Below are 56,134 nucleotides of genomic sequence, written 5' to 3'. Positions count from 1 at the left end.
GAGATATCGATCTTGGTGGTCTGGGTTTCGACACGGCTGGTGGAGGCGATGTAGAAGACGATGTCCTCGGCATCGGTGAAGCCGTGCACGTCGATCCCGTCCAGGCGATATTCGGTCTCCCTGTCGTCGGGTAGGAAATCGATGGCGGTCTTGCCGGGAAGGCTTTCCGACATCATCGCGAACATCTCTCCCGGTGCGGTCGGGTCGTCGTGTTCGGTCTCGCCCGAAAGGGCATTGCGGGTGTTCTGAATGAGAGGCCAGACATGGGCGGCATCAACGCCGGTGTCGAGGAAGACCTCGAGCATGTTGAGCATCTCGTGCGCCTGGTAGAGCCCGTAGTCCTCGGTGCGATCGAGCGCCTCGGTCGTGGATTTCTGGTTCCACTCGGTGACGTGGATTTCGAGGTCGGGGTCGACCTCGTGCCAGGTGTTCTCGATCTGGGTGATGTCGTTGTAGCGCGAGTTCTCGATCTCCGGGGCCTTGGAGAAGACGTGGGCCGTGACCCCATCGACCTCTTCCAGCGCGCCGGCATCCTCGAACCCCTGGATGACGATCTCGTTGTTGACGAGCTGCCAGTTGATCCGGCCGCTGCTCGAGACGGCCTCCTCGGCCGTCAGCTCGAGCCCGTAGGTCTCGTTGAGGTCGGCGAGGATCTCCTCGTTGGAAAGCCCGGCATAGTCGTCCTCGAGATCGGCGTGATCGTAGTTCTGCCCCATCTGCACGATGATGTCGGTGTCGACCGGCGTTCCGGTCTCCTCCGCGATGCGCGCGAGCTCGTCGTCGATGATCTCGGTCATCTCGGCGGCCAGGCGGCCGTATTCGGCCGAGTTCATCCGCCCGGCCCCCCAGTATTCGTTGCCGATCTCGAAGGCGGCGATGGTGGCATCCCCGTATTCCCCGGTCACGGTATCGCGCACGAAATCGCGCAGTTCCGCCTCGTCGATCTCCGGCAGGCGATTGCCGAGCTCGTCGAGTTCGGTCTCGGACAGCGCGGTGCGGGTCGGGATGACCAGGGTGACCGGCTGTCCGGTCGCCGCGGCGTAGCCCATCAGGTCAGAGATCGGCATGAAGTCGATCTCCTCGCCGGTCTCGTTGTCGGTGACGAGGGTCGCGTCGGGGTCGCCGATGTCGAAATAGGCCTCGGTCAGGGAGCCGCCCGGATAGCGCAGAGCGCTGACGCCGAGCTCTTCGATGGCCTCCGCATAAGAGCCCGGGCCCGTCATCGCGGCGCGGGGAGCAAGAATATTGGCGCCGAAATGCGCGCCGGTTGCGGCATGGCCGTCCAAGGAAGCCGGCAAGGGAAGCGCGGTCATATTAGACATCCGATGCTGGTGGGGCAGAATCTTGACCGGTCCCCAATACCGTCGCGAGGGATGACCCGGTTTGGGCGAAACTCGGGCAAAAGGATGGCGGCGTCGGTCTCGATCACCGCGCATTTGGAGAGAGCCGGCCTTGCGGCGCGGTTTCAGCGGGGGATTTCACGCCGTGCCAGCTGACCTGAGCCCCGTTTATTCCTCCAGTTCGAGGCACCGTCGCGAACCGCCAGCCTACCGGAGGGCCTCACCTGATCCGGTTCAGGTTCCGGGGTGAGACCGCTTGTCCGGATTGTTGAATGAATCCCGGACCAGGGACGAGGGCAAGACCAGGCGGGTGTCATAATCCATAAGACCGGGTGGCGCTGCCTCTCCGGCAGAACCTCCTCCGATCATTCAAATAATGCGCCGCACTCGGAAGGAGAGCCTGGGTGCGTGCGCGTCCCGAAACACGCCTCCGGCAAGCCGCGGCGACAGCGAAGGCGGGACCGCAGCACTTGCTTCGCGGTCGCTTCCTTGCGATATCCGAGTAAATCAATAGGGAATCCCCGGGGTCGAGTTTGCACCTGCAAGCCTCGGGCCAGGACCCTTGATCGGAGACCGCATGTCGCAGGACCAGGGCCCACCTCCGGAGCCGGATAAAGCCGTCGCGCTGTCGCAGGGCCCGGCGCGCCTGAGCGCCCAGGGGATCCGGGGCGGCTACGGGCGGGGCGATGTCGTGAAAGGGGTCGATTTCCGGGCGCGGGAGGGGGCCGTCACCATCCTCGTCGGTCCGAACGGCTGCGGAAAGTCCACCCTGCTGAAGCTGCTGTCGCGGCTTCTCCAGCCGCGGGAAGGCAGCGTTTTGCTCGACGGCACACCCCTTCGGGACATCCCGACGCGCCGGGTCGCGCAGCGGCTGGCGCTGTTGCCGCAGGGGCCGGTCGCACCGGAAGGGCTGACCGTGCGCGAATTGGTGGCGCAGGGGCGATTTCCGCATCATTCCCTCGTGCGGCAGTGGTCGCGCGACGATGCCCGGGCGGTCGAGGCGGCCATGGCCTCGGCGGGCGTCACCGAATTCGCCGCGCAGCGCGTGGACGAGCTCTCCGGGGGGCAGCGCCAGCGGTGCTGGATCGCCATGGTGCTGGCCCAGGAGACCGAGATCCTGCTGCTCGACGAGCCGACCACCTTTCTCGATCTCAAGGTCCAGTTCGACCTCATGCAGCTCCTGCGCGACATCGCACATCGAAGCGGCCGCACGCTGGTCGTGGTCATGCACGAGCTGAACGTGGCGGCGACCTTCGCCGATCACCTCGTGATGATGCGGGATGGCGTGGTCGTCGCCGACGGTCCGGTGCGCGAGGTCTTCACCTCCGGCAATCTCGCCCGGGTCTTCGACCTCGACGCCAATATCCTGACCGACCCGGAGACCGGCCGGCCCATCTGCGTGCCGCGCCTCGCGACCGACCGGGCTCTGGCCGCGGAATGACGGCGACCGGGACATATGGCGCGCCCTCCCGGGCGCTGGGCGTCGCGCTGGCCCTCGCCGCGCTGACGCTGGCCTTCGGCTGGCACATCGCCCTGGGCGCCAAGACGATCCCGCTGGAGACCGTCCTGCAGGCCCTGCTCGCGCCGGACCCCACCGACTTCGACCACATGGTCGTTCGCGACTTGAGGTTGCCGCGCGCGGTCTTCGCGGTGCTGGTCGGGGCCGCGCTGGCGGTGGCGGGCGCCCTGATGCAGGGCGTGACGCAGAACCCGCTGGCCGAGCCGGGGCTGCTGGGACTGCTGGCCGGGGCGAGCTTCGCCGTGGTCATGGCGATTGGCGTCTTCGGCCTTGCCGGGACGATCTGGCTACCGCCGATCGCCGCGGGCGGGGCGCTGGCGGCGACCTTGGCGGTCTGGGCGATTGCCTCCTCGGCCCCCGGCGGCGCGAGCCCGCTGACGCTGGTCCTGTCGGGGGCCGCGGTCTCGGCCTTTCTCGCCGCCCTGGTCGCCATGGCCAATCTGATCGACGAGGACAGTTTCGAGAACCTGCGGGTCTGGTTGACCGGAACCCTCGCGGGCCGCTCGAAGGATGTCATGTTCTGGACCCTGCCATGGCTCCTGGCCGGGCTGGGCGTCAGCCTTGCCGTGGCCCGCCAGATCACCGCGCTGGCGATGGGAGACGCGACCGCGACAGGGCTTGGGGTGAGTGTCGTGCGCCTCAAGGCCCTGGTGCTTTTTGCGGTCGTGGCCCTGACGGCCTCGGCGGTGGCGATTGCCGGGCCGATGGGCTTTGTCGGCCTCATCGTGCCGCATGTCGTGCGGGTCACCCTGGGGCATGACTACCGGGTGATCGTGCCGTTTTCGGCGCTGTTCGGCGCGACCTTTCTCCTGGTCGCGGATATCGCGGCGCGGATGGCGCTGGCGCCGGTCGAGGTCTCGACCGGCATCGTGACGGCCCTGCTCGGTGCGCCGGTCTTCATCTGGCTGGTGAGGATGCGCCTGTGACCGAGGTGGTCTGGCAAAGGCTCGACGGGCCGGTCACCTTCCGGCTGCCGCTGCGCGGGCTCATGATCCTCGCGGCGCTTCTGATCGGCTGTCTGACCGTGCTGGCGGTGAGCCTCATGAGCGGCAGCTACCCGATCGGCCTGCCCGGCGTGCTGTCGACGCTCGCCGGGCAGCCGCCGTCCGAGACGGCCCGCACGGTGGTCTGGGAGTTCCGCTTTCCCCGGACCCTCGCGGCGCTCGCGACCGGGGCTCTCTTCGCCCTCTCGGGGGCCATTCTGCAGACCGTCACGCGCAACCCGCTGGCGGATCCCTCGCTGGTCGGGGTGAGCCAGGGCGCCAGCCTGGCGGTCGTGGCCACGATGGTGCTCTTTCCCGCGGTGGGCCTCGCCTGGCGCCCGCTCTTGGCCTTCGGAGGGGCGCTCTCGGTCGCCGCGCTGATCCAGTGGATCGCGATGCGCCGCAGCGGCGGCGCGACGATGCGCTTCATCCTGACCGGGATCGGGGTGGCGGCCTTTCTGTCCGCGGCGACCAACGCCTTGCTGACCTACGGCGATATCGAGCGCGCACTGGCGGCGCTGGGCTGGCTCGCGGGCTCCGTGCATGCCGCCGGCTGGGGGGAGGTCCGGTTCCTCGGCTGGTGCCTTGTCGGGCTCTTGCCGGTCCTGGTCTGGGCGGCACGCCCCATGGCGGCGCTGCGGTTCGGGCCAGAGCTCGCGACCGGTCTTGGCGTCGCCGTGCGGCGGGACCGCATGGTGCTGATCGCCCTCTCCGTCGCGCTCGCGGCGGTTGCCGTGGCGGCGGTCGGCCCGCTGGGCTTCGTGGGTCTTGTCGCGCCGCATATGCCGCGGCGCCTCGCGCGAACGGGCTGCGGCCTGCATCTTGCGCTTTCGGCCGCGATCGGGGCGCTGATGGTCGGCCTGGCCGATTTCGCCGGGCGGTCGCTCTTTGCGCCGGTGCAGATTCCGGCCGGCCTGCTGACCGCCGTGATCGGCGTGCCGATCTTCGTCTGGTTGATCTTGAGACGCCAGGCACAAAGCCAGCTCTGACGTCGTGCCGCGGCACGCCGTCAAGCCAGCCAACCACCCATCATTTCAGGGGGAACGCCGATGTTCCGCCAGCGCAACCGCTGTCCGCGGGCGCGCTGTGAACAGCGGGTCCCGAGAACGCAAGAGGAGACATGCCATGAAGATTTTCCCCAGCCTCGCCTTTGTCGCCGCGGTCGCCCTTGGCGGCGCCACGCTTGCCCAGGAGGTGCGGACCGTCACCGACGACACCGGCACCGAGGTCACGATCCCGACCGAGCCCAAGCGGATCGTCAGCCTGCACGACTCGGTGCTGACCGTGCCGCTGATCGAGCTTGGCGCGATGCCCGTCGGCAGCCACGGGCGCGGCACCTCGGAAGAGAATGCCTTCATCCGTGCCAGCGCCACGGTCAACGGCGTCGATTTCGACACCTCCGACATTCAATGGGTCGGCAATCTGCCGGCCGATATCGAACGCATCGCGGCGCTCGAGCCCGATCTCATCCTGACCACGCAGTGGCAACGCGCGGACGTGGCGCGGCTGCGCCAGATCGCGCCGACGGTGCTGCTGGATTATACGAAGCGGTCGGATTTCGACCTCTACGCCATGCTGGCGGATCTGACCGGGACGGAGGACCGGATGGCGCGTCTCGAGCGGCGATACGACGACCAGATCGCGCGCATTCGCTATGTGATCGACACCGAAACCATCACCGTTTCGACCCTTCATGTGCGCGACGGAGGGTTCTTCGCCTTCAACCCCTACGGCAACATCGGCAAGGTGCTGGTCGACGCCGGCTTCCAGCGTCCGGCGGCGATCGAGGCGATCCCCGAGGGCGAGCGCATCGACATCAGCGCCGAGCGCATCCAGGATTTCGACGGCGATTTCATCCTGACCACCTATCGCTCGACCGCCGGAGACACGCCGGCGGATCTCACGACCTATGCCGAGGCCGTGCTGCCGAGCTGGTGCGACGCGCTGCACGCCTGCCGGACCGGCCAGATGTTCCACCTCTCCCGGGCGGAAGCCAGCGCAACCTCCTATACCGCGCTCGGTCAGACGGCCTATGCGATCCTGTCGATCCTCGGCGGCCGCGAGTTTGAGCCCTTCGAGGAGCGGTGAGCAAGGATGTCAGTGCCGAACGCCACGACGATCCCGGTCGTCGCAGCCCTCTGTGACGCTCTCCTCTTTGGTGTCCTGCCGGGCGGCCTCGCGACGGTCCGCGCCGGTCTGACCGCCGCCGGGGCGCCTGTCCCCGCACATGGAAGGGTGGGTCGATGAGCTTTGACGACCGGCGCCTGATGCACCCCGAGGAGGCGCGCTTCTGCACCGAGCACAGCTTTGCCTCGGGGGAACCCCTTGCCGGCTGGGGCGCCCACCAGGCGCGGAACATCCTGATCCGCTGGCCGAAGGCGCGCTGGCGCCATTCTCTGCGCATCGCCGACGGGATGCAGGGCGAGATCGCCGCCGCCATCGAGCGCGTCTTCGAGGCGGGCTGGCGCGTCAACCTGATCGACCGGAAGTCCGAGACCGGCGCGCAGATCCGCGTCTACCTGATGCCCGAGGCCCTGGCCTTCGACCTGGCCCCGGAGGCGCTCGTGCCGTTCCTCGCGGCGGTTCCGCGGGGGCGCGAGGCGCTGGCGGCCTTCGCGCCGTCGCAGGCCGAGGCGCCGCTTGTCCTCTGCTGCACGCATGGCAAGCACGACCGCTGCTGCGCGAAATGGGGCTTTGCGGTCTACAAGGCCCTGGCCGCCGAGGCCCGGCGGCGCGGCGGGTTCGATGTCTGGGAATGCACGCACCTCGGGGGATGCCGCTTGTCGGCGGGCGTCCTGACCATGCCGGGGATGCGCAAATACGGCCGCCTCGCGCCGCGCGATGGTCCGGCGCTCCTCGCCGCGGAAGCGGAGGGGCGGCCTTACCTGCCGTGCTACCGCGGGGCGGCCCATCTGACGCCGCCCGAACAGGTCGCCGAAGTCACGGCGCTTAAGCGGCTGGCGCCCATGGCCCGCGGTCCGATCGAGGTGGACTGGATCGGCGAAGAGGGCGCGGCGCGGATCTACAGAGTGCGGGCCGCGAACCACGTGGTCCAGGTCCGATGCACGCCCGGCGAGGTGCGGGCCTACGGGGCCTGCGATGATCTGAAGGCCGCCGAACCGCTTGACCCCAAAACCATCTGGCACGGGGAAATCCTGACCGCCGGCACCTCAGAACACTCATGAGACAGATCCTGCGCGCAGCACGTTTTGCAGCTCACGGCGGTGGACCCGAATAGACGACGGGACACCCCAAAGCCTTGAAACGACAAGGGGCGGCCCCGGGGCCGCCCCTTCCGTCCCTGTCCCCGGTAGCGGCGTTCACTCGACGCCGTAGATCTCCGCGATGTCGTCCAGCATCTCCTGGGCGGCCAGCACGCCGCCGGCGGTGTTCCAGGTGCCGTCGTTCACCTCGTGCACGCGGCCCGCCTGCACGGCGGAGAGGGATTGCCAGAGGGGGTCCTCCAGAACCTCCGCGCGCATCGCCGCGCCTTCGCCGTTGCCGGACTCATAGGTGAAGTAGAAGATGCGGTCGCCGTCCATGTCGGGGATGCTCTCCTTGCCGGTTCGGATCGCAAAGTCCTCGACGTTCTGGTTTTCCGGCCGGTCGAAGCCCAGGTCCTGCAGCACCACGCCCGAGAAGCTGTCGAGCTGGTAAATGCGGATCTGGCCGGCGAGGAAGCGGATGACCGAGACCTCCTCGTCGAGCGCCGCGCCGAGGGACCCGCTCAGACCGTCGACCCTGGCATCGTAGTCGGCGATCACCTCTTCCGCGTCGCCGGTCAGACCCAGCGCCTCGGCGTAGAGGCGGAAGTTGACCTTCCAGTCGCCGCGCAGGCGTTCGGACAGGACCGTGGGCGCGACGGCGGTGAGCTGCGGATAGATTTCCTCGTGCCGCTGCTTGTTGCCGAGGATCAGGTCGGGCTGCAGCGCGGCGACAAGCTCGAGGTTCACGGCGCTTTCCATGCCGACCGGCTCGGCCGCGCCCATCTGCTCCTCGATGTGGTCCCACCAGGGGTCGCCGTTCCAGCTGTTGGCGGCGCCGACGGGCGTGACGCCCAGGGCAAGCAGGGCTTCGGTGCCCTCGTTGGTCAGCACGACGACGCGTTGCGGGTCGTCGGGGACCTCGATCGTGCCCATGGAGTCGGTGACCTCCCGGGCAAAGCCCGGCGTGGCGGCGAGGAGGCCGGCCAATGCGGCGGCCAGCAGAGGGCGTTCAGGTTTCATGCGGATGTCCTTCCTGTGGTGTCGTGTCAGTCTACGGGCGTGTCCGGAACCTCGGTCTGACCCATGGCGTGACCGGCCTCGACGGCCGCCAGGGCGAGAGGGCAGAGGAGCGGTAGACATGCGAGAAATGGTCGTCGGATCACGCCAGCGCCTTTCTTTTCGTTCTGTTGCGGCTTGCCGTGGGCTGGCTGGCTGATATTAGCTTACTAAAACACTCTGATTAACGGATGCAATCGCGGAATGATCTCCAGCCGAGCTGATGCAAGCGCGTCGCGCCTGGCGCCGGTGCTGGCCGTGGCGCTGGTGGCGGCCATGGTGGCGAGCCTGCACCTGGGCCTCAGGCTCTACGGGCCCGGCACGGTCTGGAGCGGCTTGCGCGGCGCGGGCGACACCGATGCGCTGATCGTCTCGACCCTGCGGGTGCCGCGCACGCTGATCGGCGCCTGTTGCGGCGGGCTGCTGGGGCTCTCGGGGCTGCTGATGCAGGCGGCCACGCGCAACCCGCTGGCCGAGCCGGGGCTGCTCGGCATCAACGCCGGGGCGGCGCTCGCGGTGGTCTCGGCGTTGGTGCTCTTCGGCGTCGCCGCGCCGGGCGGCATGGCCCTGGCGGCCTTTGCCGGCGCGATGCTCGCCATGGTGCTGGTCTTCGGCCTGTCGAGCCTGGGCGGCACGGGCATGAATCCCGTCTCGGTGCTGCTGGCAGGCGTCACGCTGGCGGCCATGACCTCTGCGGTGACGCAGGTGCTGCTGCTGACGGACGAAGCGGCGATGGAAAGCCTGCTGTTCTGGCTCTCGGGCGGCTTCGCGGACCGCGACATCGGGTTGCTCTGGCTGGGCGCGCCGATGCTTGTGGCGGGGCTTGGTGGCGCGCTGTGGCTCGCCTCGGCGCTCGATGCCCTGCGCGCCGATGACGACAGCGCGGCGGCGCTGGGCGTCGAGGTGCTGCGGACCCGGGTGCTGGCGCTGGGACTGGCCGGGCTGCTGGCCGGGACGGTGGTGGCGCTGGCCGGTCCGGTGATCTTCCTCGGGTTGGTGGCGCCCCATATCGCGCGGCGGCTCGCGGGGCGCAGCACCCATGCCGCGCTGGCCGTGCTGACCATGTTGATCGGGGCGACGCTGGCGGTGCTGGCCGATATCCTGGCCCGGCTGATCGTCGCGCCGGGCGAGGCGCCCATCGGCACGGTCTTGGCGCTGGCAGGCGTGCCGGTGCTGATCGCGGTGCTGCGCCGGGGCACGGGGGCAGCGCCGTGACGATGGTCTCCGATCTCCCCCGCCGCCGCGTCCTGCGCCTTCCGGTGCTGGTCGCGCTGGTGCTCGGGCTCTTGTCGCTCGTGGTGCTGGGCGCCGGCCTGGGGTCGAGCTTCATGCCGCCCGGGCGTGTCCTCGCCGCGGCCCTGGGCCAGGGCAGCGGCGCCGACGGGGTGATCCTCTGGACCCTGCGGCTGCCGCGCGTCGCGCTGGCCGTTCTGGGCGGCACCGCCTTGGCGCTGGCCGGTGCCATTCTGCAGCGGGTCGTGCGCAATCCCCTGGCAGCGCCCTCGGTGCTGGGGATCACCGATGGCGCCGCGATCGGGGTGGTGAGCTTTCTCTGGCTGTTCTCGGACAGCAACAACAACCTGACCGTCTCGATCCACTGGCAGCCGCTCGCCGCGGTGATCGGCGCCGCGGGCTTTGCCGCGGTCACCGCCGCGCTGGCGCTGGCCGATCCGCGCCGCGGGCCGCTCACGCTGATCCTCTACGGCGTGGCCATGGCCGCCTTGGCCAAGGCGGCTGTGACCCTGTTGATGATCATCGGGCCGATCTATCGCGCGGGGCAGGCGATGACCTGGCTCGCCGGGTCGGTCGGTTCCGCGCATTGGAGCGATGTTGCCGTGCTTTCCACCGTCCTGCTTTGCGCGCTGCCCTTGCTGGTGCTGGCCGTCCGTCCTCTGGCGCAGCTTCGGCTCGATCCCGACAGCGCGCGGGCCACCGGGCTGTCGCTGGGGGTGAGCCAGGTTCTCCTTCTTCTCCTTTCGGTGCTGCTGACCGCCGCGGCGGTGGCCTTTGTCGGGGCGGTGGGCTTCGTCGGGCTGATCGCGCCCCATGCCGCGCGCCGCTTGGTGGCGGAGGGCTCCGCCGCGTTCCTGCCGACGGTGGCGCTGATCGGCGGCGCGCTGGTGCTTGGGGCAGACATCCTCGCACGGGTCATCGCCCCACCTTTGGAGCTGCCGGCGGGCGCCATCACGGCGCTGCTCGGCGCGCCGCTTTTCCTGTTCCTGCTTGTCAGACGGAGTGCCGTTGTTGCCTGATCCCGCGCCGCTTTTCGAACTCTCGCGTGCCTCCGCCGGCTACGGGCGCTCGCTGGTCTTCGAGGACCTCGACCTGACCCTGCCGGCGGGCTGCGTCATCGCCCTCTGCGGGCCCAATGGCAGCGGCAAGTCGACCGCGCTGCGCTCCATGCGGCGGCTGCTGCCGATGACCGGGGGGCGCATCCTGCTTTCGGGCCATGACCTCAAGGACTGGACGGCCAAGACCCTGGCCCGCACCGTCGCCATGCTGGCCCAATCCCCCGATGCGCCCGAAGAGATGTCGGTGCGCGACCTGGTGATGCTGGGCCGCTATGCCCACCGTCGGCCGCTGTCCGGGGCCACGGCGGCGGACGACCGCGCCTGCGCCGAGGCGCTGGAGGCGACCGGCATGACCAGCCATGCCGCCAGCGCCATCGGTGCGCTCTCGGGTGGGCAGGCGCAGCGGGCCTGGATCGCCATGGTGCTGGCGCAGGAGGCGCCGACGATCCTGCTGGACGAACCCACCAACCACCTGGACATCGCCCATGCGCTGGACGTGCTCGAGCTGATCCGGCGGATGAACCGCGAGCAGGGGCGCAACGTCGTGGTGGTGCTGCACGACCTGAACTTCGCCGCGCGCTATGCCGATCACGTGGTGCTCTTCGAAGAGGGCGCCGTCGCGGCCCAGGGGTCGGTGCCCGAGGTGCTGACCGAGGCGACGATCTCGCGGGTGTTCGGGGTCGATTGCCGCGTGCTGCACCCCGAGGGGCACGCGCGGCCGATCATCGTTGCGCTGCCGCGGGGGTGAGGGTGTGCCTACGGGCGCTGTCGCGGGATGCGTAGGGCATCTGCAAGGTGCCTCGACGCACGTTCGGCAGGTTGCCCATCGCGGTGATGGCCGCGGCGTCCGCGGGCTCCGCCGCGCGGATATGTAGAGGGAGAGTCTCTGTCATCCTGCATGCTTAGCGGGTGTGGCGGACCTGGGAAACGGGAGCTGGCGGACGTTCGGGAGCGACCGGAAAGGGGGGCGAAGCAGTTCTGCGACGGAGCGGAAGAAGGTGCGGCGTCCATGGCAGGACAGGACGACGCGCTCGGCCTTCATTGGACCTTCGCAAGGATGACCAATTCCGCCGCGCGGCTTCTCCCGACCGGCCATCCGCAGCTTGGTGCAGCCCGCGCCGAGAGCCAAAGGTCCGCGATGCCAGACTCAGCGGACACGGCCCGGCCGACGTGGTAGGGTCGCGAAAAACCCAGGGAGAAGAAAAATGAGCTATGCCGATGGGATGCTCTGCGCCGTGCCGGACGGCAAGAAAGAGGAGTTCCTCGCCGTCTCCCGCGCGATGGCCGCAGTCTTCAAGGAGTTCGGCGCGACCTCGGTTGTCGATTGCTGGGGTGATGACATCCCTGATGGCAAGCTGACCTCCATGCCGATGGCCGTGAAGGCCGAACCGGGCGAGACGGTTGTCCTCTCCTGGATCACCTGGCCGGACAAGGCCGCACGCGATGCGGGCTGGGAGGCCGCAATGCAGGACCCGCGCATGGCTCCCGATGCGACCCCGATGCCCTTCGACGGCAAGCGCCTGATCATGGGCGGGTTCGAGGTCGTGCACGAGGCGTGAGGGACGGGGCCAAAATCTAACCGAGATGAGGTTCGCGTGGGGGTGGAGAAGTGATGCCTCTGTTGGCGGCACGGTCTCCCAGATCCGCGTCGGGTGCAAAGTAGGACATCCGAACAGAGCGGTTGCGACGATCATTGTTCCGCCGTCGCTGGCGCCCCTTCTCGAGCGCCGCAACGGCAAGGGGGCCAGGCCAGCGGCATCGGAGGCGTGCCCCCCTAGAAGACGGGGCCGGCCTTGCCGCGCAAGCGGTCCGAACCACAAGGACAACGCGCATTTCGGCAGCAATGCGCCCCGACCGGCGCCTCAGACCAAAGTCCCTCGTCGGGATAGCAGGGTTTGAATGTATGGTCGGCATCGGGAGAAGGATCCGATGGTCGAACAAGGTCACGTGGAGGAAATCGCCCAGGTGCTGGACGGCCGGGCCACCGGGCGCGACAGTTATGTCGATGCGTCCTGGCGGCGCTGCGTCGAGCTCTACGGCATGGACCCCGCGCGCAGCGAGCCTGCGCATATCGTCACCGAGGCCGAGTTCCGCAGCCATCGCGAGCAGGCCGACTGGATGATCGGCGCCGCCCGTGCCAGCCTGCAAAACCTGTTCAGGCAGGTCGCGGGGCAGAACTACGTGCTGCTTCTGACCGACGCAAAAGGCGTCTGCGTCGACTTCTTCGGCGACGACCTCTTCACCGACGAGTTGCGCGGGGCGGGGCTCTATCTCGGGTCGAACTGGTCGGAGGACCTGGCCGGGACGTGCGGCGTGGGGGCCTGCATCGTGACGGGCGAGCCGGTCACGGTCCACCAGGATGACCATTTTGGCAACGCCCACACCGCGCTCTCCTGCACCTCCGCGCCGATCTACGACAGCCTCGGCCAGCTCGCCGCGGTGCTCGACATCTCTCTGCTGCGCTCGCCCTCGCCGAAGAGCAGCCAGAACCTCGCCATGTCGCTGGTGACAGCCTCGGCACGGCGGGTGGAGATGGCCAACCTGATGGCCGCGAGCCGCCGCGAATGGGTGCTGCGGTTCTCCTCGAGCCCGGAATTCCTCGACGTCGACCCCGAGGGCGCGGTTGCGCTCGACGGCTCGGGCCGGGTGATCGGCGCGACCCATGCGGCAACGCGGATGCTCGCGCGCGGGGGCAGCCTGATCGGCGAGCGCATCGACGCCCTGCTGGGGATCGGCGTCGACGACCTGCCCGACCTGATGCGCGACCGCCCGACCGAGGAGCGCGTCGTGGCCCTTGGCGATGGCGGCGCGGTCTTCGGCCATGCGATCGCGCCGCAGGCCCCGCGCCGCCCGCGCATCGCGGCCTCTGGCGCCCCGCGGCGCGGCGGCGTGCTCTCCGGGCTTGCCGGACACGACCCGGCGATGACCCGCGTGCTGTCGCAGGCGGAGCGGCTGGCCCGGACCCCCGTCCCGCTGGTGATCTGCGGCGAGAGCGGCAGCGGCAAGACCAAGCTGGCCCGCGCGCTTCACATGGCCTCGCGCCGGGGCGGGTTCATCACGCTGGATTGTGCCGCTACGGGGCCCGCGGAGATGGCCTCGGCGCTGGCCGGTCGGTCCGGTCCGGCCACGCTTCTCCTGCGGCGCATCGAGGACCTCTCCGAGCCGGCCGCCCGCGCGCTGCCGGGCCTTCTCGACGCGCATCCCGAGCTGCGCCCGGTCGCCACCAGCGGCCTCGCGCCGACCGCGCTCTTGTCGCATGAGACCCTGCCTGCCGAGCTCTACCACCGGCTGGCCGGGGCGGTCATGGAGCTGCCGCCCCTGCGCGAGCGGCAAGACCTCGGCTGGCTGATCGAGCGGCTCTTGCGCCGCCGCTCAGGCGGCGAGATGCGGCTGACACCCTCGGCGCGCGCCGAGCTGATGGCCCGCGACTGGCCCGGCAACCTGCGCGAGCTGGGCCATGCGCTCGACGTCGCCTGTGCCCTGGCCGAAGGCGATGTGATCGACCTGCCGGATCTGCCGGAGCCGCCGCGGCCCTGCGTCGAGGAGCTGAGCCTCGAGGCGGTGCTCGACGCCTGCAACTGGAACATGGCCCGGGCCGCGCGGCGGCTGGGGGTGAACCGCTCGACGGTTCTGCGCCGGATCCGCAGGGAAGGGTTGCGCGCGCCGAACTGAGGCGTTGCGCGGCGTTGCGTTTGCAACATGCTGCGATGCCGCACCTTCCGAGACCGCCGAAATGACCGGATTCCCGTGGCCCGAGGGCGTCCGGGCTCGCCACACTCTCCTCATCACATTGCCTATGAGGAGGATATGCAATGCTCGACTCGACCGTGACCGCCGAGGTGCAGGACATGCTCGACAGCCTGAACGCCGCTCTGGAGGCGGGCGACGCGCAGGCTGCCAGCGCGCTCTTCGCCACCGACAGCTACTGGCGCGACCTGATCGCCGTGACATGGAACCTGAAGACCGTGGAGGGGCCTGCCGGCGTGCAGGACATGCTGGCGTCGCAGCTCAAGCACACCAGGCCGCGCGGCTTTGCCATCCAGGAGGGCGAGCTTCCCGCCGAGGAGGACGGCGTGATCACCGCCTGGATCACCTTCGAGACCGCCGTCGGGCGAGGCTGGGGGCTGATCCGGCTGAAGGACGGCCGGATCTGGACGCTGTTGAGCGCGCTGCAGGAGCTGAAGGGCTTCGAGGAAAACCGGGGCAAACGCCGCCCGATGGGCGCCGAACACGGCGCCTCGAAGAACCGCAGGTCCTGGACGGAACACCGCGAGGCGGAGGCGGCCGAGCTTGGCTACAGCGAACAGCCCTACACGGTGATCATCGGCGGCGGCCAGGGCGGCATTGCGCTTGGCGCGCGGCTGCGCCAGCTCGGCGTGCCGACCATCGTGCTCGACAAGCATGACCGCCCCGGCGACCAGTGGCGCTCGCGGTACAAGTCGCTCTGCCTGCACGATCCGATCTGGTACGATCACCTGCCCTATATCAAGTTCCCCGACAACTGGCCGGTCTTCACGCCCAAGGACAAGCTGGGCGACTGGCTCGAGATGTACACCAAGGTCATGGAGCTCAACTACTGGACCCGATCCGAGGTGCAGAGCGCGGCCTATGACGAAGCCAGCGGCAGCTGGGAGGTCAAGGTCGACCGCGACGGCGAGGAGGTGACGCTGCGCCCGACCCAGCTGGTCTTCGCGACCGGCATGTCCGGCAAGGCCAACATGCCGTCCTTCCCGGGGATGGAGAGCTTCCAGGGCACGATCCAGCACTCCTCGCAGCACGAGGGGCCCGACGCCTGGACCGGCAAGAAGGTGGTGGTCGTCGGCTCCAACAACTCGGCGCATGACATCTGCGCCGCGCTCTGGGAGGCCGATGCCGACGTCACCATGGTGCAGCGCAGCTCGACCCATATCGTGCGCTCGGACACGCTCATGGAGATCGGCCTCGGCGCGCTTTACTCCGAGGAGGCCGTGGCCAGCGGCATGACCACCGAGAAGGCCGACATGGTCTTCGCCTCGCTGCCCTACCGGATCATGCACGAGTTCCAGATCCCGCTCTACGACCAGATGAAAGAGCGCGACGCCGCCTTCTACGCCGGGCTGGAGAAGGCCGGCTTCGAGCTCGACTGGGGCGATGACGGCTCGGGCCTGTTCATGAAGTATCTGCGCCGGGGCTCGGGCTATTACATCGACGTGGGCGCCAGCCAGCTGATCATCGACGGCGAGGTGAAGCTGGTGAAAGGGCAGGTCGAGCGCTTTGATGAGACCGGCCTGGTGCTGGACGACGGGACGCATCTCGAGGCCGACCTCGTGGTGATGGCCACGGGCTATGGCAGCATGAACGGCTGGGCCGCCGATCTCATCAGCCAGGAGGTCGCCGACAAGATCGGCAAGGTCTGGGGCCTGGGCTCGGACACCACCAAGGATCCCGGCCCCTGGGAGGGCGAGCAGCGCAACATGTGGAAGCCGACCCAGCAGGAGAACCTCTGGTTCCACGGCGGCAACCTGCACCAGTCGCGGCACTACTCGCTGTATCTCGCGCTACAGCTGAAGGCCCGGATGGAGGGCATCGAGACCCCCGTCTACGGGCTTCAGGAGGTGCATCACCTGTCGTGATGCCCTGACGGCGCGCCGTCAGGTCCGCGCCGCGCGCCCGGCATCTCCTCCCGCCGGGCGCGTCTTTTTCTGACAGTGGAGGCAAGAACTGAAGGGCGCGCGTTGGCTTGGCGTGGAGGATGTCGTGTCGATGATATTTCAGGCCCAGAGCCCGCCTTGGGCGAGGTGAAGGTCAGGTTGGCGTGGAGCGGGATCTGCGGTAGCGACCTGCACGACTATCTGGCGGAGCCAGATTTTCTGGGAGGGGACCGGAATGCAATTTCCAAGCTTTTGAAGTTGGCGAGCCTGAATTGAAAGTTGGTCTAGTCGCCCCTGTGGAGGCGCAAGACGGCTGCAATGCGCGCTGTGAAACATAGTCTGACAAACTCTCAGAGTTGGATTTCCGCCTGTCCCCCATTCCACCCGCAAACAATCCCCCTCACTCGCACCCAATTCTCCCCGCAATTCCCGCTTCCACCCATTCCCAAACCCCACACCACCCCATAAACCCGCATCTCCAATAACCCCGCGCTGGACGCAGGATAATGGCCTCACTACACTTCCCCGAAGCGGCGCGCAGAACCAGAACAAGCGCCGTCACGGGGAGGTGCCCGGGCATTGCTCGAGGTTCGTGATCTGCATCTGTCCTTCGGGGGCATCAAGGCGCTGCAGGGCGTCGGCTTCACCGCGCGCGCGGGCGAGATCACCGGGGTGATCGGGCCGAACGGGGCGGGAAAGACCTCTCTTTTCAATGCGATATCGGGGTTCTACGCGCCCTCCCGGGGGCAGGTCCTGCTTGACGGCGAGGACATCACCAAGGCGCCGCCGGACCGGCGGGCGGCGCTCGGGATCGCGCGGACCTTCCAGAACATCGCGCTCTTTCGCGGGATGACCGTGCTCGACAACATCAAGCTCGGCGGCCACACCCGGCTCAGATCGGGGATCTGGTCGGCGCTGGGCTATTTCGGCACCGCCCAACGCGAGGAACTGGCCTTTCGCGCCGAAATCGAGGAACGGGTCATCGATTTCCTCGAGATCGACCATATCCGCAAATTGCCGATCACCATGCTGCCCTATGGCCTGCAGAAACGCGTGGAATTGGCGCGGGCGCTGGCGATGCGGCCGAAGGTGCTGCTGCTCGACGAGCCGGTCGCCGGCATGAACCGCGAGGAGACCGGCGACATGGCGCGCTTCATCCTCGATGTGCAGCAGGAGTTCGGCACCACCATCCTCCTGGTGGAGCACGACATGCATATGGTCATGGATATCTGCGCGCGGATCGTGGTGCTGAACTTCGGCCACCAGATCGCCGAGGGCAGCCCGGCGGAGGTCTCGGCCACCCCCGCGGTGATCGAGGCCTACCTGGGGCAGGCGGTCTGATGGGGCAGTTCATCCAGTTCGCGCTGAACGGGCTTCTGGCCGGCACGATCTATTCGCTGATCGCGGTGGGGATCGTCAGCGTCTACAAGGCGACCCGGGTGGTGAACTTCGCCCATGGCTACCTGATCATGTTCGGGGCCTATTTCTACTACACCTTCGCGGTGCTCCTGCCGGGGCTCGAATGGGCGCCCGGCTGGCTCGCCAAATGGGAGCCCTCCTGGCTTCTCGCGGCGCGGGCCGAGGCCGAGATGTTCTCGCCCCGGGCGACGGTGCTCGACTGGCTGTCGAACCTGCCGCGCATCGTCCTGGGCATCCTCGGCTCGATCCTGGCCTGCGCGGTGCTGGGCCGGGTGATCGAACGGGCGCTGATGCGGCCGATGATCGGGCAGTCGGCCTTCGCGATGATCATGATCACCGTGGGGCTCGTCTCGGTGCTCTCGGGCGCCAAGGGGCTGATCTGGACCGCCGATGCCGCCTTCGTGCCGCATATCGCGCCCAATGCGCCGATCCGCTTCGAGCTTTTCGGCAGCATGGTCTTCCTCTTCGGCGCGGACCTGGTGAACGCGGCCATCGCGGTGATCCTGTTCTCGGGCATCGTGCTCTGGGTGCGCTATTCGCGCGGCGGGGTGGCGATCCGGGCCACCGCCGAGGACCAGCAGACGGCCTATTCCATGGGCATCTCGGTGCCCGCGGTCTTCGGCCATGCCTGGGTGCTGGCGGCGACCACCGGCGCCATCGCGGGGGCGATCCTGGCGACGCGCAACGGGGTCTCGCCCTCGCTCGGGCTTTTCGGTTTCTCGGTCCTGGCGATCGTGCTCATGGGCGGGCTCGACAGCTACGTCGGGGTCTTCATCGCGGCCCTGGCGGTCGGCGTGCTCGAGGCCATGGCGCAATGGCAGCTCGGCGGCGAATGGGCCGAGGTGGTGCCCTATATCGCGGTCCTGGTGGTGATCCTGATCCGCCCGCACGGGCTGCTCGGCCAGAAAGAGGTCGAGCGGATATGATCAACGGCAACCTCAAGGCCAGCTACGCCGCCGACGAGCGCATCCTCGACAACCCCTACCGGCGGGGCTTCGTCTTCGGGGCGGCGGCGCTCGCCGCCGCGCTGCCTTTCGTGGCCAATGACTACATCATCCTGGTCGCGGCGCAGATGGGCATCATGCTGATCGCGGTGATCGGGCTCAACGTGGTGATCGGTTACACCGGGCTTCTGTCGCTGGGCCATGCGGCCTTCATCGCCATCGGCGCCTATGCGGTGCCGCTCTTGCATCGGCTCTTCGCGGCCTGGGGCCTGCCAGAGGGGGTGATGCCGCTTCTGGCGATCCCTCTGGCGGTGGCGGTCGCGGCGCTGGTGGGGCTCGTGGTCGGGCTGCCCTCGCTCCGGGTGAAGGGGCTCTACCTCGCGGTGGCGACGCTCAGCGCGAATTTCATCGTGATCTTCCTGATCGAGCTTGATGCCATGGCGCCTTTCACCGGCGGCTTCAACGGGATTAACACGCCCGAGGCCAACATCCTCGGCTGGCGGCTCGACAGCCAGCGCGAGATGTTCGCGCTGATCGCGGGCCTCGGCTTCGCCACGATCCTCCTGGTGCAGAACCTCTTCCGCACCCGCGTCGGGCGGGCCTTCATCGCGATCCGCGAACGCGATTATTCCGCCGAGGTGCTGGGCATCTCGCTTCTGCGCTACAAGCTCCTGAGCTTCGCCGTCTCGGCCGCCTGCTGCGGGCTCGCCGGGGCGCTCTTCGCCTATTTCTACGCCCGCATCCTGCCCGAACAGTTCGAACTGGCGCTGTCGCTCCAGCTGGTCGCGGCGCTGATCGTGGGCGGCATGGGCCGCACCATGGGGCCGGTCTTCGGAGTGGTGATCATCGTCATGGTGCCGGAGTTGCTGAAATACAGCTTCGGGGCCATTGCCGGCGGCAGCGCCGATGTCGCAGCCCTGCGTGCCCCGGTGCAGGAGATCGTCTTCGGTGCGCTGATCATCCTCTTCCTCATGTTCGAACCGCTCGGCATCGCCCAGATCGTGGACCGATGGCTGCGGTCGCTCAATCGCTGGCCCTTCGCCCGCGGATAACCCACCGTCTCAGGGAGGAGACACCATGACCATGAACCGCCGCAGCTTCCTCAAGCGCTCCGCCGCCGCCTCGGCGGTGATCGGGGCGCCGAGCCTCCTGAAGGCGCAGCCCGCCGAATATGTCTTCGGCGCCTCGCTGCCGCTGACCGGCCCCTTCGCCACCGCCGGGCAGCTGGTGGCCCCCGCCTTTGCCATGGCGCAGCGGCTGATCAACGAGGAGGGCGGCATCGGCGGCGTGCCGATCCGCTTCCTGACCGAGGATTCCGGCTACGTGCCGCAGAACGCCCTGGCCAACTACCAGCGCGCGCTGGCGACCGAGGGCGAGGCGCTGGTGGCCTATTTCGGCGACAGCACCGGCTTCATGAAGCTGGTGGCGCCCGAGCTGCGCGGCGACCAGGCGCGGCTCATGGGCTCGACCTCCTTCGCCTCGGAGCTCGCCAACCCCGAGACCAACCCCTACCAGTTCCTCGCCGGGCCCTCCTACGAGGACCAGTTCGACATCCTGTTGCAGAACATCGCCAACGAGGGCGGCTCGAGCGTCGCCTTCATCTATTCCAACACCGAGTTCGGCCGCGACCCGATCGCCCATGGCAAGGCCCGAGCCGAGGAGCTGGGCCTGAAAGTGGTGCTGGAGGAAAGCACCAAGGCGCAGGGCGCCGACATCCCGACCCATGTGACCAAGCTCGCGCAGTCGGGCGCCGAATACTGCCTGCTGCAGGGCTATGTCACCGGCGTCTGGCCGCAGCTCATCGGCGGCGCGCGGCAGTTCGGCCTGCCGACCAAGTTCATGGGCACCTTCTGGGGCATGGAGAAGATCATCGCCGACCGCGTGACCGCCGAGGCCGGGCCTTTCCTCGAGGGCTACCAGGGCGTCATGCCCTACCGCTATTTCTACGACCGCGAGGGCGCGCCGCGCTACGAGACCTTCGCCGAGATGTCCAAGGAGATGTTCGCGGGCACCCCGCTCGAGACCTACATGCCGACCTGGACGATCCAGACCATGTGCGCCATCGAGATCGTCGTGAGGGCGCTGCGCGACACCGCCGAAAAGGACCTGCCGCTCACCGCCGACAACGCCGCCGAAAGCCTCGCCGCGATCCGCGACTGGGACATGGGCGGCTATTTCGGCGGGCCGATCAGCCTCGAGGGCAACAAGATCGGCACCGGGCGGGTCTATACCTACGGCGCCGAAAGCGGGCTCTTCACGCCCAGCTCGGACTGGTTCACGGTCTGAGCCCCGGCCCCGCGCCATGCTGAGCATCGAGAACATCGAGGTCACCTATCACCACACCGTGCAGGCCCTTCGGGGCCTGTCGCTGGAGGTGCCCGAGGGCCGGATCGTGACCCTTCTCGGTACCAATGGCGCGGGCAAGTCGACGACGCTGAAGGCGGCCTCGAACCTTCTGGGCCTGGAGAACGGCCATGTCGGCGAAGGGCGGATCACCTTTCGCGGCGAGGACGTCTTCCGCATCGCGCCCGACCGGCTGGTGCAGCGCGGGCTCTTCCACGTCCGCGAGGGGCGGCGGATCTTCACCGAGATGACGGTGGAGGACAATCTGGTCGCCGCCGCCTACGCCCTGCGCGGGCGCGACCTCCGGCCCGATTACGACAAGGTCTATGCCTTCTTTCCCCGCCTGAAGGAGCGGCGCGGCCAGATCGCGGGTTATCTCTCGGGCGGCGAGCAGCAGATGCTGGCCTTCGGGCGGGCGATGATCGCGCGGCCCTCGATGATCCTGATGGACGAACCCTCGCTGGGCCTCGCGCCGAAGATCGTCGCCGAGATCTTCGACACGGTGCGCCGGCTCAATGCCGAGGACGGCGTCTCGATCCTGCTGGTCGAGCAGAACGCCGGGGTTGCCTTCTCGGTCGCGGACTACGGCTACATCATGGAAAGCGGCCAGATCGTCATGGAGGGCCCGGTCTCCAAGCTGCGCGACGACAAGGACATCCGCAGCTTCTACCTCGGTGTCGCGACCGAGGGCAGCGCCCGCGACAGCTTTCGCGACGTGAAACACTACAAGCGCCGCAAGCGCTGGCTGAGCTGAGGGCGCCATGGCCTATGATCCCCGCACCTTCGCCGCCAAGGGCTTCCGCACCCAGGTCGCGCTGATCGCCGAACATGCCGCCAGCGACCCCGCGGGCGTCGCCATGCGCCAGAAGCGCCACGGCATCTGGCAGGAGCTCACCTGGGCGGAGCTGCAGGCCACCACCCGCGCCCTGGCCGCGGGGCTGATCGCGCTGGGCGTGGCGCCGGGCACGCATCTCGGCATCCTGTCGGAGAACCGCCGCGAATGGGTCCTGGCCCAGTTCGGCATCCAGGCGGCCGGCGGGGTGACCGTGGGCATGTATCCCACCAGCCCCGCCGCCGAGATCGACCACCTGGTAAACGCCTCGGACACCGAGGTCCTCTTCATCGAGGACCAGGAGCAGTTCGACAAGATCGCCGAGCTGGGCGCGCGGCTGCCGAAGCTGCGCCGGCTGATCGTCTTCGACCCCCGGGGGCTGCAGGCGGAAAGCTACCTGGGCGCGCTCTCCTTCGACGAGTTGCTGGCGCAAGGGCAGGCGGCGCTTGCCGCGCAGGGGCCCGAGATCGACGCGCGGCTTGCCGCGCTGCGGCCCGAGGACACCGCCATGATGGTCTTCACCTCGGGCTCCACCGGTCCGCCCAAGGCCGCCGAGATCAGCCACGCCAACCTGCACGCCAGCGCCTGCCTGGCGACCGGCTTCTTCGGGGACTACCCGCCCGGCACCAACATCCTGAGCTACCTGCCGCTTTGCCATATCGCCGAGCAGAACGTCACGGTGACCAACGCGCTCTCGGGCCAGCACGTGATGAACTTCGGCGAGAGCCTGCGCACCATCACCGCCGATCTGCGCGATGCGGCCCCGCAGATCTTCTTCGGCGTGCCCCGCATCTGGGAGAAGATGCAGGCCGGGGTCATGGTGCAGGCCCAGACCGCCGCGCCGCTGCGCCGGGCGCTGACGCTCAAGGCACTGGCGCGGATCCCCGCCCGCGCGGGCACGCCGCGCAGCCGGCGGAGTTTTGGCCAGCGTCTGGCGGATGGGTTCTGGGACGCGCTGGTCTACCGTCACATCCGCAGCTACCTCGGGCTTGGCCGCTGCACCTTCGCGATCACCGCGGCGGCGCCGATCTCGGCGGATCTCCTGGTCTTCCTGCGCGGCATCGGCATCAACCTCCGCGAGGCCTGGGGCATGTCCGAGACCTCGGGCGCGGCCTCGATCCAGCCCGACTGGGGCGAAAGCGCGGGCCGCTGCGGCTTCTTCCCCGAGGGCGTCAGCCATCGCATCGCCGAGGATGGCGAGCTGCTGATCCGCGGCGGCATCGTCTTCAAAGGCTATTACGCCAACCCCGAGGCCAGCGCCGAGACCCTGGCCGGGGGCTGGCTGCACACCGGCGACATCGCCGAGGAGGCGCCCGACGGCTCGATCTCCATCGTCGACCGCAAGAAGGACATCATGATCAACGCGGCGGGCAAGAACCTCGCGCCCTCGCTGATCGAGAACACCATGAAGGCCTCGCCCTACATCAAGGAATGCATCGTGATCGCCGACCGGCGGCCCTATGTGACCGCGCTGGTGCAGCTCGACGCCGACACCACGCGGCTCTGGGCCGAGGGGCAGGGCATCGCCTATACGACCTTCCGCTCGCTCGCCGAGAACCCGCGCGTCGCAGGGCTGATCGACGCCGAGGTCGCGCGGCAGAACGCGCTGCTCGCCCGGGTCGAACAGGTCAAGCGCGTCTGGCTTCTGCCCAAGGAGCTCGACCACGACGACGGCGAGGTGACCGCCACGATGAAGGTCCGCCGCGGCAAGATCACCGACCGCTACGGCGCCGAGATCGAGTCGCTCTACGCGGACCGCGGGGTGGCGTGAGGGGGGCTTTGCTGGGTCTTCGGGACGGAGAGGACGGCGGGCCCCGGGCCCTTTAGGTCGCACCCTTACCGCTTCGCGGGCCCGCAGAAGACCTCGTAGAGGGCGGCCATCATCTGTTCGGTCTCGGGGTCGGCGAGGCGGTAGTAGATGGTCTGCGATTCGCGGCGGGTGGCGACGATCTCGGCGGCGCGCAGCTTGGCGAGATGCTGGCTCAGCGCCGACTGGCTGAGGTCGACGTGCTGCTGCAACTCGCCGACCGAGGCCTCGCCCTCGGCCAGGCGGCACAGGATCAACAGCCGCTTGGCGTTGGCCATGAGGTTCAGCCGCTCGGCGACCTGGTCGGCTTTGTCGTGCAGGTCCGTGAAACTCATCGGGCTCACCAGGATTGCATTATTAGCTTGTTATAATTTAGTCATCGCTTACATAAGGGCAAGTCGACCGCATCGGATCAAGGAGAATGGGCGATGGAGCTGGGAACCGCAACGGCCTTCACGCCATGGGCCTCGCTCTTCGGGGGCATGCTGATCGGGCTCAGTGCCGTCATTCTGATGGGCACCCTGGGCCGGATCGCCGGCATCTCGGGCATCACCAGCGGCGGGCTCGCGCGGGTTCTGCCGGGCCTCGGCAAGGGGGCGGGGGCCGAGTGGTCCTGGCGGCTGGCCTTCATCGGCGGGCTGGTGATGGCGCCGCTCCTGGTGCAGCTCCTGACCGGCGCGGCTATCCCGCAGGATGTGCCCGAGAACCTCTGGGCCATGTTGGCGGCGGGGCTTCTCGTAGGGCTCGGCACCGCGCTCGGCTCGGGCTGCACCTCCGGGCACGGGGTCTGCGGGCTGGCCCGGCTCTCGCCGCGCTCGCTGGCGGCGGTCGCGAGCTTCATGGGCAGCGCCGCGCTGACCGTCTTCGTGCTGCGCCACCTGCTGTAAGGAGGGACCGATGCGCATCCTGATCGGATATATCGCCGGGCAGATCTTCGGTGTCGGGCTGGTGGTCTCGGGCATGTCCAACCCCGCCAAGGTGCTGAACTTCCTCGATTTCTTCGGGAGCTGGGACCCGAGCCTCGCCTTCGTCATGGGCGGCGCCATGCTGGTCAGCTTCCTGGGCTACCGGGTGGTCTGGCGCCGGCCCGCGCCGCTTTACAACCCCCGGTTCGAACTGCCCGCGACCTCGCGGATCGATGCCCGCCTTCTGACCGGATCGGCGCTTTTCGGGCTCGGCTGGGGGATCGGCGGCTTCTGCCCGGGGCCCGCCTGGACGGCGCTGCCGCTGCTCGCGCCGGGCACGCTAGTCTTCCTGCCCGCCATGCTCGCCGGGCTCTGGCTCGGCCGGCGCCCGGGGCCCAGCTTTCTTCAGACCAAAGGAGCGTAAGCCATGCCACGCGACTATTCGCAGGACACCCGCATCGTCAGGCACTCGCCCTCCACCGGGGCGGGCAGCCCGGATGTCTGGGGGATCTACGACCCCGACACCGGCTCCATCCAGTATATCTGCGCCGATCCCGAGACCCGGCAGGCGGCGCTGATCGACGTGGTGCTGAACTACGATCCGGCCCATGCGGCGACCTCCGAGGAGAGCCTCGAGCAGGTGCTGGAGATCGTCGCCGGAGAGGGGCTCGAGGTGGCCTGGGTGCTCGACACGCATCCCCATGCGGATCACCTCATGGCCTCGGCCCGGCTGCGCGCGCGCACCGGCGCGCCCACGGCCATCGGCGCCAAGGTGCGCGAGATCGCGGCGCTCTGGCGCGGGTTCTACAACACGCCCGAGGCCTTCGACCCCGACCGCGACTTCGACCGGCTCTTCGCCGACGGCGAGACCTTCGCGCTGGGCAATCTGGAGATGCGGGTGATGCTTTCGCCCGGCCACACGCTGGGTTCGATCAGCTATATCTGCGGCGACGCGGGCTTCGTGCACGACACGCTGATGCATGTCGACGTGGGCACGTCGCGGGCGGATTTCCCCGGCGGCACGACCGAGGATCTCTGGGCCTCGATCCAGGACATCCTGGCGCTGCCCGGCGAGACGCGGCTGTTTGTCGGCCATGACTACGGCAGCGCCAGCCGCGACACCCCGGCCTGGGAGGCCACGGTCGCCGAGCACCGCGCGCGGAACCCGCATGTGAAGGCGGGCACCGAGCGGCAGACCTTCCTCGACCTGCGCGCCGCCCGCGACGCCACGTTGCCGCTGCCCGACCGGATGCTCGCCGCCCTGCAGATCAACCTGCGCGGCGGGCGGCTGCCCGCGCCCGAGGATGACGGGCGCTCCTACCTGAAAATTCCGCTGAACTTCTTCTGAGGTGAGAGACATGCCCATCGGCATCAAGGACATGCTGGCCTCGGCCCGCGCTCTGGCATCAGCCAGCACCCCGACCGAGGCCCAGGCCGCCGCTGAGGCGGGCGAAGTGATCCTCGACGTGCGCGAACCGGGAGAGCTGACCGCGGACGGGCGCATCGCCACGGCGCTGCATGTGCCGCGCGGTCTTCTCGAGGTGCGCGCCGACCCCGAGAGCCCCGCGGCGCTCTCCGCGCTCACCCGCCAGCGTGGGGCAGGGCCGGTGCACGTCCTCTGCGCCTCGGGCACGCGGGCCTGGCTCGCCGCGCATACGCTCATCCGCATGGGCTACGAGGCGCGGGTGATCGAGGGCGGCCTGGCGGCCTGGCGCCGCGACGGCCTGCCGCTCGACTGACCGATGCGCCCGCTGGCCCGCTACCTGCCGGTCCTCGACTGGGGCCGCGGCTACAGCCGCGAGACGTTGGGCGCCGACCTCCTGGCGGCGCTGATCGTGACGATCATGCTGGTGCCGCAGTCGCTGGCCTATGCGCTGCTCGCCGGGTTGCCGCCCGAGGCGGGGCTTTATGCCTCGATCGTGCCGATCCTGCTTTACGCCATCTTCGGCAGCAGCCGCAGCCTGGCGGTCGGGCCGGTCGCCGTGGTCTCGCTGATGACCGCCGCCGCCGTCGGCAAGGTCGCCGAGGCGGGCACCGCCGATTATGCGACCGCCGCGCTGACGCTGGCCTTCCTTTCGGGGCTGATCCTGGTGGCACTGGGGCTGTTGCGGCTGGGGTTCCTGGCAAACTTCATCTCGCATCCGGTGATCGCGGGGTTCATCACCGCCTCGGGCCTTCTGATCGCCGCCAGCCAGCTGCGCCACATCCTCGGGATCGAGGGCGGCGGCCACACCCTGGCCGAGATCCTGGCGGCGCTCGCCGCCGAGGCCGGGCAGGTAAACCTGCCGACGCTGACCATCGGGGGTGCGGCGCTTGGCGCGCTTTTCTGGATGCGCAGGGGCTTGACGCCGGCGCTGCGTGCGCTGGGCGCGGGGCCGCGGCTCGCCGACATCGCGGCCAAGGCCGCGCCGGTCCTGGTGATCGCGGGCACGACCGGGGTGGTCTGGGCCTTCGACCTCTCCGCCCGGGGCGTCGCCGTGGTCGGCGCGGTGCCCGGCAGCCTGCCGCCGTTCAGCACGCCCGGCCTCTCGCCCGAGCTCCTGGCCCAGCTCATCGGTCCGGCCTTCCTGATCTCGGTCATCGGCTTCGTGGAATCGATCTCGGTCGCCCAGACGCTGGCCGCCTCCCGCCGCCAGCGCGTCGATCCCGACCAGGAGCTGATCGGCCTCGGCGCGGCCAATATCGGCGCGGGCTTCAGCGGCGGCTTCCCGGTCACCGGCGGCTTCTCGCGCTCGGTGGTCAACCACGACGCCGGGGCGCGGACGCCCGCCGCCGGGGCCTTCACCGCGCTCGGGCTGGCGCTGGCGGCGCTTTATCTCACGCCGCTGATCCATCACCTGCCCAAGGCCACGCTGGCCGCGACGATCATCGTGGCGGTTCTGAACCTGGTCGATCTGTCGATCCTGCGCCGCGCCTGGCGCTTCAGTGGCGCGGATTTCCTCGCGGTGGTGGTGACCATGGGGCTAACGCTCTTGGTCGGTGTCGAGGCCGGGGTCAGCGCCGGGGTCGCGGCCTCGGTGCTGGTGCATCTCTACAAGACCTCGCGCCCGCATATGGCGGTGGTGGGCCGGGTGCCCGGCACGGCGCATTTCCGCAACGTGAAGCGGCACCGGGTCGAGACCCAGCCGCATCTCCTGAGCCTGCGGGTCGACGAGAGCCTCTATTTCCCGAACGCCCGCTTCCTCGAGGACCGCGTCGCCGCGCTGGTCGCCGAGCGCCCGGAGCTGACCGACCTGGTGCTGGTCTTCTCGGCGGTGAACGAGGTCGACCTCTCGGCGCTTGAGAGCCTGGAGACCATCAACACCCGGCTGCGCGAGGCGGGTCTGCGCCTGCACCTGAGCGAGGTGAAAGGTCCGGTCATGGACCGCCTGCGCCGGAGCCGGTTCTGCGAGGAGCTGACCGGGCGGGTCTTCCTGTCGCAGGGCGAGGCCTGGGAGGCGCTGCGCGCGCCCGGCGTCTGCGCGCTCTCCGAGCCGACGGTCGGCCCGCATGCGGTGGGGCAGGGGCGGTAGGCGCGGGGCCTAGGCGGGGCGCGTTATTTGGGGTGGACGGGTGAGCGGGCCACCCCCTTCACGCCACATCTTCCTCCGCCACATAGCCCAGTCGCGCGTGGAAGCGGGCCAGCTCGCCTGGGGTCGCGTCCACCCCGCAGTAGGTCCGCACGTAGGCCGGCACGCGGCCCATGCGCAGGGCGCGGTCTTCCTCGACCTGCATGGCGATGTAGCCGATCTGCACGAGGTAGACCGTGCGCGCCCTGACGTCGGCGTCCTCGGGCGCAAAGCTGAAGCGTTCGAACATCTCGCGGATCGCGGCGAGCCGGGCCTCGTCGGCGGCGTTCACCCGCGCGGTGACCGCGTCGGACTGATGCGCCCAGCCGCGCACCGCGAAGTCGAGGCGCGGCTCGAAGAGCGCCTCGTCGTGGAAGACCACGATCAGGTTCAGCACCGCCTCGGCGATGGTCTCGGCGTAGCCCGCGCAGGCCGCGCGGAAGGCGCCGGTGTTCTTGGCGTCCCAATCCTCGAGCAGCGCGTCGAGCAGCGCCCGGCGGTCCTTGAAGAACCAGTAGAAACTGGTGCGCGACAGCTCGAGCCGTGCCGCGAGCGGCTGGATCTTCACCGCCGCGAGCCCGCCCTCGATCAGCGCCAGCTTGGCCGCCTCGAGCCAGAGCGCGCGCGAGCCGCGCCAGCCCGAGGCCTTCTCGGGCGGGATGGTCGACCTGTCTGCCATGGGCCCAGGATAGGCCGCGGGGCGCGGGGTCACAAGAAAAATAGACAGCGATGATCTAAATATTGACACAAGTGAACATTGTGCGGAAGGATCACCCCATCCGCCCCGGGAGGCCGCCGATGTCGAACGATCCCCTGCTTCAGCCCTATGACCTCAAGCACCTGCGCCTGAAGAACCGGCTGATGATCACCAGCCACGAGCCGGCCTACCCCGAAGACGGCATGCCGAAGGACCGCTACCGCGCCTATCACGTCGAGCGCGCGCGGGCCGGGGTGGCGCTGACCATGACCGCGGGCTCGGCCTCGGTGGCGCGGGACAGCCCGCCGGTCTTCAACAACATCCTCGCCTGGAAGGACGAGGTGGTCGGCTGGATGAAGAAGCTCGCCGACGAATGCCACGAACACGACTGCGCGGTGATGATCCAGCTCACCCATCTTGGTCGCCGCACCCGCTGGGACAAGGCCGACTGGCTGCCGGTGGTCTCTTCGAGCCACGAGCGCGAGGTGGCGCACAAGGCCTTCCCGAAGAAGGCCGAGCCCTGGGACATCGCGCGGATCACAGAGGATTACGCCGATGCCGCCGAACGCATGAAGGCCGCGGGCCTCGACGGGATCGAGATCCAGGCCTATGGCCATCTGCTCGACCAGTTCTGGTCGCCGGTCACCAACACTTTGGACGGCCCCTACGGCGGCGGTCTCGAGAACCGCATGCGCTTCTCCATGGAGGTGCTGCGCGCGGTCCGCGCGCGGGTGGGGCCGGACTTCCTGGTCGGCATCCGCTATGTCGCCGACGAGGACCTGCCCGGCGGCATCAGCCGGAACGAGGGGCTAGAGATTTCGCACCGGCTGAAGGACAGCGGGCTGGTGGATTTCCTCAACGTGATTCGCGGCCATATCGACACTGACGCCGGGCTGACCGACGTGATCCCGGTGCAGGGGATGCGCGCGAACCCGCATCTCGACTTCGCCGGAGAGATCCGCGCCGCGACCAAGTTCCCGACCTTCCACGCCGCCAAGATCCAGGACGTGGCGACCGCCCGTCACGCCATTGCCAGCGGCAAGCTCGACATGGTCGGCATGACCCGCGCGCATATGGCCGACCCGCATATCGTCGCCAAGATCCTGCGCGGCGAGGAAGAGCGCATCCGCCCCTGCGTCGGCGCGAACTACTGCCTCGACCGGATCTACCAGGGCGGCATGGCGCTTTGCCTGCACAACCCCGCCACGGGGCGCGAGCTGGAACAGCCGCATGCCGTGCCGAAGGCCGAGACGCGCCGCCGCGTGGTGGTGATCGGCGCGGGGCCGGCGGGGCTCGAGGCCGCGCGGGTCGCGGCGGAACGCGGCCACGAGGTGATCCTGCACGAGGCGGCCAACGACCCCGGCGGGCAGGTGCGGCTGACCGCCCAGAGCCCGCGCCGGGCCGAGATGATGCAGCTCATCCAGTGGCGGTTCGCCGAATGCACGCGGATGGGGGTCACCTTCCGGTTCAACAGCTTCGCCGATGCCGAGAGTGTCGCGGCCGAAGCCCCCGACGTGGTGGTGGTCGCCACTGGAGGGCTGCCGCACACCGAGGTGCTGGCCGAGGGCAACGGGTTGGTGGTCTCGGCCTGGGACATCCTCTCGGGCGACGTGGCGCCGGGCGCGCGGGTGCTGATCTACGACGACGCGGGCGATTACGCGGGGCTGCAGGCTGCCGAGAAGATCGCCGCCACGGGCGCCGAGGTGGAGATCGTGACCCGCGACCGGACGATCTCATCCGAGGTCATGGCCATGTCGCTGACCCCCGCCCTGCGCGCGCTGCAGGAGCGCGAGGTGACCTTCACCCCGACATGGGTGCTGACCGGCGTGAGCCGCGAAGGCAACGCGCTGACCGCGACGCTCGGCAGCGACTACGGCGGCGCGCGCCGGACCCGCCACGTCGATCAGGTGGTGGTGAACCACGGCACGCGGCCGCTCGACGAGGTCTATTTCGAGCTTCTGGAGGGCTCCAGCAACCTCGGTGAGGTCGACTACGAGGCGCTCATCGCGGGTGCGCCGCAGAGGGTCACGCGCAATCCTGATGGCGCCTACCAGCTCTTCCGCATCGGCGACGCGGTGGCGGCGCGCAACACCCATGCGGCGATCTACGACGCGCTGCGGCTCTGCAAGGTGCTCTAGGCCGGGGGCAGGCCGGGGGCGCGGCGCAAGGCCCGTCGCGCGCCCGCGCGCGGTCAAAACTTATGCAACATCCTAAGTTTTCCTTGCCGCGCGCCGGGGTGCCGTGCTTTGTTAGTCACATGGCTAAGTATGACCCCCGACTCGATCTGCACTTCGCGGCGCTGGGCGACCCGACCCGGCGGGCGATCCTGACCCGCCTCGCGCGCGGGCGAGCCAGCGTCAGCGAGCTGGCCGCCCCGCACGACATGGCGCTGCCCTCCTTCATGGGGCACCTCAGGAAGCTCGAGGCGGCGGGGCTCATCACCACGGCCAAGGAGGGCCGCGTGCGGGTCTGCGCGCTGGCGCCCGATGCCTTCACCCCGGTGCAGGACTGGCTCGCCGAACAGCGGGCGCTCTGGACCGGGCGGCTCGACCGTTTCGACGATTACGTCACTTCCCTGAAAAAGGAGCGCGAGAGATGATCCTCGACCCTGCGACCGACCTGACCTTCACCCGCCGGCTCGACGCGCCCCGGGCGCTTCTGTGGGAGTGCTGGACCACGCCCGCGCATATCAAGCAGTTCTTCGTGCCGAAGCCGCATGAGGTCACCGACTGCGAGATCGACCTGCGCCCCGGCGGGCGGTTCAACACGACCTTCTGGGTCGAGGGCGCGGAGATGCGCAACCTCGGCGTGGTGCTCGAGGTGATCGAGGGCCGGAAGCTGGTCTTCACCGACGCCTATTCCGAGGGCTGGAAGCCCGCCGTCGACCCTTTTATGACGGCGATCATCGAGTTCGAGGATCACCCCGAGGGCGGCACCTCCTACACCGCGACGGCCCGCCACCGCTCCGAGGCGGCGCGGGCCCAGCACGAGGAGATGGGCTTCCACGGCGGCTGGGGCACCGTGGCGACGCAGCTCGAGGCTTATGCGCAGAGCCTGCAGGCGGACGCCTCGGCGCGGTAGGTGGAAGGGCAGGCGGCGCGGGGGCAAGGAGCGCTCCGCGCCGTGGGCCTTGAGGGCCTCGCGGCGCGCTGTCGGTGCTCATAAAGGCCGCGCGCCGCTCCGTCGAGGCGACGCGGCCCGGACGCCGCTCCTGTTTCTACGGATGGCAGCGCGGCACCGCTCGACCCCGCGCATCCGCCGCCTGCCTGATCCACCCGTAGCCCCGGGCCCTCACCCCGTCCCATTGAACCCCGCCACGATCTCGCCCACCAGCCCGCGCAGCCAGGCGTGGCCGGGGTCGCGGCGCAGGCGCGGGTGCCAGGCGACCTGGCTCGGGAACTGCCCGAGGTCCACGGGCACCGGCAGGTCGCGCAGCCCGAAGGGCCCGGCGGTCATCGCCGCCACCCGGCGCGGCACCGTCGCGATCCCGCCCAGCCGCGCCACCGCCGGCGGGGCCGACAGGAAATGCGAGACCACCAGCGCGGTGTTGCGGCGCAGCCCCGTGCCCTCCATCCGCTTGTGCAGCCCGGTGCGCCATTTGCCCGGCGGGGCGACCACCACATGCGGCAGCCGCTCGTAGCTCTCCCGGTCGAGCGGCGCGCCCTCCGGCAGCGCCTCGGGCGCGACAAGGCAGCGGAACCCGTCCTCGAAAAGCTCCGAAACCACCAGCTCCTCGGGCGCACTGTGGAACCTGCCGAGCGCCAGGTCAAAGGCCCGCCCGGCGAGGCTGCGCGGGTCGAGGTCGGGGCCCAGCGGCGCGATCTCCAGCGCCGCGCGCGGGGCGCGTTCGGCGAAGGCGGCGGCCAGCTCGGGCAAGAGCACGATCTCCACGTAGGGGCCCAGCAGCAGCCGGAAGCGCCGGGTGGTGCGGCCGGGATCGAAAGGCTCGGCAGCGCGGAAGGCCTGTTCCAGCCGTTCGAGCCCCGCGGCGATGTCGGGCGCGATCTCCAGCGCCTTCTCGGTTGGCTCCACGCCGTAGCGGGCGCGCAGGAACAGCTCGTCTCCCAAGGCCTCGCGCAGCCGCGAGAGCGCGGCGCTCACGGTGCTTTGCGACTGGCCGAGCCGTTCGGCGGCGGCGGTGACATTGCGCTCTTCCATGACCGCATGGAAGACGCGCAGCAGGGCGAGGTCGGGCATCATATGCCCGGACTATCGATTTCTGACCTTGTCTGCATCAATTTCTCATATGGGCGCGCGACGCCTATCTCTGCCCTCGACGGGGCGCAAACAGCGCCGCCCGACATGGGACAGGAGGCCGCGATGCCGCGCCAGACAGGATCAGGAACAAGCGCCCCACCTGCGGTGTTGGACGCCCTGACCGGGCTCTCGGTGCCGCGCCTTTCCCGGGCCGCGCCCGACCCCGACCAAGGATTTTGACCGCTAGGAGACAGCAACATGGCACGTATTCTCATTCTTTCGACCGCATCGGATGTCCTCGGCGAGACCGGCAAATCGACCGGCGTCTGGTACGAGGAACTGGCGACGCCCTATTACGCCTTCCTCGACGCCGGCCACGAGGTGACGCTGGTCACGCTGGGCGGCAAATCGGTGCCGATCGACCCCAATTCCGACGCCACGGGCGAGGACGCCCCGGCCTCGGTGACGCGCTTCCGCGAGGATGCCACGGCGACCGCGCGGCTCGAGGCGCCCGGCAAGCTCGAGGATCAGGACATCGCCGAGTATGACGCGCTTTATATCCCCGGCGGCCATGGCGCGATGTACGACCTGGCCGAAAGCGACCTGGTCGCCAAGGTGATCGGTTCGGCCTGGGACCAGGGCAAGGTGGTGGCCTCGGTTTGCCACGGCCCGGCGGCCTTCTCCAAGGCGGTGGACGCCAGCGGCGCGCCGATCGTGAAGGGGCGCAAGGTCTCGGCCTTCACCGACAGCGAAGAGCGCGGCGTGGGCCTGGCCGAGGCGATGCCCTTCCTGCTGGAAAGCCGCCTGCGCGAGCTGGGCGCCGATTTCGAGGGCGTCGAGGACTGGCAGCCCCATGCCGTCGCCGATGGCCGGCTGGTGACCGGGCAGAACCCGGCCTCCTCGGAGGGCGCGGCCGAGAAGGTGCTGGCGCTGCTGAAGTAAGGCGACGCGCCGCCGCTTGTGCGGCGTGACGTGGACACGGCGGTCTCGGGGATGCCCGGGGCCGCCGTTTTGCGTGACGGGCCGGGCCTCAGACCTCGACCGAGGGCGCGGGGCCGGGGGCCTCGCCGCCCAGGGGCAGGACCATCCGCCAAAGATCCTGCAGCCCCTCCAGCGCGGTCTCGGCCAAGGCCCCGCCCAGGAGGTGCAGCAGATAGAGGCTCAGCCCCAGGTTCAGCGCCGCCGTCGCCATGATGACCAGCCATTCGCGCTGGTCGCCGCGGGTGCCGCGCCGCGCCAGATGCAGGCCGCCAAGCGCCAGTGCGGCCAGCGGCAGGGGCAGCAGCAGGGGCACGCAGGCCAGGTGTAGCGCGATCTCGGGCAGGTCGCGGCCGCGCAGCCAGCCCGCGAGCGGCCGGTCAATCCAGACCGGCAGGCGGGGCAGCTCCAGCGTCGTGGGGCCCATGGCATGGCGCCGTCCGCAGGCGGGGCAGGTCGCCCGGCGCGCCGCGGCGCTGGGCCGGCATTGCGCGCAGGGGCGCGAGAGGGTCCAGGAGCGCATCATCGGGCCGCCACCTGCGCGAGGTGCCAAAGCTCGTATTGCGACCGGAGCGTCTTGGCCCGCGAATAGGCGTCGACCATGGCCCAGATGTGGATCACCCAGCCCAGGAGCAGCGCCCAGAGCAGCAGGCAGCCCAGGAACATCATGATGCCCTTGGCCGTCTCGCCGTTGTAGATCTGCCCGAGCCCGACGATCACCAGCGACAGGAGCAGCGCGAGCCCCGGCGACTTGTTCGCCCCGGGCTCGAGGATCGCCGCCGCCGGGCGCGGGGCGGAGACGGTATTGGTGATCTGCACCACCGTCCCGTGATCGCCCGCCGAGCCCGAGGTGCCCGCCACCGCGCCCTGCGGCCTGAGCGCCGGCAGGTCGGGAAAGAGCCGCCGCAGCGCGGTATCCTCGGCTGCGGTTGTCCAGGTCCCGGCGCCGTCGCGGATCACCTCGGTCTCGGGCGTCAGTCGCCCCTCCCCGGCGAACTGACGCAGGGCGTGGCCACTGTAGGGGCCGTAGGTCTCGCCCTCGGAATTCATGAACCACTGTGCATCGAGCGGATGCGGCGGTTTCCCGGTCAGCGCGGGCTCGACCCGGGGCGGCACGGGGGCCAGGGCCTGCCGCGGGGGTGTGCCAGTCTCTGCCATCCTTGCCTCCCTTGGATGTTGCGCCCCGCTTGGGCGGGGCCTTACTGCCCCGGCCCGCCGGTGATCCCCGCCTTGGTCAGCCGGCTGCGCAGCGCCTCGGTGTCGGCGCGGATCATGCCGGGGATCAGGAAGGCGTCGACCAACAGCCAGCAGCCCGCGATCGCCAAGAGCGGCAGCCCGATCAGGAAGGCCGAGGTCGCGATGCCACCGAGCATCAGCACCAGGAGCACCACCGCCGAGCCGGTCCGGCCCAGGTAGAAGCGGTGCCCGCCAAGCCCGCCCAGGAAGAACCAGAGCAGGTAGGCGACAACCGGGGAGCGCGCGTCATTGCTCACGCGCTGTTCGATAAGGATCTGCTGATCGACTGTCAGGGACATGGAATACCTCAACTTGTGATTGATTGGTTAGAAAGAGGGAAAGCGGGGCCATCCGCCAAGTGATTTCGCCCGGCCTTGGGAAAATGCCGGGGAAATGAGAATAAGCGTGTTTGGAAAGACACAGCGAATTGCGGCGCAATAAAGGCGGAATAAGCAATGGATCGGAATTGCCGAATGTCTCGCGCGGGGCCTCGACAGGCCCGGGCCCGTCACCACGCGCGCAGGGGCTGTCATTGGCCGCATCCGATGATCGCGCCGCTGCGGGTGATGGTGCAGCGGTTGCCCCGGCTGTCGACGCTATGGGTGCCCTTGGCGTCGCTCCAGCTGCGGATTTCATAGGTATTTCCCTCGGAATCCGAGGTTTTCACCACCATGGAATTGTCCTCATGAGTGGTGATCGTGGCGCAGATGCGGGCGTCGCCTTCGCCGCGGCACTCGCGGGTGGTCTCGGCGGCCAGCGCGCTGGCCGCCAGACCGAGAAAGGCATAGGTCAAAAAATAAGGACCGGAAAACACTCGCACGAAAAACTCCCGAGGAAATGCCGGGGAAGTTGCATCGGCGCCGGCCATTCTGTCAATCATTCATAAAGTGCAAAAATGCGAACCCGGGTTATCGCGGAATAGTCACGCCCGCCCGGGCGGATTGTTTCCGTATCCGGGGCGAAGTTTTGCGCGGCAGGGCGCGCAATGATCAATCTTGGGTTGTGTGGTCCTGAGCCGGGCGGCTCAGACGGCGCTCAGAAGAATGTTGGTCTCGCTGTTGGCGATGCCGGTGACCTCGCGGACCTCGCCCAGAACGCGGTCGAAATCCGACAGGTCCTGCGCCTCGATCATGGCGATCAGGTCCCATTTGCCGTTGGTCGAATAAAGCGTGCGCAGCTCGGGGATGCCGCGCAGCCGCCGGATCACCGCCGAGGCGTTCTGATCGCGCACCTCGAGCGCCATCATCGCCGAGACGCCCTCGGCGTCGACCGCCTCGCGGGCGCGCACGGTGAAGCCGAGGACCACGCCGTCCTCGACCAGGCTGTCGAGCCGGCGCTGCACGGTGGCGCGCGAGACGTCGAGGATTTCGGCGATCTTCGAGACCGGCGCGCGCCCGTCGCGGCGCAGCACCGAGATCAATTCTCGGTCGGTTTCGTCGACAAGTCTCATGAACGAAATGCTCCAATCAATGTCACGAATTCCGCCGTATTTCACACCGCGCGAGTCATTTTTGCAATGTCAGTGCACAGCGCGCCCTTCTTAGGCTTTAAGGACCCGCTGTCGCCGGCGGGGATTGGGAAAGCACGCATTCAACCCGGATAGGACCATGGCAATGCCGCCATTCGCAGGGGCCGTCGCGCCCCGACCCGCCGATGATTTCCGCGCCGCAGGACAGTCCTTTGGACACGGGGCCACGCGCGGCTGATCATGCGGAGCGACGGCGCCATATCCCTGCCCGACGCCTGGGTCGAGATCGACCTCGACGCGCTGGCCGCCAACCTCGCGGCGATCAAGGCGCGGCTGCCCGCGGGCTGCGATTATTGCGCGGTGGTGAAATCCGACGCCTACGGCCACGGCATCGACCGGGTGGCCCCGGTGCTGGCCGAGGGCGGCGTGAGCTGGGCCGGGATCACCAGCAACCAGGACGCGCTGGCGCTGCGCCGGGCGGGTTTCACCGGGCGGATCATGCGGCTGCGCGGGGCGAGCCTTGCGGAGGCGCGCGATGTCGCGGGGCTCGGTGTCGAGGAACTGGCCACCAGCGCCGAGGCCGCCCGGGCGCTCTCCGACCCCGACGCACCGGTGCCCGTGCATCTGCCGCTCAACGCCGGCGGCATGGGCCGCGACGGCATCGAGCTCGCCGCCGAGGGCGGCCGCGCCGCCGCGCGCGAGATCCTCGCCATGCCGGGGCTGCGCATCGCCGGGCTGACCACGCATTTTCCGGCCCATGACCCCGAGGACCTGGCCGCGAGCCGCGCCCGTTTCGAGGCCGACGTGGCCTGGTGCCTCGCCGAGGGCGGGCTGTCCCGCGACGCGGTCACCGTGCATGCGGCTTCCTCGCTGGGGCTCCTGGCCGAGGCGGGCATCGAATACGACATGCTGCGCGCCGGGGCGATCCTCTGGGGCATCGTCGGTGCGCGCGCCGAGTTTACCGACGTCATGCGGCTCTGCGCCCGGATCACCAGCGTCAACACCCTGCCCGAGGGCGCCAGCATCGGCTACGACCGCGCCCATGTGCTGGGCCGCGAGAGCCGCATCGCCAACCTGTCCATCGGCTATGCCAACGGCATCCGCCGCAGCATGGCCAACAGCGCGCAGGTCGCCGTCCGCGGCCGGCTCGCGCCGCTGATCGGCAAGATTTCCATGAACGCGCTGACCGTGGATGTGACCGACATCCCCGAGGCCGCGCCGGGCGATACCGTCACGCTTTTCGGCGCCGACGGGGCCGCCCGCGTGACGCGCGCCATGGTCGAGGAGGCCAGCGGCACGATCATGGCCGACCTCTATTGCGACTGGGGCCGGTCGAACCGGCGCCAGTATTCGGGCGGCCCGCCGCAGGCCGCCGCCAAGAACAGAACCCGCTGAACGGGCGCTCCCTTCACTGCCAACAGGAGACTGAGATGGAACTTCGCAAGACATTCGCCGCCAGCGCCGCGCTGCTCGCGATGGGCGCCGGGGCCGCATCGGCCGACGACATGCGCCTGAAGCTTGCCGGCGTGGTGCCGGCCGAGCACTTCGGCAACCAGATCCTCGAAGAGGTCGTCGAGGAGATCGAGGGCGCCGATGTGGGCCTCTCGGTCACGCTCTTCCCTTCGGGCCAGCTCGGCTCGGGCGAGGAGCTTTTCGAGGACGCCTCGCGCGGGAACGTCGACCTGGTGCATTCGGTGATCTACGCGCAGCGCGACCCGGTGCTCGAGATCAACTCGCTGCCCTACCTGGTCTCCTCCTTCGACGAGATGGAAGCGACCTACCTGAACTCCGACAGCGCCTTTAACCAGATCTTCGCCGAGCGGCTCGACATGCTCGGGCTGAAGCTCCTGGCCAATGCGCCAGAGGGCTTCATCGGCGTCGTCGCCGAAGAGGTGCCCGAGAACGCCGCGAGCCTCGGCGACAAGGGCATGAACATCCGCGTCTGGTCGAGCCAGGTGATCAAGAGCACCGTCGAGACCATGGGCTTCAACGCCACCACGATGAACTGGGGCGAGGTCTTCGCGGCCATGCAGTCGGGCACCGTGGACGGCGCGATCTGCTGCACCGCGCAGCTGGCCTATACCGCCTTCGCAACCTCGGACGTGGGCTCGGTCTTCGTGCCCTATGGCGCCGTGGTCGAGAACACCACCTACTACGCCTCGGCCGAGACCTGGGAAGAGATGAACGACGCGCAGCGCGAGGTGGTGCAGACCGCCTTCGACAACGCCGCGGAGAAGTATTTCGCCTTCGCCAAGGAGAACGAGGCCAGCTACCTCTCCAAGCTCGAGGAGACCGGCTACGAGGTGGTCGAGCTGAGCGACGCCGAGCGCGGCGCCATCGCCGAGACCGTCCGCGCCGAGGTCTGGCCGGGCATCGCCGAGATCGTCGGCCAGGAGGTCATGGACCAGCTGATGCCGGCGACCAACTGAGCCGCTGATCCCGGGGCCGCGCGGCGTCATCGCGCGGCCCTTTTCGTTCCCAACCGACCAGGAAGGAGGCGCCGATGGCCGATCCAGCGGACCACCTCTCCCCCGGGCTCGCGCGGCTGGTGCGCGGGCTGCTCCGGCTCCAGACGATCTACGTCTGTCTTGGCTGCCTGATCATGGCGCTGACGTTCTTCTTCGTCGTGCTGTTCCGCTACGGCTTCGAGGCGGATCTCTTCGCCTACGAGGAATGGCTGCTGATCGTCTGCTTCTGGCTCTACTTCCTGGCCGCGGGCCTCGGCACCTGGGAGGACAAGCACGTCAACGCCGACCTGCTGAACTTCGCGCTGAGCGACCCGCGAAAGCGCCGCATCCGGGCGGTGACGATCACCGCGATCGAGCTCGTGGTGCTTCTGGCGCTGGTCTACTGGGCGGTGCTGATGATGATCGAGGAGGTCGGCGACTACCCGCGCTGGCAGACCACCATCGCCCTGCGCATTCCCTTCCTGGTGCCCCGCGCGGCGATCTTCGCGGGCTTCTCGCTCATGGCCTTCTACAGCGCGCTCCGGCTCTGGATCATGCTGCGCCTGCCGCTTCAGGCCTTTTCCCCCGAGGTCGGCGACGACCCGGTGCAAGCCCAGGCCGAGGAGGCCGCGCGATGATCATTCTCGGCTCGCTCTTCATCATCTGCGCGCTCCTCGTGATCGGGGTCAGCGTGCCCATGGCCTTCGGCGGGGTGCTGGTCTTCATCGGCGTCTTCGGCGGGCACGACGTGACCGGCTTCCTGCCCACCGGGCACTGGAAGATGAACTCCGTCGTGCTGCTGGCGATCCCGCTTTTCATCCTGGCCGGCGCGATCATGGAGCGCGGCCGCATCGCCGCGCCGCTTGTCGCCATCGCCGAGCTTCTGATCGGTCGGCTGCGCGGCGGGCTGAGCGGAGCGGCGGTCATCGCCTCGGGCATCTTCGGCTCGATCTCGGGCTCGGCGGCGGCGACGCTGACCTGCATCGGCTCGATCATGATGCCGCATCTGAAAGAGGCCAATTACCCCCGCGGTCCCGCCGCGGCGATCATCGTCAGCGCCTGCCCTCTGGGGCTGCTGATCCCGCCGTCGTCGTCGCAGATCCTCTATGCCTGGGTTGCCCAGCAGTCGGTGCTGCGCTGCTTCCTCTCGACCGTGGTGCCGGGGCTGATCCTGATCGCGCTTCTGTGCCTCGTGAACGCGGTTCTGATGCGCAAGGCCGAGCTGAAGCTGCCGCCCCGGCCCGACAACCTCCCGCGCGAGCTGGCCCGGCGCGGCGGCTACGCGCTGCCCGCGCTCCTGATGCCGGCGATCATCCTCGGGGGTATCTACGGCGGCATCATGACCCCGACCGAGGCCGCCGGCGTCGCGGTGGTCTACGCCATCCCGGTGGGCTTCTTCATCTACCGCGGCATCACCGTGGAGAACTTCCTGCCGACCCTGCGCTACGCCGGCATCACCATCGGGGTTGTGATGCTCATGGTCTTCATGGTGGTCATCGTCAGCCGCTTCCTGGTCTTCGAGGACATCCCCGGCATGGCCGAGGACCTGATCTACTCGATCTCCGAGAATCCGGTGGTGATCCTGCTGATGGTGAACCTGGTGATGATCCTGATCGGCATGCTGATGGACGACATCTCGGGGCTCCTGCTTTCGGCGCCGCTGCTTCTGCCGATCGTGCAGTCGGTGGGCATGGACCCGGTGCATTTCGCCGCCGTCCTGGGCGTGAACCTCGGCATGGCCAATATCACCCCGCCGACCGCGCCGCTGCTGTACCTCGGCGCCAAGGTGACCGACACGCCGGTGACCGAGATGCTGAAGCCCACCTTCATCATGATCGGCTTCGCCTGGCTGCCGACGCTTTTGATCACCACCTTCATTCCCGAGGTGGCGCTTTGGCTGCCGAACCTGATATTCGGGTGACATGACGCCCGAGCTCAACGAAGACGATATCGCCGCGCTGACCGCCCTGCGCTGGGACCTGCACCGCCATCCCGAGATCTCGGGGCAGGAGGAGCGCACCGCCGCGCGGATCGCCGGGCTCCTGCGCGAGATCGGCGTCGACCGGGTCGAGACCGGGATCGGCGGCCATGGCGTCATGGGGGTGATCGAGGGCAAGGCCGAGGGCCCCATGGTGATGCTGCGCGCCGAGCTCGACGCGCTTCCGATCCCCGAGACCGGGAAAAGCGCCCATGTCTCGGTGCGGCCGGGCTGGGGGCATCTGTGCGGCCACGACGGCCATATGGTCACGCTCCTGGGTGTCGGGCGGGCGCTGTCCCGGGTGCGGCCCGAACGCGGGCGCCTGGCGCTGGTCTTCCAGCCCGCCGAGGAGACCGGCGCGGGCGCCCGCGCCATGCTCGAGGACCCGCGGCTGGCCGAGCTGCGCCCCGCGGCGATCTTCGCCCAGCACAACCTGCCGGGGCTGCCGCTTGGCCAGGTGGCGCTGCGCGAGGGGCCGATCGCCTGCGCCTCCTGCGGGCTGACGATCCGGCTGACCGGGCGCACCGCCCATGCCTCGCAGCCCGAAACCGGGGTCTCGCCGCGCGGCGCGCTGGCCGAGATCCTGGTGGCGCTCGAAGGCTTGAGCGCAGCGCATCCGCTCGATCACCCCGAGTTCGCCATGGCGACGATCACCCATTGCCGCATGGGCGAGCGCGCCTTCGGCATCGCGCCGGGCGAGGCCGAGGTCTGCGCCACGCTGCGCTGCCTCGAGGACCGCGCCATGGCGCGGATGCGCGAACGCGCCGAGGCGCTGGTGCGCGAGATCGCCGCGCGCCACGGGCTCGAGGTCGAGATGGATTACGCCGATGTCTTCGACGCGGTGGTCAACGACCCCCACGCGGTGGTGCCGCTGCGCGCCGCGCTCGACCGCTCGGGCATCACCCATTCCGGGCGCGGCCAGCCCTGGCGCCCCTCGGAGGACTTCGGCCAGTTCGCCCGGCTCGGGCCGCTGGCGATGATCTTCACCGGCGCGGGCAGCGACCACCCGGCGCTGCACGACCAGGACTACGACTACCCCGACGCGCTGATCGGGCCGGTGGCGCGGGTCTTCCTCGCGGCGGCGGCGGAGGTCTGGGCGGGGTAGGGCTTCGCGGTTTATTTTGGCATGTTTGTTGGGGTCCGGTCCGCCTGCGGCGTCCCGGACCCGGGGGAGGGGGCGCTGCCCCCTCTGCGGGCCTTTCGGCCCGCATTCACCCCCGGAGTATTTTGGGCCCGGTCAGGCCTGGAAGGGGGATTGGTTGCGGGCGTTGTCTGGTTCCGGGGCGGGTGTGCCGGGTTTTGCGGGGCGGGGATCTTGCGCGGCGGCGGTTGTGGGATCCTGGCTGGTGGTGGGCTTCGCGTGGCGAGGCTGGGCGCTTGTGGTGCGGGGGCGCGCTTTGGGACCGGGGTCAGCGGACCTTGGCGCGGATCAGGAGGGCGCCGCTGGCGCCGGCGGAGAGCTCGGCGCCGTCGAGGGCCACGGTGCAGGCGCCGGCGGCGCAGCGGGTGCCCTTGGCGGGGTGGCTGACAAGCTCGGCGGATGTGCCGCCGGCGAACCCCGTGGCGCGGGCGGCCTGGAAGATCAGCGCCGCGTCGAGCCTGTCGCTGAGCGCGATTTTTCGGGCGGGGGCGTCGCCCTCGTTGGTGACCGCGATGCGGTATTCGATGCAGGCGCCGGGGATCGCGGCGCCGCCGGGCGCGCCGGGGGCCGGGCTGTCATCGGCTGGCAGGCTCGCGCAGGCCGCGCCGTCCTCGGAGATCACCCGCTGGCTCTTGCTGACCGAGAGCTCTGCGCCGAGCGGGGCGCAATAGCTCAGGTCCGAAAGCGCGATGGCCTGGGCCTGGGGGTTCGAGGAGGGCGGGTAGAGCCCGTTGGTATAGCGCACGCTCAGCGCCGCGACGGGCTCTGCGAAGCGCACCTCGAGGTTGCCCATGTCGTCGGCGGGGGCGGCGTTGCGCTCATAGCCCACCGCCTGGCGGTCGGTCAGGGGGGAGCCGAGGTAGATCGAGGCGCCGGAGGCGCTGCGCGCGCCGGGCGGGATATGCGGCGAGGAGAGCTGCGGCGTGACGGGCGCCCCCTCGGCGGTCCAGCCGGTGATCTCCACCCCGTCGCGGAAGCCGCGCTGGGTCACCCGGCCGCGCGAGGTCCGATAGGGCAGGTAGTCGATGTCAAAGATCGCGAAGGAGAGGCCCTCGACCGCGCGCGGGAAGTCGAAGCGCAGGGTCAGCGCCTCGCTGTTGTTGGCGAAATCCATCAGGAGCGCGAGGCTGTCGGTGCCCGCGCCGCGCCCGCCGGTGAATTCCGAGCTGGCCTCGGGGTAGCCCGGGCGGATGCGCGTGGTGGCACCCGAGAGATCGAGGCCCACGGCATCGGCGGGGCCCGCCTCGGGCCCGGCGCGGCGCTCGGCGGAAAGGGTCGCGCTCCGGGCGCCGGATTTCCAGCCGGCCCCGGACCAGTCGAGCAGCATCTCGGCCTCGGGGCTGGCGCAGGTCGCGGCCCCGGCGCCACCCGCGGCGAGGCTTAGCGCGCAAGCCAGGGGGATCAGCGCCGCCCGGGGCGCGTGGGGGAAGGGGCCGGGGCGCATCTCAGAAGACCTCGTTGAAATTGTCCTGGTCGATCTTGAAGCGGAACTGCAGGAAGGCGCCCTTGTCGGTGTAGCCCGCCTCGCTGAAGTCCGGGTCGGCGAAACCCTCGACGTTGTAGCCGAGCGCGATCCAGCCGTTCTCGAAGGGGGTGAAGCCCAGCGAGACCCCGGCCGAGCCCTGCTGGCTGCCATCCTCCATCGCCCAGAGGCTGGCGCCGTGCAGGCCCAGATCGAGCCAGTCGGTCAGGTCGCGGCGGTATTCCGCGCCGACCAGCGTCAGCACCTCTTCTGCCGTCTCGCCGCCGCCGAGCGACTGGGAGACATGTTTCAGCCCGTGGCGCAGGGAGAGCTCGCTCCGGTCGGACAGCTCGCGGGTGTGGAAGAGCTCGTTCATCAGCCGCGTCTCGTCGGTCTCGCCCGCGACCTCGCGCCGGGCGCTGAACTGGTTGAGCAGCACGAAAGGCCGATCGAAGGGGCGCCAGGCGGCGCTGAGCTTGATCTCGTGGTCGCGTTCGAGCGCCCCCTCGGCGCCCTCGGACCAGAAGAAGCTGGCATGGGCCCCGAGCGACAGCGCCTCGGAGAGCGGCGTCGTCGCCTCGAGCTGCAGCCTTGCGTGATCGCTTTCGGTGGTGAAGCCGAGCTCGGCGTCGACCGCGCCGCGCCAGTCGGGCCCGGCGTGTTCGAGCCCGGCGCTGGCGCTGACGAAGCCTTCGGAGAGCCGCGGGTTGGTCAGCCCGCCGCGCGCCGCGGGGCCGGTCTCGGCCAGGTCGCCCGCCAGCGCGTCCTGGGCCTCTAGGCCGAAGTAACCGCTCAGCCGGTCGGTCAGGGGCAGCGCCTGGTCGAAGCCCAGGTGGCCCACTGTCTGGCTCTGGTCCCGGCCCGAGGCATTGACCAGCCCGCCCGAGAGCCGCGCGCCCTCCCAGAGGGTCAGCTCGGCCCCGATGGCCAGGATGTCGACGCGGAAATCCTCGCCCCAGGCGACCTCGTTGCTGGCGGTGAGCCGCAGCCGCTCGGTCAGGGCGTAATCTACGGAGAGCGCGCCGAGGTCGGCCTCGGCCCGCGCGCCCTCGTTCCAGAGCGTCAGCTCCTGGGTGAAGGCGAGGCGCAGCCTTCCGTCGGCGCTTTCATATTCGCTGCCGAGAAAACCCTTGAGCACCTGCCCGTCGTCACGGTCCGGCGCGCCCCGGCGGCCGGCGTAGCGCAGCCCGGCGCTGCGGGTCAGGCGGTCGCGGCTGCGGATGAGGCTGGCCTCGGCCATCTCCAGCGTCTCGCCGGTCTCGGCGTTGCGCTCGAGCCGGGCCTGGCCCTGGAAGCGCAGGCTGCGGCGGGTCTCGGTGCCGTCCGGGGCCTCGGTCACCTCCTCGGAGAGCAGGAGGTCGGCGCTGAGATGCGCGATGTCGATGCGCTGGGGATCGGGGGTGAGATTGGCGATGCCGAAGCCGGTGCTTTGCGAGCGCAGGTAGCCCTCGGCGGTGGTGCTGCCATCGTCGAAGCGGAAGCCCAGTTCGGCGGCATGGGTCACGCGCGGATCGGAAAGCAGGTTCGAGGCGCCCTGCCGCGAGAGCGCCAGCTCGCCATGGGCGGTCAGCGTCTCGGAGAAACGGTAGCGCGCATCGACCGCGCCGAGCTGGCCCGCCCCGGTCGTGCCGCCGACGTCGTCCTCGTGCACCAGCGTCACCCCGGCGCTCAGGTCCTCGGTCGGGGCGACCTCGTAGCGGGCGCCGAGGATCACCCCGCTCCGGCGCGCGGTCTCGGTCTCGTAGCGGACCACCAGCGTGTTGCGGTCGAGATCGGGCGTGCGTGCCCGCAGCGGGCGGGCCAGGAAGATCCGCCCGTCCACGTAGTCGATGCTGTAGTCGCGCCCGGCGGTCAGCTCGCGGCGGGCGATGACCCGGGTGGGATCGTCGCGCGCGGTGGTCTCGACCGTCAGGCTTTCGGAATTGGGCAGGATGTCGCTGCGCTTCAGATCGAAAGGCCCGGTGGTGCCATCGGCGGGAAAGCGGTCCTCGGCATAGGCGAGGCTCGTCTCGGCGGCGAAGAGCCGCAGGGCCTGGGTCTCGCCGGTGAAGCTGGCCCGCGCGCCGGTCAGGCGGCGGTCGTATTCGGCCAGCCTCTCGCGGCCGATCGCGGTGTCGAAATCGCCCCAGAGCAGATCGGTGCCGCCGCGTTCGAGCCGCAGGTAAAGCGGCGAGCGGCTGCTGGCGGCGTCGCCCTCGGTGCTTTCGTCGCCATAGACCAGGTAGTCGCGCTCGGGGTCCTCGGCGAAGAAGTCGCGTTCGTCGGGGTCGATGGCGCTGTCGTAGCGCAGGGTCAGGTGCCAACCGCCCGGGGCGATGCCCTCGAGAAAGAGCGCGGCATGACCGTCGAGCGCGGCGTCGCCGAAGCTCAGGAGCCGCCGGTCGCCGGGGGTCTTCAGCGCGCGGGCGACATCGCGGCCGGCGAGCCGCGCCTCGACGAGGCCCGCCGCCGTCCAGTCACGGTCCGCCGCCGAGATCGGCGCGCTGGCGGTCAGCTCGCGCTCGCCGTCGCGCAGGGTGAACCGCGCGAGGCCCGAGCGGCGGCTGGGCGCGAGACGCATCCGGAAGCGGCCGTCGGCATCGACGCTGGCGGTGGTGCGCTGGATCGGCTCGGCGCCCTGGCGCGCGCCGTTCAGCCGCTCGCCCGGGGCGAAGGCGAAGGGCCGCTCGACAGTGATCGCGACGATGGCACCGGGGTGCAGCGGCGTGCCCTCGGCATCGGTGGCGCGAAAGACGACCAGCGGGCGGGCGCGGCCATCGGTGGAGAGGTCCGACATCTCCTCGAGCACCTCGAGCCGGGCGGCGCGGTCGGTGAAGCGCAGCTGCCGGGTCTCCTGGCGGACCAGGGTGCCGCTGGCGTCGCGGATCTCGAGCCGGAGGTCGTTGACCCCGAAGTCCAGCTCGGCCCCGCGCCAGATGTCGAGGAAGCGGCCCCCGCCCTCGGCGGCGACGGCGGGGCGGCGGTAGATCTCGGGCACCGGCGTGCCGTTCAGGAACAGCCGCGCGGTCTGGCCCTTCTGCCGGACCACCGCGGCGGAGAGGCTGCGCACCGGCGGCAGGAAGCCCTCGGGCGGGAAATGCAGGCCCGCGCGGCGCGGCGCGGCGTCGAGCCAACCCGCGTCATAGCTGGTGATGCGCGGCGGCGCGGGCACCTCGGGGTCGGGTGCTTCGCGCGGGGGCACCTCGGTCAGGTGGAAGCGGATGCGCCGGGCGAAGCCGTCGCGGGTCTCGAGGAAGACCGAGCCCGCCGCCCCGGCGCGGCGGGTGTTGTTGCGGCAGAGCACCGGCTCCAGCCCGCGCGGCAGGGTGAAGCGGTCGAGCGCCAGCACATGGCCGCCGCGCGGCACCCGGCGCAGGGTGAAGCGCCCGCGGGCGTCGGTCTCGGCGAAGCGGCCGTTCTCCAGCATGATGCGGATGCCCGAGAGGTCGCGCTCGGGCGGGCCCGCGGCGGGGCCGCAGCCCAGGACCACCTCGCCCAGCACCGCGCTTTCGTCGCGCGCGAAGGCGGGGCCGACCTCGAGCCGGTGCTGCGCCGAGGCGGTGTTGAAGCTCTCTCCCGAGACGCTGGTGCGCGAGGTCAGCGTGCCGCGGTCGGGCGCGGCGACGGTCACCCGGGCGGTATAGGTGATGCTGCGGCGGCGGCCCTCGGGCAGGACCATGTCCGAGATCACCAGCTGCCGGCCATCGCGGGAGCGGGTGACCTCGGCCTCGGGGCGGGCGCCGTCGATCCTGAGCGAGCCCGGCACCCGCTTCAGCCCCTCGGGCAGAAGGTCGGTCACATCGACCCGCGTCTCGCCGGGCACCGAGCCGCCGACAGTGGCGGTGTAGCGGATCGCCTCGCCCGCGGTCAGCCGCTCGGCCGAGCCGCTGCGGCTCACGTCGACCAGCGCCGCGCCGTCCAGCGGGATGTCGTAGACCAGCACCTCGCCGGGGGAGATGTCGAAGGGTTTGAGATAGGAGGCGCCGGTCACCTCGGGGGCGCCGCCGGGCGGGGGCGCGACCTCTTCGGGGCGGCGCGAGCTGGGCGCCAGGTAACCCTCGGGCGGGGTCATCACGAAGACGTAGGAGCCGGGTTCGACATAGGGAAAGCGGTAGCTGCCCGGGGCGAAGTCATAGGTCTCGCCCGAGGCGTCGCTGACCTGGCCACCGCTGGTCACCGTGGCGGGGAAGGGGGCCTCGAGGTCCTCGCCGAAGACCTCGGCCGGGGCGCCGGTCTCGGCGTCGATGATGGTGATCCGCGCGCCGTTGAGCGGCGTGCCGCTGCGGCTGTCGAAGACCCGTCCGCGCGGGGTGACCGGGCCGACGGTCACGCTGTCCTCGAAGACCCGGTCGGGCGCGCGGGCGCTGGCGGCCCGGGCCATGACCCGGGAGTTGGCCTCGGTCGCGAGCACCCCGTCGGGGCCGCGCGGGCTGTCGCTGCAGGCGCAGATCGCTCCCGCGAAGGTCGCGGTGTTCTTGCCGGTCTCGTAGATCCGCAACAGCTCGCTGTCGCCGCTGACCGAATCGGTGATCCGCAGGGTCGCGGCGTCGCGCACCTCGGGGTCGGTGTTCTCGAGCGGGTCTTCGAGCAGGAAGATCACGTCTTCATCCGGGCGCACCCGTTCGGCCGGAGCGATGCGCGCGGCCATGGGCGCGGGCGCGGCGCGCGGCACCCGGTCGAAGGGCCCCGAGGGGCTGCCGCTGACGCTGTAATCCGCCGGGGCGATCTCGGTCCGGAGCGCCTCGGCGCTTTGGCCCGCGACGCGGAAGGCGGTCAGCTCGCCCGGCAGCTCCGGGGCGAGGACGGTGATCGTGCTCTCGGCCTCGATCGGGGGCAGGGCGCTGCCCTCGGGGCCGAACTCGATGATCACCCGGTTGGTGATCTCTTCTCCCGCGGGGGAGGGCTCCGGCGCGCCGCCGGGCAGGCGGTCCTGCGCGCCCGCGGGCGCCGCGGCGGCCAGGGCCAGCGCCGGGACGAGCCGGCGCCAGCGGGCAATCGCATCAGATCGGCGCATCCGGTCAATCGACCGTCGCCCGCACCCGCACCGTGGCCGAGGCCCCGGGCGCCAGGCTGCCGACCTCGCCGCGGATCACGCCGTCGCGGACCGCGACCTCGTCGAAGCCGTTGTTCCCGGCGATGGCAGTATAGCTCACCGTCTCGGGCAGGGCGTCGTTGAAGGCCAGGAGCGTGGCGGCGCTGCTCGCGGCCTCGGCGTTCGACAGGGTGATCGTGTATTCCACGCAGGCGCCGGGCACGAAGGCCTCGGCCCCGACCTCGGGCGCTCCGCTGGCGCAGTCGAAGCCCCCGGCGCGGTTCTCCGAGATGACCACCACGTCCTTCACCGCCGAGAGCTGCGGGGCCAGCACCCGGTAGCTGGCCGAGCCCGCCTCGCGGCCGTCGCCGCCGGGGTCGCCGTAGACGATGTCCACCGCCTCGAGCCCCTGGCCGGTGACCTCGGGCTGGCGTTCGCCGCCGCCCGGTGCAAGCGGCACAGCGCTGGCCTCGAAGGCGCTGACCTGGCCGTCGCTGGCGCTGCGCGGGATCGAGGCGCGCAGCACCACGATCAGCGAACCGTCGGCGGCAAGCGCCGGGGTCGCCTGGGTGCCGGTCGGGTCATAGGGCGTGCCCTCGGCGCCTTCGGCCGAGCGCAGGACCACCGAATAGGTGCCCTCGGCGCCGCTGGCCTCGGCGTCGTAGCTTAGGCCGAGCTGGTCCTCGATCGCGGAGAGGTCGATGTCGAAGGGCGCCGCGGCATTGCCGGTGTTGGTCAGCAGGAAGCGGATCTCCTGCGTGGCGGCGCCGGGCTCCACGTTCACGCTGGCCGGATCGTCGAGCGGCGCGAAGGTGAAGGAGAGCCGCTGGTCGACCGAGAAACTGGCCGCCGGGGTCTCGGGCAGGGTGATCACGTCGCCGCCCGAGGCATAGCTCACCGTCACCGCGTTGGAGATCGGCGTGCCGGGCGCCTGGCCCCCGGCCATGGCCATGGGCGCGGCGAGCGCCCCGGCGCAACAGGTGGTCAGCGAAAGGATGCGGGCTTGGGTCATGGCTCTTTCCGGTGCTGCTGTCGTCTCTCTGGCGGGCATCAGTCGACCACCGCGCGGATGCGGAAGCTGGCGGTGGCGCCGGGCGCCAGGGCGGCAAGCTCGGCGGTCACCGTGCCGCCGGCCTCGTTCACCCGGTCGAAGCCGGTGGTGGCGGCGGTGCCGGCATAAGTGATGCCCTCGGGCAGGGCGTCGGTGATGGTCACATTGACCGCGTCCGAGCTGGCCTCGGCGGCATTGGTGACCGAGATGGTGTATTCCACGCAGGCCCCGGGCACCGCGGCCTCGGCGGCGGGATCGGCGGGATCGCTGCCGCAGTCGAAACCGCCGTCGAGGTTCTCCGAGATCACCGCCGCCTCCTTCAGCGCCGAGAGCTGCGGGGCCTGGACCACGTAGCGTTCGCTTTGCAGCTCGAGCCCGTCCTCGCCGGGGTCGGTCAGGATGGTGTCGATGCCCTGCAGGCCCTGGCCGCGGATTTCGGTGGTCACCGTGTCGGTGCCGGGATCGAGCGCCGTTGCGGTCACGTCGAAGGCATCCGTGGCGCCATCGGCGGCGCTGCCGGGGATATGCGCCACCACCTTCACGAAGCGCACCGCGTCGGCGGCCAGGTCGCCGAGGTTCGCCGTGCCCGCGATATCGTAGAGCGCGTCTTCGGGTGCGACCTCGGGGCTGTCGCCCACGTAGACCGAGTAGCTGCCCGGCGCGCCGCCGCCCGCGGCGTCGAAGTCGAGCCCGATCTCGCCCGAGGTGGCGATGTCGATGTCGTAGCCCGAGGCGTCGTTGCCCTCGTTCTCGAGCCGGAAGACCATGGTCTGGCCCTCGGCGCCCTGGGCGGCCAGCACTGCGTCGCCCGCGGCCTGGCCCTGGAAGCTGAAGTCGACCTTGCGGTCGACGACGAAGGCGACGCTGGCGGCGTCCTCCTGGGTGATCGTGGTGCCGCCGCTCGAGTAGGAAATGCTGACCGAGCTCGACACCGAGGTGCCGGGCGCGGTGCCGGCGGCCTGGGCCGCACCGGCCAGCGCGGTCGAGGACAGGGCGCAGAGAAGCGATCGGCGCAGGGCGCGATGGGGCATGGTCTGTCTCCTGGTTGGATGAAGGGCCGGGGCGTCCGTCTTCGCGGACTTGGCCGGGGCGTTCGACTTGGCGGATTTGGCCAGCGCGTCCGCCTCAGCGGACAAGGCCAGCGCGTCCGTCTCAGCGGACATGGCCTAAGCGTCCGTCTTAGCGGACGACGGCGTCATAGGTCACGGCGACCTGGCTCTCGGCGGCGATCTCGGCGATCTCGATCTGCAGATGCGTGAGGTCCGTCGGCTGGGCCTGCCGGGTCTCGCCGTTCTCCTCGACCGTGAGCTCGGAGAAGGGCGCGTAGCTCGCGCCCCCGTCGGCCGAGAAGCGCACGGTGAGCGGCGTCTCTGCGCTGACCGAGGCCGGGTCGATGGCGAGGTTGCCGTCGAGCGGCAGCGAGAGCCCGACCGATGTCGCGGGCACCGGATCGGTGTTGCTGAGCGCGATGCGGTAGACCAGCGGCTCGCCCGGCAGGGCGGTCTCGACCGGCTCGAAGGCGGTCTCGCCGGTCTCGGTGGCGACCGGGCGGACAACCTCCATGGCCACGGAGGTCTCGGCGCTCGCGAAGCTCGGGGCGGCCAGCGCCGCAAGCGTCAGCGCGGCGGTCAGGAAGCGGGGGAGGGGCATGGGCGTCTCCGTCGATAATTTGCCCTGAGCTGAACCGATCGGTTCAAAAGACGCAACCGCGGGGCAGGAAATGTCAAAGAATTGCCTTATTTCGAGCGGGGTTACGCTGGGTGAGGTGGGGGTGGACCCAGAAAGCAGGTGCAAGAACAATGGCACCCCGGCGCAGCCAGCGTCCTCAGATTCGCTTCTTGCGAGGGCGGCGGGCTCGACTTCTTGTCGGGCGCGCTTGAACCGGCGTCTGCGCGCAAGCACACCGGAGCAGCCAGCGCCCCTTGCGCCCGAATAGCACCGAAGGTGCCGGGCGCGCGCCGGACCGGCCCTATGGGCCGGCGCTCTTGTGGGTGGCGTGCATAGCTCTCCGCTAGTCCTGACCTTGTTGGGATAAAGCGCCTCGCTCGGAGGGCAGCAGCGCCGGCCCCCGGTCCGGTGCGCGCCCTCTGTTGGGCTGGTTGTGAGGGGTGTTTGGTCAGGCTTTTGCGGCGGGAGAAGCGTTTGAGGGGTTTGGGGGCTTGAGCGGCTTAGGGCGCCCCTTTCAAGGATCAGTGCAGAGAGGCAGCGCGGCTCCTGGTCTCAAACTGCCCCCTACCAGTCACCGTGCGCTGACGCCCAGTCTTGAGCGAAGCGTCCCAACAACGCCCCACCAAAGCCCCCCACCTCACTCACCCCGCCGCCGCCGTCGTCCCGCGCACCACCAGGTGCGGCGCGATGGTCTCGTGCCCGGACTTAAGCGGCACCCCCTCCTCGAGCGCCGCCACCAGCCGCTCCGCCGCGGCGCGGCCGAGCTTGGCGCGGGGCTGGTGGATCGTCGTCAGCGGCGGGATGAAATGGCCCGCGAACTCCACGTCGTCGAAGCCCACCACGCTGACCTCGCTTGGTACCGCGATGCCCATCCGGGCGCATTCGGAGATGAAGCCGAAGGCACATTCGTCGGAGGCCGTGAAGACCGCGCTCGGGCGGTCCGCCATGGCCTGCCAGTCGCGCGCCGCCTGGGCGCCCGAGGCCATGGTGAAATCGCCGGGCAGCACCCGCGCCGCGACGCCGCGCGCCCGGGCGGCGGCAAGAAAACCCGCCTCGCGGGTGCGGCTCAACACGTTCTCGGGCGGGCCGGCCACATGCAGGATCGCACCATGGCCGAGATCGGCCAGATGCGTCACCGCCAGCCCCGCCGCGGCGGCATTGTCGATGCCGAGCGCGGGCAGCGCATATGCGTCGTTCCATTCGCAGAGCTGCACCACCGGCAGCCGCCAGCCGCGCACCACCTCGGGCGGCAGCGCCCCGTCGAGCAGGATGATCCCGTCGGCGCGGCCGTCATGGCCAAGGCTCTGCAGCACCTCGGGGCCGGCGCGGCTGTCGGAGATCTGCACCGCCAGCCCGGCCTGGCCCGCGACCTCCTGGATCGCGGCGATGATGCGGCTGAAGAAGGTATTGGCGAGGTTCGGCGCCAGCACCAGGATCGAGCGCGCCCGCTGCCGCCGCAGGTCGCGTGCGGCGGCATTGACCCGGTAGCCGGTGGCCTCGACCGCGGCCATGACCTTCTTCAGGGTCTCGGGCCCCACCACCCCGGGCGCCGAGAGCGCGCGGCTCACCGTGGCGGTGGAGACGCCCGCGGCGGCGGCGACATCGGCGATGCGGGTTTTCGGGGCCATGGGGTCTCCGGGTTTTTCGGCGGTTAAGGCGAAGCGGGGGCTTGCCTGCAAGCCTCAAGGGTGATGTAATCGATTACATTGCGCCGAGTCGACCACCCCGGAGGAGCGGGGCCGGCCCGGCAAAGGGAGGACATATGAAGACCATCAAGGGCCCCGGCCTGTTCCTGGCGCAATTCGCCGGGGATGCGGCCCCGTTCAATTCCTGGGACGGCATCACCCGCTGGGCGGCCGATTGCGGCTATGCCGGCGTGCAGGTTCCGGTCTGGGACACGCGGCTGGTCGACCTCGACCAACTGGCGGTGTCGCAGGACTACCGCGACGAATGGATCGGCACCGCGCGGGCCAATGGCGTCGAGGTCAGCGACCTCTCGAGCCATATCCTCGGCCAGCTCGTCGCCGTGCATCCCGCCTATGACGCCTGGGTCGACGGCTTCGCCGCCCCGGAAGTGCAGGGCAAGCCCAAGGCGCGCACCGACTGGGCGGTCGACCGGGTGAAAAAGGCGCTCACCGCCTCGAAGGCGCTAGGCATCGGCCAGCATGTGACCTTCTCGGGCGGGCTCGCCTGGCCCTTCGTCTATCCCTTCCCGCAGCGCCCCGAGGGCCTGGTCGAGACCGCCTTCGACGAGCTCGCCGCGCGCTGGCGGCCGATCCTCGACCACGCCGAGGACTGCGGCGTCGACCTCTGCTACGAGATCCACCCGATGGAGGATTTGCACGACGGCATCAGCTTCGAGATGTTCCTCGAGAAGCTCGACGGGCACGCGCGCTGCAACATGCTCTACGACCCCTCGCACTACGTGCTGCAGTGCCTCGATTACCTCGACAACATCGACATCTATGCCGAGCGCATCAAGATGTTCCACGTCAAGGACGCGGAGTTCAATCCGACCGGGCGGCAGGGCGTCTACGGCGGCTACCAGTCCTGGGTGAACCGCGCCGGGCGCTTCCGCTCGCCGGGCGACGGGCAGGTCGATTTCGGGGCGGTCTTCTCGAAGATGGCGGCCAATGATTTCGACGGCTGGGCGGTCGTGGAATGGGAATGCTGCCTCAAGCACCCCGAGGACGGCGCCCGCGAAGGGGCCGCCTTCGTGCGCGACCAGATCATCCGCGTGACCCCGCATGCCTTCGACGATTTCGCCGGCGGCGAGGTCGACGCCGAGACCAACCGCAAGCTTCTGGGACTGGACCGATGACACCGATCCGACTGGGCATGGTCGGCGGCGGCGCCGACGCATTCATCGGCGGCGTGCACCGCATCGCAAGCCGCATCGACGGGGATTACACGCTGGTGGCGGGGGCGTTGAGCTCCACGCCCGAGAAGGCGCGCGCCAGCGGCAAGGCGCTGGGCCTCGACCCCGCGCGCAGCTACGGCAGTTTCGAGGAGATGGCCGAGGCCGAGGCCGCCCGCCCCGACGGCATCGAGGCGGTGGCCATCGTCACCCCGAACCACCTGCATTTCGCAGCGGCGAAACCCTTTCTCGAACGCGGCATCCACGTCATCTGCGACAAGCCCCTGACCGCCACCTTCGAGGATGCCGAGGCCATGGCCGAGGCGGTGGCCGCAAGCCCCGCGCTTTTCATCCTCACCCACAATTACACCGGCTACCCGATGGTCCGGCAGGCCCAGGCCATGGTCGCCGAGGGCGCGCTGGGGCGGCTGCGCGTGGTGCAGGTGGAATATCCCCAGGACTGGATGACCGGCGCGGTCGAGACCGAGGGCGTCAAACAGGCCGAATGGCGCACCGACCCGGCGCGCTCGGGCGCGGGCGGTTCGATCGGCGACATCGGCACCCATGCCTACAACCTCGCCGCCTTCGTGACCGGCGAACGGCCCGAGCGGCTCGCCGCCGACCTGCAGAGCTTCGGCGCCGGGCGGCAGCTCGACGACAACGCCCATGTGATGCTGCGCTACGCCAGCGGCGCGCGCGGCATGCTCTGGTGCAGCCAGGTCGCGCCGGGCTGCGAGAACGGGCTGCGGCTGCGGCTCTTCGGCGATGCGGGCGGGCTCGAATGGGGGCAGGAGAACCCCAACCACCTCTGGTTCACCCCGCATGGGGAGCCGAGCCGCCGCATCACCCGCAACGGCGCGGGCGCCCATGAGGCCGGGGTCGCGGTCAGCCGCATTCCGCCCGGCCACCCCGAGGGCTACCTCGAGGCCTTCGCCAATCTCTACACCGAGGCCGCCGGGGCGATCCGTGCGGTCCAGGACGGCGCCCCCCGCGCCGAGGTCATGGGCAAGCTGCCGGGCCTCGCCGCCGGGCAGGAGGGCATGGCCTTCATCCGCGCCTGCGTCGCCTCGGCGCGCGAGGACGCGGGCTGGGTGGCGCTATGACCGGCGAGCCCGTCCTGAGCCTGCGCGAGGTCCGCAAGAGCTTCGGCCCGGTCGAGGTGCTGCACGGCGTCGACCTCGATCTGCGCGCCGGCGAGGTGCTGGCGCTGATCGGCGAGAACGGGGCGGGCAAGTCGACCACCATGAAGATCCTCGCGGGCTACCAGCCCGCCAGCGCCGGGCGCATCCTGCTCGACGGGCAGGAGGTCAGTTTCGGCTCGCTGCACGACGGCGAGGAGGCGGGGATCGTGATGATCCACCAGGAGTTCAACCTCGCCGAACAGCTCACCGTGGAGCAGAACATCTTCCTTGGCCGCGAGCTGCGGCGCGGGCCCTTCCTCGACAAGGCGCGGATGCGGGCGCTGACGCGGCAATACCTCGACCGGGTGAACTGCCGCGCCCATCCCGACACGCGGGTGGCGCAGCTTTCCAATTCGGACAAGCAGATGGTCGAGATCGCCAAGGCGCTCAGCCGGGACGCGCGGGTGCTGATCATGGACGAGCCGACCGCCGTCCTGACCGGGGCCGAGACCGAGATCCTGTTCCAGCAGGTGCGCGCCATGACCGCGGCGGGCACGGCGGTGCTCTTCACCTCGCACAAGCTGGGCGAGGTCTCCGAGATCGCGGATCATGTCACGGTGCTGCGCGACGGCGCGGTGGTGCGCGACACCCGCGCCGAGGCGATCACTGAGGACGCCATGGCGACCGCAATGGTCGGGCGCGACGTCTCGGACCTCTATCCCGAGAAGGACGGACAGCCCGGCGCGGTCATGCTGCGGGTCGCGGGCCTCGATGTGCCCGGCCATGCCGAGGGCGTCGGCTTCGAGCTGCGCCACGGCGAGATCCTGGGCGTCGCCGGGCTGATCGGCTCGGGCCGGACCGAGGCCATGGAGGGCCTTTGCGGGCTGCGCCCCGCCCGCGCCACTGAGATCACCGTCGAGGGCGAGACCGTGACGATCACCCGGCCCGCCGACGCCCTGGCGCGTGGGCTCTGCTACCTGACCGAGGACCGCAAGCTGC

At 69.9% G+C, this 56,134-nt stretch carries 49 protein-coding genes and 1 pseudogene (2 of these 50 only partly in view); 34 read left to right on the top strand and 16 right to left on the bottom strand.

Annotation, left to right across the window (positions count from 1 at the left end; translation table 11 throughout):
* Nucleotides 1–1,313, bottom strand: the 5' portion of a protein-coding gene (locus tag LR948_RS11110) for a type I secretion protein (protein ID WP_232754086.1). Its footprint begins 421 nt before the window's first position; only the first 1,313 of its 1,734 coding nucleotides appear in the window; its start codon is at nucleotides 1,311–1,313; its stop codon lies off the left edge, out of view.
* A gap of 604 nt (nucleotides 1,314–1,917) precedes the next feature.
* On the opposite strand from LR948_RS11110, the gene LR948_RS11105 reads away from it, so the two are divergent.
* From LR948_RS11105 to LR948_RS11085, 5 genes are all read left to right on the top strand, one after another.
* Nucleotides 1,918–2,781: an ABC transporter ATP-binding protein gene (locus LR948_RS11105; protein WP_232754085.1), complete on the top strand. Its 864-nt coding sequence runs from the start codon at nucleotides 1,918–1,920 to the stop codon at nucleotides 2,779–2,781.
* Nucleotides 2,778–3,785, top strand: a complete 1,008-nt coding sequence (locus tag LR948_RS11100; protein WP_232754084.1) for an iron ABC transporter permease — start codon at nucleotides 2,778–2,780, stop codon at nucleotides 3,783–3,785. The genes LR948_RS11105 and LR948_RS11100 overlap by 4 nt, the downstream gene beginning before the upstream one ends.
* Nucleotides 3,782–4,831 carry an iron ABC transporter permease gene (locus tag LR948_RS11095; RefSeq protein WP_232754083.1) on the top strand — a complete coding sequence of 350 codons (1,050 nt, stop codon included), beginning with the start codon at nucleotides 3,782–3,784 and terminating at the stop codon, nucleotides 4,829–4,831. Before LR948_RS11100 ends, LR948_RS11095 begins: the two co-directional genes overlap by 4 nt.
* A 136-nt stretch (nucleotides 4,832–4,967) precedes the next feature.
* A complete protein-coding gene (locus LR948_RS11090) occupies nucleotides 4,968–5,930 on the top strand; it encodes an ABC transporter substrate-binding protein (protein WP_232754082.1) in 963 nt (320 codons plus the stop codon).
* A 155-nt stretch (nucleotides 5,931–6,085) separates the two neighbouring features.
* Entirely contained in the window at nucleotides 6,086–7,027 is a 942-nt protein-coding gene (locus LR948_RS11085) for a sucrase ferredoxin (protein ID WP_232754081.1), read from the top strand.
* Between the two features lie 135 nt (nucleotides 7,028–7,162).
* Here the strand turns inward: LR948_RS11085 and LR948_RS11080 are convergent, their stop codons facing one another.
* A complete protein-coding gene (locus LR948_RS11080; protein ID WP_232754080.1) occupies nucleotides 7,163–8,068 on the bottom strand; it encodes an ABC transporter substrate-binding protein in 906 nt (301 codons plus the stop codon).
* Between the two features lie 240 nt (nucleotides 8,069–8,308).
* On the opposite strand from LR948_RS11080, the gene LR948_RS11075 reads away from it, so the two are divergent.
* From LR948_RS11075 to LR948_RS11020, 12 genes are all read left to right on the top strand, one after another.
* Entirely contained in the window at nucleotides 8,309–9,319 is a 1,011-nt protein-coding gene (locus LR948_RS11075; RefSeq protein WP_232754079.1) for an iron ABC transporter permease, read from the top strand.
* A 2-nt stretch (nucleotides 9,320–9,321) separates the two neighbouring features.
* Entirely contained in the window at nucleotides 9,322–10,356 is a 1,035-nt protein-coding gene (locus tag LR948_RS11070; RefSeq protein WP_232754078.1) for an iron ABC transporter permease, read from the top strand.
* Entirely contained in the window at nucleotides 10,346–11,143 is a 798-nt protein-coding gene (locus LR948_RS11065) for an ABC transporter ATP-binding protein (RefSeq protein ID WP_232754077.1), read from the top strand. The genes LR948_RS11070 and LR948_RS11065 overlap by 11 nt, the downstream gene beginning before the upstream one ends.
* Nucleotides 11,144–11,600: 457 nt before the next feature.
* A complete protein-coding gene (locus LR948_RS11060) occupies nucleotides 11,601–11,954 on the top strand; it encodes a DUF1428 domain-containing protein (protein ID WP_232754076.1) in 354 nt (117 codons plus the stop codon).
* 370 nt (nucleotides 11,955–12,324) lie between these two features.
* Nucleotides 12,325–14,067 carry a sigma-54-dependent Fis family transcriptional regulator gene (locus tag LR948_RS11055; RefSeq protein WP_232754075.1) on the top strand — a complete coding sequence of 581 codons (1,743 nt, stop codon included), beginning with the start codon at nucleotides 12,325–12,327 and terminating at the stop codon, nucleotides 14,065–14,067.
* 140 nt (nucleotides 14,068–14,207) lie between these two features.
* Nucleotides 14,208–16,007, top strand: coding sequence for an NAD(P)/FAD-dependent oxidoreductase (locus LR948_RS11050; RefSeq protein ID WP_232754074.1), 1,800 nt, complete (start codon nucleotides 14,208–14,210; stop codon nucleotides 16,005–16,007).
* A gap of 597 nt (nucleotides 16,008–16,604) precedes the next feature.
* Complete coding sequence (locus LR948_RS11045; RefSeq protein WP_232754073.1) at nucleotides 16,605–17,366, top strand: ABC transporter ATP-binding protein; 762 nt, start codon at nucleotides 16,605–16,607, stop codon at nucleotides 17,364–17,366.
* Complete coding sequence (locus LR948_RS11040; protein WP_232754072.1) at nucleotides 17,366–18,370, top strand: branched-chain amino acid ABC transporter permease; 1,005 nt, start codon at nucleotides 17,366–17,368, stop codon at nucleotides 18,368–18,370. Before LR948_RS11045 ends, LR948_RS11040 begins: the two co-directional genes overlap by 1 nt.
* Complete coding sequence (locus LR948_RS11035; protein ID WP_232754071.1) at nucleotides 18,367–19,440, top strand: branched-chain amino acid ABC transporter permease; 1,074 nt, start codon at nucleotides 18,367–18,369, stop codon at nucleotides 19,438–19,440. The genes LR948_RS11040 and LR948_RS11035 overlap by 4 nt, the downstream gene beginning before the upstream one ends.
* Before the next feature lie 25 nt (nucleotides 19,441–19,465).
* Nucleotides 19,466–20,674: an ABC transporter substrate-binding protein gene (locus LR948_RS11030; RefSeq protein WP_232754070.1), complete on the top strand. Its 1,209-nt coding sequence runs from the start codon at nucleotides 19,466–19,468 to the stop codon at nucleotides 20,672–20,674.
* A 16-nt stretch (nucleotides 20,675–20,690) separates the two neighbouring features.
* Nucleotides 20,691–21,485 (top strand): ABC transporter ATP-binding protein, encoded by a 795-nt coding sequence (locus tag LR948_RS11025; RefSeq protein WP_232754069.1) that lies wholly within the window; start codon nucleotides 20,691–20,693, stop codon nucleotides 21,483–21,485.
* Nucleotides 21,486–21,492: 7 nt separating this feature from the next.
* Complete coding sequence (locus tag LR948_RS11020) at nucleotides 21,493–23,334, top strand: long-chain fatty acid--CoA ligase (protein ID WP_232754068.1); 1,842 nt, start codon at nucleotides 21,493–21,495, stop codon at nucleotides 23,332–23,334.
* A gap of 65 nt (nucleotides 23,335–23,399) precedes the next feature.
* On the opposite strand, the gene LR948_RS11015 is transcribed toward LR948_RS11020, so the two are convergent.
* Entirely contained in the window at nucleotides 23,400–23,705 is a 306-nt protein-coding gene (locus LR948_RS11015) for a metalloregulator ArsR/SmtB family transcription factor (RefSeq protein ID WP_232754067.1), read from the bottom strand.
* An 81-nt stretch (nucleotides 23,706–23,786) separates the two neighbouring features.
* Here LR948_RS11015 and LR948_RS11010 point away from each other — a divergent pair.
* The 5 genes and pseudogenes from LR948_RS11010 to LR948_RS10990 all read left to right on the top strand — a co-directional run.
* Nucleotides 23,787–24,257: pseudogene (locus LR948_RS11010) on the top strand (YeeE/YedE family protein); the annotation flags it as partial.
* 10 nt (nucleotides 24,258–24,267) lie between these two features.
* Nucleotides 24,268–24,699, top strand: a complete 432-nt coding sequence (locus tag LR948_RS11005) for a DUF6691 family protein (protein WP_232754065.1) — start codon at nucleotides 24,268–24,270, stop codon at nucleotides 24,697–24,699.
* A 3-nt stretch (nucleotides 24,700–24,702) separates the two neighbouring features.
* Nucleotides 24,703–25,623 carry an MBL fold metallo-hydrolase gene (locus tag LR948_RS11000; RefSeq protein WP_232754064.1) on the top strand — a complete coding sequence of 307 codons (921 nt, stop codon included), beginning with the start codon at nucleotides 24,703–24,705 and terminating at the stop codon, nucleotides 25,621–25,623.
* Between the two features lie 10 nt (nucleotides 25,624–25,633).
* The gene (locus LR948_RS10995; protein WP_232754063.1) at nucleotides 25,634–26,014 is read left to right on the top strand and encodes a rhodanese-like domain-containing protein; all 381 of its coding nucleotides are present in this window, start codon (nucleotides 25,634–25,636) and stop codon (nucleotides 26,012–26,014) included.
* A gap of 3 nt (nucleotides 26,015–26,017) precedes the next feature.
* Nucleotides 26,018–27,787: a SulP family inorganic anion transporter gene (locus tag LR948_RS10990; protein ID WP_232754062.1), complete on the top strand. Its 1,770-nt coding sequence runs from the start codon at nucleotides 26,018–26,020 to the stop codon at nucleotides 27,785–27,787.
* Nucleotides 27,788–27,845: 58 nt separating this feature from the next.
* On the opposite strand, the gene LR948_RS10985 is transcribed toward LR948_RS10990, so the two are convergent.
* Nucleotides 27,846–28,502, bottom strand: coding sequence for a TetR/AcrR family transcriptional regulator (locus tag LR948_RS10985; protein ID WP_232754061.1), 657 nt, complete (start codon nucleotides 28,500–28,502; stop codon nucleotides 27,846–27,848).
* Nucleotides 28,503–28,621: 119 nt separating this feature from the next.
* Here LR948_RS10985 and LR948_RS10980 point away from each other — a divergent pair, with 119 nt between their 5' ends.
* From LR948_RS10980 to LR948_RS10970, 3 genes are all read left to right on the top strand, one after another.
* The gene (locus LR948_RS10980; RefSeq protein ID WP_232754060.1) at nucleotides 28,622–30,658 is read left to right on the top strand and encodes an NADH:flavin oxidoreductase; all 2,037 of its coding nucleotides are present in this window, start codon (nucleotides 28,622–28,624) and stop codon (nucleotides 30,656–30,658) included.
* A gap of 119 nt (nucleotides 30,659–30,777) precedes the next feature.
* Nucleotides 30,778–31,119 (top strand): helix-turn-helix transcriptional regulator, encoded by a 342-nt coding sequence (locus tag LR948_RS10975; RefSeq protein WP_232754059.1) that lies wholly within the window; start codon nucleotides 30,778–30,780, stop codon nucleotides 31,117–31,119.
* Nucleotides 31,116–31,601, top strand: coding sequence for an SRPBCC family protein (locus tag LR948_RS10970; RefSeq protein ID WP_232754058.1), 486 nt, complete (start codon nucleotides 31,116–31,118; stop codon nucleotides 31,599–31,601). Before LR948_RS10975 ends, LR948_RS10970 begins: the two co-directional genes overlap by 4 nt.
* A gap of 210 nt (nucleotides 31,602–31,811) precedes the next feature.
* Here LR948_RS10970 and LR948_RS10965 read toward each other — a convergent pair whose 3' ends face one another.
* Entirely contained in the window at nucleotides 31,812–32,720 is a 909-nt protein-coding gene (locus LR948_RS10965; RefSeq protein ID WP_232754057.1) for a LysR family transcriptional regulator, read from the bottom strand.
* A gap of 255 nt (nucleotides 32,721–32,975) precedes the next feature.
* Here LR948_RS10965 and LR948_RS10960 point away from each other — a divergent pair, with 255 nt between their 5' ends.
* The gene (locus LR948_RS10960) at nucleotides 32,976–33,659 is read left to right on the top strand and encodes a type 1 glutamine amidotransferase domain-containing protein (protein ID WP_232754056.1); all 684 of its coding nucleotides are present in this window, start codon (nucleotides 32,976–32,978) and stop codon (nucleotides 33,657–33,659) included.
* A gap of 88 nt (nucleotides 33,660–33,747) precedes the next feature.
* Here the strand turns inward: LR948_RS10960 and LR948_RS10955 are convergent, their stop codons facing one another.
* The 5 genes from LR948_RS10955 to LR948_RS10935 all read right to left on the bottom strand — a co-directional run bounded on the left by LR948_RS10955 (nucleotide 33,748) and on the right by LR948_RS10935 (nucleotide 36,381).
* Nucleotides 33,748–34,122, bottom strand: a complete 375-nt coding sequence (locus LR948_RS10955) for a hypothetical protein (RefSeq protein ID WP_232754055.1) — start codon at nucleotides 34,120–34,122, stop codon at nucleotides 33,748–33,750.
* A gap of 95 nt (nucleotides 34,123–34,217) precedes the next feature.
* Nucleotides 34,218–34,853 (bottom strand): DUF4339 domain-containing protein, encoded by a 636-nt coding sequence (locus tag LR948_RS10950; protein ID WP_232754054.1) that lies wholly within the window; start codon nucleotides 34,851–34,853, stop codon nucleotides 34,218–34,220.
* A 41-nt stretch (nucleotides 34,854–34,894) separates the two neighbouring features.
* Nucleotides 34,895–35,230, bottom strand: coding sequence for a TM2 domain-containing protein (locus LR948_RS10945; RefSeq protein WP_232754053.1), 336 nt, complete (start codon nucleotides 35,228–35,230; stop codon nucleotides 34,895–34,897).
* A 230-nt stretch (nucleotides 35,231–35,460) separates the two neighbouring features.
* Nucleotides 35,461–35,799 (bottom strand): hypothetical protein, encoded by a 339-nt coding sequence (locus LR948_RS10940; protein WP_232754052.1) that lies wholly within the window; start codon nucleotides 35,797–35,799, stop codon nucleotides 35,461–35,463.
* Between the two features lie 156 nt (nucleotides 35,800–35,955).
* Nucleotides 35,956–36,381 carry an Lrp/AsnC family transcriptional regulator gene (locus tag LR948_RS10935; protein WP_232754051.1) on the bottom strand — a complete coding sequence of 142 codons (426 nt, stop codon included), beginning with the start codon at nucleotides 36,379–36,381 and terminating at the stop codon, nucleotides 35,956–35,958.
* A gap of 258 nt (nucleotides 36,382–36,639) precedes the next feature.
* Here LR948_RS10935 and alr point away from each other — a divergent pair, with 258 nt between their 5' ends.
* The 5 genes from alr to LR948_RS10910 all read left to right on the top strand — a co-directional run bounded on the left by alr (nucleotide 36,640) and on the right by LR948_RS10910 (nucleotide 41,929).
* Nucleotides 36,640–37,794, top strand: a complete 1,155-nt coding sequence (gene alr, locus LR948_RS10930; RefSeq protein ID WP_232754050.1) for an alanine racemase — start codon at nucleotides 36,640–36,642, stop codon at nucleotides 37,792–37,794.
* Between the two features lie 35 nt (nucleotides 37,795–37,829).
* Nucleotides 37,830–38,828 carry a TRAP transporter substrate-binding protein DctP gene (gene dctP / locus LR948_RS10925; RefSeq protein ID WP_232754049.1) on the top strand — a complete coding sequence of 333 codons (999 nt, stop codon included), beginning with the start codon at nucleotides 37,830–37,832 and terminating at the stop codon, nucleotides 38,826–38,828.
* A 74-nt stretch (nucleotides 38,829–38,902) separates the two neighbouring features.
* Nucleotides 38,903–39,484 (top strand): TRAP transporter small permease, encoded by a 582-nt coding sequence (locus LR948_RS10920; protein WP_232754048.1) that lies wholly within the window; start codon nucleotides 38,903–38,905, stop codon nucleotides 39,482–39,484.
* Nucleotides 39,481–40,767 carry a TRAP transporter large permease gene (locus LR948_RS10915; RefSeq protein ID WP_232754047.1) on the top strand — a complete coding sequence of 429 codons (1,287 nt, stop codon included), beginning with the start codon at nucleotides 39,481–39,483 and terminating at the stop codon, nucleotides 40,765–40,767. The genes LR948_RS10920 and LR948_RS10915 overlap by 4 nt, the downstream gene beginning before the upstream one ends.
* 1 nt (nucleotide 40,768) lies before the next feature.
* Nucleotides 40,769–41,929 (top strand): amidohydrolase, encoded by a 1,161-nt coding sequence (locus LR948_RS10910; protein ID WP_232754046.1) that lies wholly within the window; start codon nucleotides 40,769–40,771, stop codon nucleotides 41,927–41,929.
* A 304-nt stretch (nucleotides 41,930–42,233) separates the two neighbouring features.
* Here the strand turns inward: LR948_RS10910 and LR948_RS10905 are convergent, their stop codons facing one another.
* The 6 genes from LR948_RS10905 to LR948_RS10880 form a co-directional block, all read right to left on the bottom strand.
* Nucleotides 42,234–43,409 (bottom strand): hypothetical protein, encoded by a 1,176-nt coding sequence (locus LR948_RS10905; protein WP_232754045.1) that lies wholly within the window; start codon nucleotides 43,407–43,409, stop codon nucleotides 42,234–42,236.
* A gap of 1 nt (nucleotide 43,410) precedes the next feature.
* Nucleotides 43,411–48,420, bottom strand: coding sequence for a hypothetical protein (locus LR948_RS10900; protein ID WP_232754044.1), 5,010 nt, complete (start codon nucleotides 48,418–48,420; stop codon nucleotides 43,411–43,413).
* A 4-nt stretch (nucleotides 48,421–48,424) separates the two neighbouring features.
* On the bottom strand, nucleotides 48,425–49,450 hold the full coding sequence (locus tag LR948_RS10895; RefSeq protein WP_232754043.1) for a hypothetical protein: 1,026 nt from the start codon (nucleotides 49,448–49,450) through the stop codon (nucleotides 48,425–48,427).
* A gap of 38 nt (nucleotides 49,451–49,488) precedes the next feature.
* Nucleotides 49,489–50,520 carry a DUF11 domain-containing protein gene (locus LR948_RS10890; RefSeq protein WP_232754042.1) on the bottom strand — a complete coding sequence of 344 codons (1,032 nt, stop codon included), beginning with the start codon at nucleotides 50,518–50,520 and terminating at the stop codon, nucleotides 49,489–49,491.
* Nucleotides 50,521–50,668: 148 nt separating this feature from the next.
* Nucleotides 50,669–51,139 (bottom strand): hypothetical protein, encoded by a 471-nt coding sequence (locus tag LR948_RS10885; protein WP_232754041.1) that lies wholly within the window; start codon nucleotides 51,137–51,139, stop codon nucleotides 50,669–50,671.
* 659 nt (nucleotides 51,140–51,798) lie between these two features.
* A complete protein-coding gene (locus LR948_RS10880) occupies nucleotides 51,799–52,785 on the bottom strand; it encodes a LacI family DNA-binding transcriptional regulator (RefSeq protein WP_232754040.1) in 987 nt (328 codons plus the stop codon).
* Between the two features lie 134 nt (nucleotides 52,786–52,919).
* On the opposite strand from LR948_RS10880, the gene LR948_RS10875 reads away from it, so the two are divergent.
* The 3 genes in view from LR948_RS10875 to LR948_RS10865 are tightly spaced (each overlapping or abutting the next) and all read left to right on the top strand, a layout consistent with a single transcriptional unit that may run on beyond the window.
* The gene (locus tag LR948_RS10875; protein WP_232754039.1) at nucleotides 52,920–53,978 is read left to right on the top strand and encodes a sugar phosphate isomerase/epimerase; all 1,059 of its coding nucleotides are present in this window, start codon (nucleotides 52,920–52,922) and stop codon (nucleotides 53,976–53,978) included.
* On the top strand, nucleotides 53,975–55,117 hold the full coding sequence (locus tag LR948_RS10870; RefSeq protein ID WP_232754038.1) for a Gfo/Idh/MocA family protein: 1,143 nt from the start codon (nucleotides 53,975–53,977) through the stop codon (nucleotides 55,115–55,117). Before LR948_RS10875 ends, LR948_RS10870 begins: the two co-directional genes overlap by 4 nt.
* A protein-coding gene (locus LR948_RS10865; protein ID WP_232754037.1) for a sugar ABC transporter ATP-binding protein crosses the window boundary here: on the top strand, nucleotides 55,114–56,134 show its 5' portion. 491 nt of this gene lie beyond the right edge of the window; the window shows 1,021 of its 1,512 coding nt (coding positions 1–1,021); it begins with the start codon at nucleotides 55,114–55,116; its stop codon lies off the right edge, out of view. Before LR948_RS10870 ends, LR948_RS10865 begins: the two co-directional genes overlap by 4 nt.

Source organism: Roseivivax sp. GX 12232 (assembly GCF_021272185.1).
Taxonomy (GTDB): domain Bacteria; phylum Pseudomonadota; class Alphaproteobacteria; order Rhodobacterales; family Rhodobacteraceae; genus Roseivivax.
The sequence above is the reverse complement of the archived record's forward strand: the minus strand, read 5'-3'. Positions and strand labels throughout refer to the sequence as shown.

Coding starts and splice junctions, on each gene's coding strand:
- LR948_RS11035 (WP_232754071.1), top strand. CDS start 18,367: ATGATCAACGGCAACCTCAAGGCCAGCTACGCCGCCGACGAGCGCATC.
- LR948_RS10990 (WP_232754062.1), top strand. CDS start 26,018: ATGCGCCCGCTGGCCCGCTACCTGCCGGTCCTCGACTGGGGCCGCGGC.
- LR948_RS11080 (WP_232754080.1), bottom strand. CDS start 8,068: ATGAAACCTGAACGCCCTCTGCTGGCCGCCGCATTGGCCGGCCTCCTC.
- LR948_RS10985 (WP_232754061.1), bottom strand. CDS start 28,502: ATGGCAGACAGGTCGACCATCCCGCCCGAGAAGGCCTCGGGCTGGCGC.
- LR948_RS10880 (WP_232754040.1), bottom strand. CDS start 52,785: ATGGCCCCGAAAACCCGCATCGCCGATGTCGCCGCCGCCGCGGGCGTC.
- LR948_RS10960 (WP_232754056.1), top strand. CDS start 32,976: ATGGCACGTATTCTCATTCTTTCGACCGCATCGGATGTCCTCGGCGAG.
- LR948_RS10945 (WP_232754053.1), bottom strand. CDS start 35,230: ATGTCCCTGACAGTCGATCAGCAGATCCTTATCGAACAGCGCGTGAGC.
- LR948_RS11060 (WP_232754076.1), top strand. CDS start 11,601: ATGAGCTATGCCGATGGGATGCTCTGCGCCGTGCCGGACGGCAAGAAA.
- LR948_RS10870 (WP_232754038.1), top strand. CDS start 53,975: ATGACACCGATCCGACTGGGCATGGTCGGCGGCGGCGCCGACGCATTC.
- LR948_RS10935 (WP_232754051.1), bottom strand. CDS start 36,381: ATGAGACTTGTCGACGAAACCGACCGAGAATTGATCTCGGTGCTGCGC.
- LR948_RS11040 (WP_232754072.1), top strand. CDS start 17,366: ATGGGGCAGTTCATCCAGTTCGCGCTGAACGGGCTTCTGGCCGGCACG.
- LR948_RS11055 (WP_232754075.1), top strand. CDS start 12,325: ATGGTCGAACAAGGTCACGTGGAGGAAATCGCCCAGGTGCTGGACGGC.
- LR948_RS11015 (WP_232754067.1), bottom strand. CDS start 23,705: ATGAGTTTCACGGACCTGCACGACAAAGCCGACCAGGTCGCCGAGCGG.
- LR948_RS10910 (WP_232754046.1), top strand. CDS start 40,769: ATGACGCCCGAGCTCAACGAAGACGATATCGCCGCGCTGACCGCCCTG.
- dctP (WP_232754049.1), top strand. CDS start 37,830: ATGGAACTTCGCAAGACATTCGCCGCCAGCGCCGCGCTGCTCGCGATG.
- LR948_RS10975 (WP_232754059.1), top strand. CDS start 30,778: ATGGCTAAGTATGACCCCCGACTCGATCTGCACTTCGCGGCGCTGGGC.
- LR948_RS11025 (WP_232754069.1), top strand. CDS start 20,691: ATGCTGAGCATCGAGAACATCGAGGTCACCTATCACCACACCGTGCAG.
- LR948_RS10940 (WP_232754052.1), bottom strand. CDS start 35,799: ATGGCCGGCGCCGATGCAACTTCCCCGGCATTTCCTCGGGAGTTTTTC.
- LR948_RS10885 (WP_232754041.1), bottom strand. CDS start 51,139: ATGCCCCTCCCCCGCTTCCTGACCGCCGCGCTGACGCTTGCGGCGCTG.
- LR948_RS11105 (WP_232754085.1), top strand. CDS start 1,918: ATGTCGCAGGACCAGGGCCCACCTCCGGAGCCGGATAAAGCCGTCGCG.
- LR948_RS10915 (WP_232754047.1), top strand. CDS start 39,481: ATGATCATTCTCGGCTCGCTCTTCATCATCTGCGCGCTCCTCGTGATC.
- LR948_RS10890 (WP_232754042.1), bottom strand. CDS start 50,520: ATGCCCCATCGCGCCCTGCGCCGATCGCTTCTCTGCGCCCTGTCCTCG.
- LR948_RS11000 (WP_232754064.1), top strand. CDS start 24,703: ATGCCACGCGACTATTCGCAGGACACCCGCATCGTCAGGCACTCGCCC.
- LR948_RS11050 (WP_232754074.1), top strand. CDS start 14,208: ATGCTCGACTCGACCGTGACCGCCGAGGTGCAGGACATGCTCGACAGC.
- LR948_RS10920 (WP_232754048.1), top strand. CDS start 38,903: ATGGCCGATCCAGCGGACCACCTCTCCCCCGGGCTCGCGCGGCTGGTG.
- LR948_RS10965 (WP_232754057.1), bottom strand. CDS start 32,720: ATGATGCCCGACCTCGCCCTGCTGCGCGTCTTCCATGCGGTCATGGAA.
- LR948_RS11075 (WP_232754079.1), top strand. CDS start 8,309: ATGATCTCCAGCCGAGCTGATGCAAGCGCGTCGCGCCTGGCGCCGGTG.
- LR948_RS11030 (WP_232754070.1), top strand. CDS start 19,466: ATGACCATGAACCGCCGCAGCTTCCTCAAGCGCTCCGCCGCCGCCTCG.
- LR948_RS10895 (WP_232754043.1), bottom strand. CDS start 49,450: ATGACCCAAGCCCGCATCCTTTCGCTGACCACCTGTTGCGCCGGGGCG.
- LR948_RS11090 (WP_232754082.1), top strand. CDS start 4,968: ATGAAGATTTTCCCCAGCCTCGCCTTTGTCGCCGCGGTCGCCCTTGGC.
- LR948_RS11100 (WP_232754084.1), top strand. CDS start 2,778: ATGACGGCGACCGGGACATATGGCGCGCCCTCCCGGGCGCTGGGCGTC.
- alr (WP_232754050.1), top strand. CDS start 36,640: ATGCGGAGCGACGGCGCCATATCCCTGCCCGACGCCTGGGTCGAGATC.
- LR948_RS11005 (WP_232754065.1), top strand. CDS start 24,268: ATGCGCATCCTGATCGGATATATCGCCGGGCAGATCTTCGGTGTCGGG.
- LR948_RS10875 (WP_232754039.1), top strand. CDS start 52,920: ATGAAGACCATCAAGGGCCCCGGCCTGTTCCTGGCGCAATTCGCCGGG.
- LR948_RS10950 (WP_232754054.1), bottom strand. CDS start 34,853: ATGGCAGAGACTGGCACACCCCCGCGGCAGGCCCTGGCCCCCGTGCCG.
- LR948_RS11070 (WP_232754078.1), top strand. CDS start 9,322: ATGGTCTCCGATCTCCCCCGCCGCCGCGTCCTGCGCCTTCCGGTGCTG.
- LR948_RS10980 (WP_232754060.1), top strand. CDS start 28,622: ATGTCGAACGATCCCCTGCTTCAGCCCTATGACCTCAAGCACCTGCGC.
- LR948_RS10995 (WP_232754063.1), top strand. CDS start 25,634: ATGCCCATCGGCATCAAGGACATGCTGGCCTCGGCCCGCGCTCTGGCA.
- LR948_RS11020 (WP_232754068.1), top strand. CDS start 21,493: ATGGCCTATGATCCCCGCACCTTCGCCGCCAAGGGCTTCCGCACCCAG.
- LR948_RS11085 (WP_232754081.1), top strand. CDS start 6,086: ATGAGCTTTGACGACCGGCGCCTGATGCACCCCGAGGAGGCGCGCTTC.
- LR948_RS10905 (WP_232754045.1), bottom strand. CDS start 43,409: ATGCGCCCCGGCCCCTTCCCCCACGCGCCCCGGGCGGCGCTGATCCCC.
- LR948_RS10900 (WP_232754044.1), bottom strand. CDS start 48,420: ATGCGCCGATCTGATGCGATTGCCCGCTGGCGCCGGCTCGTCCCGGCG.
- LR948_RS10970 (WP_232754058.1), top strand. CDS start 31,116: ATGATCCTCGACCCTGCGACCGACCTGACCTTCACCCGCCGGCTCGAC.
- LR948_RS10955 (WP_232754055.1), bottom strand. CDS start 34,122: ATGGGCCCCACGACGCTGGAGCTGCCCCGCCTGCCGGTCTGGATTGAC.